The sequence below is a fragment of the Streptomyces sp. NPDC048473 genome (genome assembly GCF_043200155.1).
In the GTDB taxonomy this organism is placed as follows: domain Bacteria; phylum Actinomycetota; class Actinomycetes; order Streptomycetales; family Streptomycetaceae; genus Streptomyces.
On the sequence record NZ_JBICXE010000011.1, the window covers coordinates 150,660 to 206,785 of the forward strand.

At 69.5% G+C, this 56,126-nt stretch carries 55 protein-coding genes, 2 pseudogenes and 1 riboswitch (2 of these 58 cut by a window edge); of the genes and pseudogenes, 42 read left to right on the forward strand and 15 right to left on the reverse strand.

The features are described from left to right. The 18 genes from proS to ACGFU7_RS20440 all read left to right on the forward strand — a co-directional run. Nucleotides 1-510, forward strand: the end of a protein-coding gene (gene proS / locus ACGFU7_RS20355; protein ID WP_393697394.1) for a proline--tRNA ligase. The gene continues 906 nt to the left of window position 1, outside the view; 510 of the gene's 1,416 nt are visible here — the last part of the coding sequence; its start codon lies off the left edge, out of view; its stop codon occupies nucleotides 508-510. A 215-nt stretch (nucleotides 511-725) separates the two neighbouring features. Continuing rightward, a complete protein-coding gene (locus ACGFU7_RS20360) occupies nucleotides 726-1,319 on the forward strand; it encodes a hypothetical protein (protein WP_030928573.1) in 594 nt (197 codons plus the stop codon). 157 nt (nucleotides 1,320-1,476) lie between these two features. After that, nucleotides 1,477-1,920, forward strand: a complete 444-nt coding sequence (gene rpsP / locus ACGFU7_RS20365) for a 30S ribosomal protein S16 (RefSeq protein WP_393697395.1) — start codon at nucleotides 1,477-1,479, stop codon at nucleotides 1,918-1,920. Nucleotides 1,921-1,922: 2 nt separating this feature from the next. Continuing rightward, nucleotides 1,923-2,162 carry an RNA-binding protein gene (locus ACGFU7_RS20370; RefSeq protein ID WP_005311361.1) on the forward strand — a complete coding sequence of 80 codons (240 nt, stop codon included), beginning with the start codon at nucleotides 1,923-1,925 and terminating at the stop codon, nucleotides 2,160-2,162. Between the two features lie 79 nt (nucleotides 2,163-2,241). After that, entirely contained in the window at nucleotides 2,242-2,826 is a 585-nt protein-coding gene (rimM, locus tag ACGFU7_RS20375; protein WP_393697396.1) for a ribosome maturation factor RimM, read from the forward strand. After that, nucleotides 2,826-3,647, forward strand: coding sequence for a tRNA (guanosine(37)-N1)-methyltransferase TrmD (gene trmD, locus ACGFU7_RS20380; protein ID WP_393697397.1), 822 nt, complete (start codon nucleotides 2,826-2,828; stop codon nucleotides 3,645-3,647). The genes rimM and trmD overlap by 1 nt, the downstream gene beginning before the upstream one ends. Nucleotides 3,648-3,776: 129 nt before the next feature. Then, nucleotides 3,777-4,127 carry a 50S ribosomal protein L19 gene (gene rplS / locus ACGFU7_RS20385; RefSeq protein ID WP_096626352.1) on the forward strand — a complete coding sequence of 117 codons (351 nt, stop codon included), beginning with the start codon at nucleotides 3,777-3,779 and terminating at the stop codon, nucleotides 4,125-4,127. A gap of 45 nt (nucleotides 4,128-4,172) precedes the next feature. After that, entirely contained in the window at nucleotides 4,173-4,943 is a 771-nt protein-coding gene (gene lepB / locus ACGFU7_RS20390; protein ID WP_393697398.1) for a signal peptidase I, read from the forward strand. Further along, nucleotides 4,936-6,012, forward strand: coding sequence for a signal peptidase I (gene lepB / locus ACGFU7_RS20395; protein ID WP_393697399.1), 1,077 nt, complete (start codon nucleotides 4,936-4,938; stop codon nucleotides 6,010-6,012). Before lepB (ACGFU7_RS20390) ends, lepB (ACGFU7_RS20395) begins: the two co-directional genes overlap by 8 nt. Further along, nucleotides 5,912-6,808: a signal peptidase I gene (gene lepB / locus ACGFU7_RS20400; protein WP_393697455.1), complete on the forward strand. Its 897-nt coding sequence runs from the start codon at nucleotides 5,912-5,914 to the stop codon at nucleotides 6,806-6,808. Before lepB (ACGFU7_RS20395) ends, lepB (ACGFU7_RS20400) begins: the two co-directional genes overlap by 101 nt. Nucleotides 6,809-6,859: 51 nt before the next feature. After that, nucleotides 6,860-7,606 (forward strand): signal peptidase I, encoded by a 747-nt coding sequence (gene lepB, locus ACGFU7_RS20405; RefSeq protein ID WP_393697400.1) that lies wholly within the window; start codon nucleotides 6,860-6,862, stop codon nucleotides 7,604-7,606. After that, entirely contained in the window at nucleotides 7,596-8,084 is a 489-nt protein-coding gene (locus tag ACGFU7_RS20410; RefSeq protein ID WP_393697401.1) for an NUDIX hydrolase, read from the forward strand. Before lepB (ACGFU7_RS20405) ends, ACGFU7_RS20410 begins: the two co-directional genes overlap by 11 nt. A 64-nt stretch (nucleotides 8,085-8,148) precedes the next feature. After that, on the forward strand, nucleotides 8,149-8,457 hold the full coding sequence (locus ACGFU7_RS20415) for a DUF2469 domain-containing protein (protein ID WP_003965949.1): 309 nt from the start codon (nucleotides 8,149-8,151) through the stop codon (nucleotides 8,455-8,457). Nucleotides 8,458-8,593: 136 nt separating this feature from the next. Beyond that, nucleotides 8,594-8,953 (forward strand): YraN family protein, encoded by a 360-nt coding sequence (locus ACGFU7_RS20420; protein WP_393697402.1) that lies wholly within the window; start codon nucleotides 8,594-8,596, stop codon nucleotides 8,951-8,953. Further along, nucleotides 8,953-10,578: a YifB family Mg chelatase-like AAA ATPase gene (locus ACGFU7_RS20425; protein WP_393697403.1), complete on the forward strand. Its 1,626-nt coding sequence runs from the start codon at nucleotides 8,953-8,955 to the stop codon at nucleotides 10,576-10,578. Before ACGFU7_RS20420 ends, ACGFU7_RS20425 begins: the two co-directional genes overlap by 1 nt. Next, nucleotides 10,575-11,819: a DNA-processing protein DprA gene (gene dprA / locus ACGFU7_RS20430; RefSeq protein WP_393697404.1), complete on the forward strand. Its 1,245-nt coding sequence runs from the start codon at nucleotides 10,575-10,577 to the stop codon at nucleotides 11,817-11,819. Before ACGFU7_RS20425 ends, dprA begins: the two co-directional genes overlap by 4 nt. A 242-nt stretch (nucleotides 11,820-12,061) precedes the next feature. Then, nucleotides 12,062-12,898, forward strand: a complete 837-nt coding sequence (gene whiG / locus ACGFU7_RS20435; RefSeq protein ID WP_093899085.1) for an RNA polymerase sigma factor WhiG — start codon at nucleotides 12,062-12,064, stop codon at nucleotides 12,896-12,898. A 116-nt stretch (nucleotides 12,899-13,014) separates the two neighbouring features. Beyond that, nucleotides 13,015-13,581 carry a TetR/AcrR family transcriptional regulator gene (locus ACGFU7_RS20440; protein WP_393697456.1) on the forward strand — a complete coding sequence of 189 codons (567 nt, stop codon included), beginning with the start codon at nucleotides 13,015-13,017 and terminating at the stop codon, nucleotides 13,579-13,581. 77 nt (nucleotides 13,582-13,658) lie between these two features. On the opposite strand, the pseudogene ACGFU7_RS20445 reads toward ACGFU7_RS20440, so the two are convergent. Next, a pseudogene (locus ACGFU7_RS20445) lies at nucleotides 13,659-14,291 on the reverse strand (murein hydrolase activator EnvC family protein); the annotation flags it as partial. Between the two features lie 277 nt (nucleotides 14,292-14,568). Between ACGFU7_RS20445 and rpsB the strand changes: the two are divergent. The 10 genes from rpsB to ACGFU7_RS20495 all read left to right on the forward strand — a co-directional run bounded on the left by rpsB (nucleotide 14,569) and on the right by ACGFU7_RS20495 (nucleotide 25,223). Further along, entirely contained in the window at nucleotides 14,569-15,522 is a 954-nt protein-coding gene (gene rpsB, locus ACGFU7_RS20450; RefSeq protein WP_393697405.1) for a 30S ribosomal protein S2, read from the forward strand. 102 nt (nucleotides 15,523-15,624) lie between these two features. After that, on the forward strand, nucleotides 15,625-16,461 hold the full coding sequence (gene tsf, locus ACGFU7_RS20455; protein ID WP_393697406.1) for a translation elongation factor Ts: 837 nt from the start codon (nucleotides 15,625-15,627) through the stop codon (nucleotides 16,459-16,461). A 159-nt stretch (nucleotides 16,462-16,620) separates the two neighbouring features. After that, nucleotides 16,621-17,397: a UMP kinase gene (gene pyrH / locus ACGFU7_RS20460; RefSeq protein ID WP_393697407.1), complete on the forward strand. Its 777-nt coding sequence runs from the start codon at nucleotides 16,621-16,623 to the stop codon at nucleotides 17,395-17,397. Between the two features lie 180 nt (nucleotides 17,398-17,577). Beyond that, on the forward strand, nucleotides 17,578-18,135 hold the full coding sequence (frr, locus tag ACGFU7_RS20465) for a ribosome recycling factor (RefSeq protein WP_037690170.1): 558 nt from the start codon (nucleotides 17,578-17,580) through the stop codon (nucleotides 18,133-18,135). Continuing rightward, nucleotides 18,135-19,220 carry a phosphatidate cytidylyltransferase gene (locus ACGFU7_RS20470; protein ID WP_393697408.1) on the forward strand — a complete coding sequence of 362 codons (1,086 nt, stop codon included), beginning with the start codon at nucleotides 18,135-18,137 and terminating at the stop codon, nucleotides 19,218-19,220. Before frr ends, ACGFU7_RS20470 begins: the two co-directional genes overlap by 1 nt. A 104-nt stretch (nucleotides 19,221-19,324) precedes the next feature. Then, nucleotides 19,325-20,431: a 23S rRNA (adenine(2503)-C(2))-methyltransferase RlmN gene (gene rlmN, locus ACGFU7_RS20475; RefSeq protein ID WP_393697409.1), complete on the forward strand. Its 1,107-nt coding sequence runs from the start codon at nucleotides 19,325-19,327 to the stop codon at nucleotides 20,429-20,431. A gap of 41 nt (nucleotides 20,432-20,472) precedes the next feature. Further along, a riboswitch (TPP riboswitch) is annotated at nucleotides 20,473-20,590 on the forward strand. Nucleotides 20,591-20,664: 74 nt separating this feature from the next. Further along, nucleotides 20,665-21,774, forward strand: coding sequence for a thiamine ABC transporter substrate binding subunit (locus ACGFU7_RS20480; RefSeq protein ID WP_393697410.1), 1,110 nt, complete (start codon nucleotides 20,665-20,667; stop codon nucleotides 21,772-21,774). 146 nt (nucleotides 21,775-21,920) lie between these two features. Further along, entirely contained in the window at nucleotides 21,921-23,534 is a 1,614-nt protein-coding gene (locus ACGFU7_RS20485; protein WP_393697457.1) for an ABC transporter permease, read from the forward strand. 2 nt (nucleotides 23,535-23,536) lie between these two features. Next, complete coding sequence (locus ACGFU7_RS20490; protein WP_393697411.1) at nucleotides 23,537-24,562, forward strand: ABC transporter ATP-binding protein; 1,026 nt, start codon at nucleotides 23,537-23,539, stop codon at nucleotides 24,560-24,562. Nucleotides 24,563-24,770: 208 nt separating this feature from the next. Then, on the forward strand, nucleotides 24,771-25,223 hold the full coding sequence (locus ACGFU7_RS20495) for an SRPBCC domain-containing protein (protein ID WP_393697412.1): 453 nt from the start codon (nucleotides 24,771-24,773) through the stop codon (nucleotides 25,221-25,223). Between the two features lie 13 nt (nucleotides 25,224-25,236). Here the strand turns inward: ACGFU7_RS20495 and ACGFU7_RS20500 are convergent, their stop codons facing one another. The 5 genes from ACGFU7_RS20500 to ACGFU7_RS20520 form a co-directional block, all read right to left on the reverse strand. Beyond that, complete coding sequence (locus tag ACGFU7_RS20500) at nucleotides 25,237-26,355, reverse strand: LOG family protein (protein WP_393697413.1); 1,119 nt, start codon at nucleotides 26,353-26,355, stop codon at nucleotides 25,237-25,239. Between the two features lie 55 nt (nucleotides 26,356-26,410). Then, nucleotides 26,411-27,595 (reverse strand): hypothetical protein, encoded by a 1,185-nt coding sequence (locus ACGFU7_RS20505; protein WP_393697414.1) that lies wholly within the window; start codon nucleotides 27,593-27,595, stop codon nucleotides 26,411-26,413. Then, nucleotides 27,577-28,314, reverse strand: a complete 738-nt coding sequence (locus ACGFU7_RS20510; protein WP_393697415.1) for an ABC transporter ATP-binding protein — start codon at nucleotides 28,312-28,314, stop codon at nucleotides 27,577-27,579. The genes ACGFU7_RS20505 and ACGFU7_RS20510 overlap by 19 nt, the downstream gene beginning before the upstream one ends. A gap of 323 nt (nucleotides 28,315-28,637) precedes the next feature. Then, nucleotides 28,638-30,017 (reverse strand): aspartate aminotransferase family protein, encoded by a 1,380-nt coding sequence (locus ACGFU7_RS20515; protein WP_393697416.1) that lies wholly within the window; start codon nucleotides 30,015-30,017, stop codon nucleotides 28,638-28,640. Then, a complete protein-coding gene (locus ACGFU7_RS20520) occupies nucleotides 30,002-30,508 on the reverse strand; it encodes an Lrp/AsnC family transcriptional regulator (RefSeq protein WP_393697417.1) in 507 nt (168 codons plus the stop codon). Before ACGFU7_RS20520 ends, ACGFU7_RS20515 begins: the two co-directional genes overlap by 16 nt. Before the next feature lie 163 nt (nucleotides 30,509-30,671). Between ACGFU7_RS20520 and ACGFU7_RS20525 the strand changes: the two genes are divergently transcribed. From ACGFU7_RS20525 to ACGFU7_RS20535, 3 genes are all read left to right on the forward strand, one after another. Next, entirely contained in the window at nucleotides 30,672-32,111 is a 1,440-nt protein-coding gene (locus ACGFU7_RS20525; RefSeq protein ID WP_393697418.1) for a gamma-aminobutyraldehyde dehydrogenase, read from the forward strand. A 181-nt stretch (nucleotides 32,112-32,292) separates the two neighbouring features. Then, nucleotides 32,293-33,456 carry a PotD/PotF family extracellular solute-binding protein gene (locus ACGFU7_RS20530; RefSeq protein WP_393697458.1) on the forward strand — a complete coding sequence of 388 codons (1,164 nt, stop codon included), beginning with the start codon at nucleotides 32,293-32,295 and terminating at the stop codon, nucleotides 33,454-33,456. A 53-nt stretch (nucleotides 33,457-33,509) separates the two neighbouring features. Further along, on the forward strand, nucleotides 33,510-34,055 hold the full coding sequence (locus tag ACGFU7_RS20535; protein ID WP_393697419.1) for a hypothetical protein: 546 nt from the start codon (nucleotides 33,510-33,512) through the stop codon (nucleotides 34,053-34,055). Nucleotide 34,056: 1 nt separating this feature from the next. Here the strand turns inward: ACGFU7_RS20535 and ACGFU7_RS20540 are convergent, their stop codons facing one another. The 6 genes from ACGFU7_RS20540 to ACGFU7_RS20565 form a co-directional block, all read right to left on the reverse strand. Continuing rightward, nucleotides 34,057-35,256, reverse strand: a complete 1,200-nt coding sequence (locus ACGFU7_RS20540; protein ID WP_393697420.1) for a serine hydrolase domain-containing protein — start codon at nucleotides 35,254-35,256, stop codon at nucleotides 34,057-34,059. A gap of 107 nt (nucleotides 35,257-35,363) precedes the next feature. Further along, entirely contained in the window at nucleotides 35,364-36,056 is a 693-nt protein-coding gene (locus ACGFU7_RS20545; RefSeq protein WP_266357456.1) for a response regulator transcription factor, read from the reverse strand. Further along, complete coding sequence (locus ACGFU7_RS20550) at nucleotides 36,053-37,240, reverse strand: sensor histidine kinase (protein WP_393697421.1); 1,188 nt, start codon at nucleotides 37,238-37,240, stop codon at nucleotides 36,053-36,055. The genes ACGFU7_RS20545 and ACGFU7_RS20550 overlap by 4 nt, the downstream gene beginning before the upstream one ends. Nucleotides 37,241-37,251: 11 nt before the next feature. Further along, the gene (locus ACGFU7_RS20555; RefSeq protein WP_393697422.1) at nucleotides 37,252-38,058 is read right to left on the reverse strand and encodes an SAM-dependent methyltransferase; all 807 of its coding nucleotides are present in this window, start codon (nucleotides 38,056-38,058) and stop codon (nucleotides 37,252-37,254) included. A gap of 67 nt (nucleotides 38,059-38,125) precedes the next feature. Next, nucleotides 38,126-38,830, reverse strand: a complete 705-nt coding sequence (locus tag ACGFU7_RS20560) for a glycerophosphodiester phosphodiesterase (protein WP_393697423.1) — start codon at nucleotides 38,828-38,830, stop codon at nucleotides 38,126-38,128. 22 nt (nucleotides 38,831-38,852) lie between these two features. Beyond that, nucleotides 38,853-39,887, reverse strand: a complete 1,035-nt coding sequence (locus ACGFU7_RS20565) for an adenosine deaminase (RefSeq protein WP_393697424.1) — start codon at nucleotides 39,885-39,887, stop codon at nucleotides 38,853-38,855. A 134-nt stretch (nucleotides 39,888-40,021) separates the two neighbouring features. Between ACGFU7_RS20565 and ACGFU7_RS20570 the strand changes: the two genes are divergently transcribed. After that, nucleotides 40,022-40,747, forward strand: coding sequence for a DUF4190 domain-containing protein (locus ACGFU7_RS20570; RefSeq protein WP_393697425.1), 726 nt, complete (start codon nucleotides 40,022-40,024; stop codon nucleotides 40,745-40,747). 112 nt (nucleotides 40,748-40,859) lie between these two features. On the opposite strand, the gene ACGFU7_RS20575 is transcribed toward ACGFU7_RS20570, so the two are convergent. Continuing rightward, entirely contained in the window at nucleotides 40,860-41,399 is a 540-nt protein-coding gene (locus ACGFU7_RS20575) for an NADAR family protein (RefSeq protein WP_393697459.1), read from the reverse strand. Nucleotides 41,400-41,614: 215 nt separating this feature from the next. On the opposite strand from ACGFU7_RS20575, the gene ACGFU7_RS20580 reads away from it, so the two are divergent. From ACGFU7_RS20580 to ACGFU7_RS20615, 8 genes and pseudogenes are all read left to right on the forward strand, one after another. Beyond that, entirely contained in the window at nucleotides 41,615-43,129 is a 1,515-nt protein-coding gene (locus ACGFU7_RS20580; protein WP_393697426.1) for a gamma-aminobutyraldehyde dehydrogenase, read from the forward strand. A 43-nt stretch (nucleotides 43,130-43,172) separates the two neighbouring features. Next, a complete protein-coding gene (locus tag ACGFU7_RS20585; protein ID WP_393697427.1) occupies nucleotides 43,173-44,423 on the forward strand; it encodes a spermidine/putrescine ABC transporter substrate-binding protein in 1,251 nt (416 codons plus the stop codon). A 53-nt stretch (nucleotides 44,424-44,476) separates the two neighbouring features. Beyond that, on the forward strand, nucleotides 44,477-45,643 hold the full coding sequence (locus ACGFU7_RS20590; protein WP_393697428.1) for an ABC transporter ATP-binding protein: 1,167 nt from the start codon (nucleotides 44,477-44,479) through the stop codon (nucleotides 45,641-45,643). Beyond that, complete coding sequence (locus ACGFU7_RS20595; RefSeq protein ID WP_393697429.1) at nucleotides 45,640-46,569, forward strand: ABC transporter permease; 930 nt, start codon at nucleotides 45,640-45,642, stop codon at nucleotides 46,567-46,569. The genes ACGFU7_RS20590 and ACGFU7_RS20595 overlap by 4 nt, the downstream gene beginning before the upstream one ends. After that, the gene (locus tag ACGFU7_RS20600) at nucleotides 46,569-47,372 is read left to right on the forward strand and encodes an ABC transporter permease (RefSeq protein WP_393697430.1); all 804 of its coding nucleotides are present in this window, start codon (nucleotides 46,569-46,571) and stop codon (nucleotides 47,370-47,372) included. The genes ACGFU7_RS20595 and ACGFU7_RS20600 overlap by 1 nt, the downstream gene beginning before the upstream one ends. Nucleotides 47,373-47,394: 22 nt before the next feature. Further along, nucleotides 47,395-48,810, forward strand: a complete 1,416-nt coding sequence (locus tag ACGFU7_RS20605; RefSeq protein ID WP_393697431.1) for an NAD(P)/FAD-dependent oxidoreductase — start codon at nucleotides 47,395-47,397, stop codon at nucleotides 48,808-48,810. A gap of 150 nt (nucleotides 48,811-48,960) precedes the next feature. Further along, nucleotides 48,961-49,492, forward strand: a pseudogene (locus tag ACGFU7_RS20610) (hypothetical protein). Between the two features lie 57 nt (nucleotides 49,493-49,549). Beyond that, nucleotides 49,550-51,376, forward strand: a complete 1,827-nt coding sequence (locus tag ACGFU7_RS20615; RefSeq protein WP_393697432.1) for a chitinase — start codon at nucleotides 49,550-49,552, stop codon at nucleotides 51,374-51,376. On the opposite strand, the gene ACGFU7_RS20620 is transcribed toward ACGFU7_RS20615, so the two are convergent. Then, the gene (locus ACGFU7_RS20620; RefSeq protein ID WP_393697433.1) at nucleotides 51,327-52,142 is read right to left on the reverse strand and encodes a phosphatase PAP2 family protein; all 816 of its coding nucleotides are present in this window, start codon (nucleotides 52,140-52,142) and stop codon (nucleotides 51,327-51,329) included. The genes ACGFU7_RS20615 and ACGFU7_RS20620 overlap by 50 nt on opposite strands. 524 nt (nucleotides 52,143-52,666) lie before the next feature. On the opposite strand from ACGFU7_RS20620, the gene ACGFU7_RS20625 reads away from it, so the two are divergent. Next, nucleotides 52,667-53,062 (forward strand): zinc ribbon domain-containing protein, encoded by a 396-nt coding sequence (locus tag ACGFU7_RS20625; protein WP_393697434.1) that lies wholly within the window; start codon nucleotides 52,667-52,669, stop codon nucleotides 53,060-53,062. A 185-nt stretch (nucleotides 53,063-53,247) separates the two neighbouring features. Here ACGFU7_RS20625 and gabT read toward each other — a convergent pair whose 3' ends face one another. Further along, nucleotides 53,248-54,588, reverse strand: a complete 1,341-nt coding sequence (gene gabT, locus ACGFU7_RS20630; protein WP_393697435.1) for a 4-aminobutyrate--2-oxoglutarate transaminase — start codon at nucleotides 54,586-54,588, stop codon at nucleotides 53,248-53,250. Between the two features lie 300 nt (nucleotides 54,589-54,888). On the opposite strand from gabT, the gene ACGFU7_RS20635 reads away from it, so the two are divergent. Beyond that, nucleotides 54,889-56,126: the 5' portion of an ATP/GTP-binding protein gene (locus ACGFU7_RS20635; RefSeq protein WP_393697436.1), read on the forward strand. It continues 1,156 nt past the right edge of the window; the window shows 1,238 of its 2,394 coding nt (coding positions 1-1,238); its start codon is at nucleotides 54,889-54,891; its stop codon lies beyond the right edge, outside the window.

Sequence of the window (56,126 nt, forward strand, 5' to 3'; positions counted from 1 at the left end):
CTGACCGCGGTCCGGTCCATCGGGGAGCGGCTGCGCGCCGCGGGGGTCAGGGCCGAGGTCGACGACCGCACCGACACCCCGTTCGGGCGCCGCGCGGTCGACTGGGAGCTCAAGGGCGTGCCGGTACGGATCGAGGTCGGCCCGCGCGATCTGGAGCACGGCACCGCGATGCTGGCCCGGCGCATCCCCGGCGGGAAGGAGCCGGTCGCGATCGAGGCCCTGCCCGCGCTGCTTCCGGCGGTCCTTGAGGAGGACCAGGCGACGCTGCTGAGGGAGTCCCGGAGCCGGCGCGAGTCCTCCACCAGTGAGGCCGCGTCCGTCGCGGACGCCGTGGAGGCGGCGGCCGCGGGCGGCTGGGCGCGCATCGCCTGGTCGGCCCTCGGCCCGGCGGGGGAAGCCCGGCTCGCGGAGCACGGGGTGTCCGTACGGTGCCTGGTCGCCGAGGACGGGTCGGTACCGGACGCGGACGACACCCCCGGTACTGTCGCCCTGGTGGCCCGCGCCTACTGACGCGTGGCCGCTCGGCACCGCGGCCTACGGTTGCCGCCTACGCGTCCGGGCGTACGGGGCGCTACGTACCACCTTGGTGTGAGCTGTGAGACTTCTCCGCAGATCTGCGCACCCGCCCTCGTCAGGACGCATCAACGGCAACTGACTGGTACGTGCAAATTATTTGGGATGGCCCGGAATCGGAACACCGGGGCACTCGCGCTCGTTGTCACGACGTGAGCACGACACCACCTGTACTTGCCGCAGAGCTGGCACAGGCGTGGGCCGACATTCAGCGGTACCACCCCGAGCTGCCGGATCTAGCCGCGCCCGAGTCCCTGATCGGAGAGTCCTCGTCCGCCTGTGGCGCCGAGCTCTCCTTCGAACGACTGCTGCACGAGGCAGTCCATGGCATCGCCGCCGCGAGAGGTGTCCGCGACACCTCTCGGGCCGGCCGTTACCACAACCGTCGATTCCTCGCGATCGCCGAGGAGCTGGGCCTCGACCATGCCGAGGAGCCCCACCCCAGCAGTGGCTTCTCGCTGGTCACGCTCAATCCCGAGGCCAAGCGCAGGTACCGCCCGACGATCGAGCGGCTGCAGCGCGCCCTCAAGGCGCATACGGTCGCCACCGCCGCCGACACCAAGCGTTCCTTCCGCGGCCCGGCTGCCCGGCACGGCTCCTCCGGCGGAGGCGTCCGCGTCAAGGCCGTCTGCGACTGCGGACGCAATGTGCGCGTCGTCCCGTCGGTCCTGGCGCAGGCGCCGATCGTCTGCGGTGGCTGCGGAAAGCCGTTCCGTATCCCGGAAGCCGCGGTCGCGGTGGGGTGACCCGATGTGGTGTGGCACAATGGCTAGCTGTACTCGACAGTCGCATAGGACCCCTCTCTCCTCCGGCTGACGCGTCCATCGGGCACCCGAGTACCGCAACCCCACGTGGCATCTTCGTTGTGCCCAACCACGTCATAGACCAGGAGACACCACTTCCGTGGCAGTCAAGATCAAGCTGAAGCGTCTGGGCAAGATCCGTTCGCCTCACTACCGCATCGTCGTCGCCGACTCCCGTACCCGCCGTGACGGCCGGGCCATCGAGGAGATCGGCCTGTACCACCCGGTGCAGAACCCCTCGCGCATCGAGGTCAACTCGGAGCGTGCGCAGTACTGGCTGTCCGTCGGCGCCCAGCCGACCGAGCCGGTTCTCGCGATCCTGAAGCTCACCGGTGACTGGCAGGCCCACAAGGGTCTCCCGGCCCCCGCGCCGCTGCTGCAGCCGGAGCCCAAGGCTGACAAGCGCGCCCTGTTCGAGGCCCTGCTCAAGGACACCGGCGAGGAGTCCAAGGGCGAGGCCATCACGCAGAAGGCGAAGAAGTCCGACAAGAAGGCGGACGAGGCTGCTGACGCGGCTGCGTCCGCCGAGTCGACCGAGGCCTGAGCATGCTCGAGGAGGCTCTCGAGCACCTCGTGAAGGGCATCGTCGACAACCCCGACGATGTGCAGGTCGCCTCGCGCAACCTGCGCCGTGGTCGCGTGCTCGAGGTCCGGGTTCACCCCGATGACCTCGGTAAGGTGATCGGCCGCAACGGCCGCACCGCACGCGCACTGCGTACCGTCGTGGGCGCCATCGGCGGCCGTGGTATCCGCGTCGACCTCGTCGATGTGGATCAGGTTCGCTGACAGAGTTGAACACCGGCACGGGCCGGGGAGGGCCATGCGCCCGCCCCGGCCCGTCGTCGTATGACAGGAGAGACACAAGGTGCAGTTGGTAGTCGCGCGGATCGGCCGTGCCCATGGCATCAAGGGCGAGGTCACCGTCGAGGTGCGTACGGACGAGCCGGAGCTGCGGCTCGCGCCCGGGGCCGTACTCGCCACCGAACCGGCCACCGCCGGACCGCTGACGATCGAGACCGGCCGGGTGCACAGCGGACGGTTGCTGCTGCGCTTCGAGGGCGTACGCGACCGTACGGCTGCCGAGGCCCTGCGCAACACGCTCCTGATCTCCGAGGTCGACCCGGCGGAACTCCCCGAGGACCCCGAGGAGTTCTATGACCATCAGCTCATGGACCTCGACGTGGTCCTTGCCGACGGCACCGAGATCGGCCGGATCACCGAGATCACGCATCTGCCGTCCCAGGACCTCTTCATCGTCGAGCGGCCGGACGGCAGCGAAGTGATGATCCCGTTCGTCGAGGAGATCGTCACCGAGATCGATCTGGATGAGCAGCGCGCGGTGATCACCCCGCCGCCCGGTCTGATCGACGAGAGCCAGGCCGTGATCGCCTCCTCGCACGACGAAGAGGGCGACGGGGACGAGGCGCCCGAGTCCGGGAAGGACGTCTGATGCGCCTCGACGTCGTCACGATCTTCCCGGAGTACCTGGAACCGCTGAACGTCTCGCTCGTCGGCAAGGCCCGTACCCGCGGCCGCCTCGATGTGCATGTACACGACCTGCGGGACTGGACGTACGACCGGCACAACACGGTCGACGACACCCCGTACGGTGGCGGCCCCGGCATGGTCATGAAGACCGAGCCGTGGGGCGAGGCGCTGGACGACGCCCTGGCGGGCGGGTACGAGGCCGGGGCGCACTCCCCGGTGCTCGTGGTGCCCACACCCAGCGGCCGTCCGTTCACCCAGGAGCTCGCCGTCGAGCTCTCCGAGCGGCCTTGGCTGATCTTCACCCCGGCCCGCTACGAGGGCATCGACCGGCGGGTGATGGACGAGTACGCGACCCGCATGCCGGTCGTGGAGGTGTCCATCGGGGACTATGTGCTGGCCGGCGGGGAAGCCGCGGTGCTGGTGATCACGGAGGCGGTGGCCCGGCTGCTGCCCGGCGTGCTCGGCAACGCCGAATCGCACCGGGACGACTCCTTCGCCCCCGGCGAGATGGCCAATCTGCTGGAGGGGCCCGTCTACACCAAGCCGCCCGAGTGGCGCGGCAGGGGCATCCCGGACGTCCTGCTCAGCGGTCACCACGGGAAGATCGCACGCTGGCGGCGGGACGAGGCGTTCTGTCGTACCGCGCTCAACCGGCCCGATCTCATCGAGCGTTGCGAGGCAAGCGGCTTCGACAAGAAGGACCGTGAGATCCTCTCCATCCTCGGCTGGTCGCCGGAGCCCGGTGGCCGATTTTGGCGCAGGCCCGAGGCCGTGGAAGAATAGGCCGCTGCTGTACGTCCGGCGTGCGCCCCTGCCACAGGGGGAACGACGCCCGCCCGACGCGATCAGCACCCTCATCTCCTTACTATCTCCCGCCGATGACCTGTGGCATCGGCGAAGAAAGCAGACAACATGGCTTCCCTGCTCGATGGCGTCAACGCCGCATCGCTGCGTACCGACGTCCCGGCGTTCCGCCCCGGTGACACCGTCAACGTCCACGTCCGAGTGATCGAGGGCAACCGCTCGCGTATCCAGCAGTTCAAGGGCGTAGTCATCCGTCGCCAGGGTTCGGGCGTCAGCGAGACCTTCACGGTCCGCAAGGTCTCCTTCAGCGTCGGCGTCGAGCGCACCTTCCCGGTGCACAGCCCGATCTTCGAGAAGATCGAGCTCGTCACCCGCGGTGACGTCCGTCGCGCCAAGCTGTACTTCCTCCGTGAGCTGCGCGGCAAGGCCGCGAAGATCAAGGAGAAGCGCGACAACTGAGCTAACTCCCAGGTCCACAGGACGGCCGGATAAGCTCTGGCCCCGATGGACACGGAAGCCAAGCCCTCGGAGCGCGACCGCTCCTCCGCACCCGCAGCAGGGTCGGAGGAGAGGCCGCGCTCCTCGCGTATCCCGGACCGGTTGACCGCCTCGATCTCGTGGCGGCGGACCGCCGCGCTCGGAGCTGTCTGCTCGGTCTTCGTGCTGCTCCTCAGCGCCTTCGTGGTGCAGCCCTTCCTGATTCCCAGCGGCTCGATGGAGCCCACGTTGCGGGTGGGGGACCGGGTGCTGGTCAATAAATTGGCGTACCGTTTCGGCTCCGTACCGCAGCGCGGCGATGTGGTGGTCTTCGACGGCACCGGATCGTTCGTGCAGGAAGCTCCCCAGGAGAATCCCGTCACAGGCCTGCTGCACGGTGTGGCGGCGTCCCTGGGGCTGGCAGAGCCTGCTGAGACCGACTACGTGAAGCGGGTGGTGGGCGTGGGAGGCGACCGGGTGGTCTGCTGCGACAAGCGCGGAAAGGTCGAGGTGAACGGCCGGCCGGTCGACGAGGCCTACCTGTATCCGGGAGACGCGCCGTCCGCAGTGCGCTTCGACATCATCGTCCCCGACGGCACGCTGTGGATGATGGGCGACCACCGCAGCAATTCCCGCGATTCGCGTGACCACCTGGGAGAACCGGGCGGTGGCATGGTCCCGGTCGACATGGTGATCGGCAGGGTGGACTGGATCGGCTGGCCGCCGGCCCGGCTGGGCTCGCTGCCGGACAGTGCCGCCTTCGCCGGCGTACGGGCGACGGGCGGGGCCCATGGGTAACCGCGGGCGGCGGCAGAGCGGGTCCGACCCCGAGATACCGCTGCCGACCGGCAGCCGGCCGACGGCGGCGCGCTCCCTGCCGACCCGGGCGGAGCGGCGCAAGCTGGCCCGTAAGGTCAAACGGCGGCGGCGCAGGTCGGCAGTGAAGGAGATCCCCCTCCTCATCACCGTGGCGCTGTTGATCGCGCTCGTCCTCAAGACCTTCCTGGTGCAGGCCTTCGTGATCCCGTCCGGATCGATGGAGCAGACCATCAGGATCGGCGACCGGGTGCTCGTGGACAAGCTGACGCCCTGGTTCGGATCCAGGCCCCAGCGTGGCGATGTCGTCGTCTTCAAGGACCCGGGTGACTGGCTGAAGCAGGAGAACGTCGGCAAGAAGGACCCGCCCGTCGTCGTCAAGCAGGTGAAGGAGGCACTGACCTTCATCGGGCTGCTGCCGTCCGACGACGAACAGGATCTGATCAAGCGGGTGGTCGCGGTCGGCGGTGACACGGTGAAGTGCTGTGACAAGGACGGCCGGATCACCGTCAACGGCGTTCCGCTCGATGAGCCCTACCTGCATCCCGATAATCCGCCCTCCCTCATCAAATTCGAGGTAAAGGTTCCGGCCGGCCGCATCTTTGTGATGGGTGACCATCGGTCCAATTCGGCCGATTCGCGCTATCACCTCGACGAGCCGGAACACGGCACGGTTTCCGAGGATGAGGTCGTGGGACGGGCTGTGGTGATCGTCTGGCCCTTCGCCCACTGGCGAAAACTGGAGGAACCGGCGACTTTCGGATCGCTTCCGGACGCGCGCGCCGGGTCGCCTGCTGCATCGGGCCCGTCGAATAGTGTGTCGTACCAGGATCCCAACGGAATGATCCCTCTCCCGACCCCTGCGGAACTCCCGCTCGTTATGGGAGTGGTGGGCCTGCACCGGCTAGGGCGCAGGCGGTGGCACGGAGTAAGGAGTGGATGTGGGGGATTTGGCGGTCGGCGCACGATCCGGACACGACGAACCCGAGGACCGGCCGGACAACCCGGAGAACATCGAGTCCGCCGGGGCGGCGGACAGCACGGAGGGTGACGGCGACTCTCCCAGCGGCGGTGGTACGTCCCAGAAGAAGCCACGCTCCTTCTGGAAGGAGCTGCCCCTGCTCATCGGCATCGCGCTGGTTCTGGCGCTGCTGATCAAGACGTTTCTGGTGCAGGCGTTCTCGATCCCCTCGGACTCGATGCAGAACACGCTCCAGCGGGGCGACCGGGTGCTGGTCGACAAGCTGACCCCTTGGTTCGGCGCTGAGCCCGAGCGCGGCGAGGTCGTGGTCTTCCACGACCCGGGCGGCTGGCTGGAGGACACCCAGACGCCCAACCCGAATGTGGTGCAGAAGTTCCTCAGCTTCATCGGACTGATGCCGTCCGTCGAGGAGAAGGACCTGATCAAGCGCGTCATCGGGGTCGGCGGCGACACGGTGGAGTGCAAGAAGAACGGCCCGGTCATGGTCAATGGCAAGGCTCTGGACGACCAGTCGTTCATTTTCCCGGGGAACACTCCCTGCAATGACGAGCCGTTCGGCCCGATCAAGGTGCCCGAGGGCCGGATCTGGGTGATGGGCGACCACCGCCAGAACTCCCTCGACTCCCGCTACCACCAGGAACTTCCGGGCGGCGGCACGGTCTCCAACGACGAGGTCGTCGGCCGGGCCATCGTCGTGGCGTGGCCGATCAACCGCTGGGCGACCCTGCCGGTCCCGAAGACCTTCGACCAGCCGGGGATCAACGCGGCGATGGGCCTGGCCCCGGGAGCACTCGGTGTAGCCGGTGCGCTGCCCCTCGTGTTGTGGCGGCGCAAGAGGCTGACCAGCGGGCGTACCGCCGGGTAGGGTGCCGACTCGGATCAGCGATTGTCGATCTCCGAGGTGGGGGACGCTGGGATGAGTGGAACAGGACGTACGGGTGACGGCCACGGTCGGCTCGGCAGCATGCTGTCGGGGCTGGCCGTGGCCGTCGGCTGTGTGCTCTTCCTCGGTGGCTTCGCCTGGGGGGCCGTGGTGTACAAGCCGTACACCGTGCCGACCGAGTCGATGACACCGACGGTGCACGCCGGTGACCGGGTGCTCGCACAGCGGATCGACGGCAGCGAGGTGCACCGGGGAGACGTGGTGGTCTTCACCGATCCGGTGTGGGGCGCCATGCCGATGGTGAAGCGGGTCGTCGGGATCGGCGGGGACAAGATCGCCTGCTGTGACAAGGGCCGGCTCACGGTCAACGGCAAACCCGTTGAGGAACCGTATCTGCAGACCAAGGGCCTCGCCTCGGTGAACGACTTCACCGCGGATGTTCCCAAGGGGCAGCTCTTTCTGCTCGGCGACGAGCGCAGCGCCTCGCTGGACTCCCGGGTCCACCTGGACGACCCGGGGCAGGGCTCCGTGCCGCGCAGCGCGGTGCAGGCCCGGGTGGACGCCATCGCCTGGCCGCTGGGCAGCATGGTCGGGCGGCCACAGGCCTTCGCCTCCTTCCCCGGTGGGGTGTCGTCGCCCGGACCGCTGCGACTGCAGCTCGGGGCGGTGGTGGCGGGTGTGGTGCTCATCCTCGTCGGTGCCGCATCCGGCCCGATCGCGGCACGGTCCGCGCGGTCGGCGCGGAACAGGCGCGAAAGGGTGCCTGCCGGTGCGCACTGAGCAGCGGAAGGTCGCCCGGGTGGTGCTCCTGGACCCTGACGACCGCATTCTCCTGATGCATGGGTTCGAACCGGAGGACCCCGGGAGCACCTGGTGGTTCACCCCCGGAGGCGGTCTGGAGGGCGATGAGACCCGGGAACGGGCCGCGCTGCGCGAGCTCGCCGAGGAGACCGGGATCACCGATGTCGAGCTGGGCCCGCTGCTCTGGCAGCGGATGTGCTCGTTCCCGTTCGACGGGCGCCGCTGGAACCAGGACGAGTGGTACTTCCTGGCACGTACGACGCAGACCGCCACCGATACCAGTGGGCTGACCGGGCTGGAGCAGCGCAGCGTCGCGGGTCTGAGGTGGTGGACCTCCGCCGAACTGTCGGTGGCGCGTGAGACGGTGTACCCGACCAGACTCGCCGAGCTGCTGCGCACGCTGCTCGACGAGGGTCCTCCGCGTACGCCACTGGTTCTGGCCCCCGAAATCGCCTAAGCGCCCAGGGGTGCCGGGGCCTGGCGCACAATGGGGGCACGCACGGCTGAAGGGGAACATGCCAATGAGCGCCGAGGACCTCGAAAAGTACGAGACCGAGATGGAGCTGAAGCTCTACCGGGAGTACCGAGATGTCGTCGGTCTGTTCAAATACGTGATCGAGACCGAACGGCGCTTCTACCTCACCAACGACTACGAGATGCAGGTGCACTCGGTTCAGGGCGAGGTGTTTTTCGAAGTTTCGATGGCGGACGCCTGGGTCTGGGACATGTACCGGCCCGCACGGTTCGTCAAGCAGGTACGGGTGCTGACGTTCAAGGACGTCAACATCGAGGAGCTCAACAAGAGCGATCTCGAACTTCCGGGTGGCTGAGCCTGCTCCACGTGCTCGTCAGGGGGATGGATTCCCACTTCCGGGTGGCTGAGTTATCCACAATCCCGGAGTTGTCCACCAAGATCCACCAGCTGGGACCGAACGCGTCAGAGTCGGTCCCGGAGGTGGTGCCGATATGAACGCACGGGGGGCACTCGGGCGGTACGGCGAGGATCTGGCGGCGCGGCTGCTGACCGACGCCGGCATGTCCGTACTGGAACGGAACTGGCGCTGTCGTGCCGGTGAGATCGACATCGTCGCGATGGACGGCGACGCACTCGTGGTCTGCGAGGTGAAGACCCGCAGGGTGGGTGCCTTCGAGCATCCGATGGCAGCCGTCACACCCGTCAAGGCGGAGCGGCTGCGAAGGCTGGCCGGGATCTGGCTCCACCGGCACGGCGACCCGCCACCCGGTGGGGTCCGGATCGACTTGATCGGCGTGGTGCTGCCCAGGCGCGGAGCGCCCGTCGCCGAGCACGCGCGGGGGGTGGCCTGATGGGGTTCGCCCGGGCGTGTTCGGTGGCGCTCGTCGGCGTCGAGGGCGTGGTGGTGGAGGTCCAGGCGGACCTGGAGGCGGGGGTGGCCGCGTTCACCCTGGTGGGGCTGCCGGACAAGAGCCTGGTGGAGAGCCGGGACCGGGTCAGGGCCGCGGTCGTGAACTCCGGGGCCGAGTGGCCGCAGAAGAAACTCACGGTGGGCCTGTCGCCGGCCTCCGTACCCAAAGGCGGCTCCGGGTTCGATCTGGCTGTTGCCTGTGCGGTGCTGGGCGCGGCCGAGCGGATCGACCCGGCGTCCATCGCCGATGTGGTGATGATCGGTGAGCTCGGACTGGACGGCCGGGTGCGGCCGGTACGCGGCGTGCTGCCCGCCGTCCTCGCCGCGGCGGAGTCCGGGTACCGCCAGGTCGTCGTGCCCGAGCAGACTGCGGGGGAGGCGGCGCTGGTGCCCGGGGTCTCGGTCCTCGGGGTACGGAGCCTGCGGCAGCTGATCGCGGTGCTCTGCGACGAGCCGGTGCCGGACGAGCGGGAGGCTCACGACGAAGGGCGCCCCGACACCATGCTGGCCGGGCTGATGGTGCCCGGCGCGGGTATCGGCACCGGGCTCGCCCGGGTGCCCGGGCAGGGTGATGGCAGCCCGCCGGATCTGGTGGACGTGGCAGGGCAGGACAAGCCCCGCAAGGCGCTGGAGGTTGCCGCGGCGGGCGGTCACCATCTGCTGCTCTCGGGCCCGCCGGGCGCCGGCAAGACCATGCTGGCCGAGCGGTTGCCGGCGATTCTGCCGGCGCTGACCAGGAAGGAGTCCCTGGAAGTCACCGCGGTGCACTCGGTGGCGGGCATTCTGCCGCCGGGGGAACCGCTGGTCACCCGCGCGCCGTACTGCGCACCGCACCACTCGGCGACGATGCAGTCGCTGGTCGGCGGGGGCAACGGGCTGCCGCGGCCCGGTGCGGTCTCCCTGGCCCACCGGGGGATTCTCTTTCTGGACGAGGCGCCGGAGTTTTCCATGCGGGCACTGGACGCGCTGCGCCAGCCGCTGGAGTCGGGGCATGTGGTGGTGGCACGCAGCGCCGGGGTGGTGCGGCTGCCCGCCAGATTTCTGATGGTGCTGGCCGCCAATCCCTGTCCGTGCGGCCGGTACGGCCTCAGTGGGGCCGGTTGCGAGTGCCCGCCGTCGACGGTCAGGCGCTACCAGGCGAGGCTCTCCGGGCCCCTGCTCGACCGGGTGGATCTGCGGGTGCTCGTCGACCCGGTCAGGCGCCAGGACCTGATGGGGCAGGGCGGCAGAGGCGAGTCGACGGCCACTGTTGCGGCCCGGGTCCGGGAGGCCAGGGCGCGGGCGGCGGACCGGTTGGCCGGCACCGCCTGGACCACCAACAGCGAGGTGCCCGGCCATGAGCTGCGGACCCGGCTGGTCGCGGCACCGGGCGCGCTCATGGAGGCCGAACGGGACATGGAACGGGGCATGCTCACCGCACGGGGCCTGGACCGGGTGCTCAGGGTGGCGTGGACGCTCGCCGATCTGCGCGGTGCGGACCGCCCGGACGCCTCCGACATCGCGGTGGCGCTGGAACTGCGGACCGGGATCCCACGGGGCGCCCTGACGAAGGCCGGAGCGTCATGACTCCGCGGGCGGACGCCGGGCAGGGGCAGCAACCGGGGTGCCTGCCGGGGCGGGACTCGGAACGCGCCGCGGGACCGGGGGTGGCGGTGGGCGATCGGGAACGGCTGGCGCGGGCCGCGCTGACCCGCATCCTGGAGCCGGGGGACGAGCGCGGCGGCCGCTGGCTGCGCGAGTGCGGTGCCGTCGAACTGATACGGCGGATCACCACCAGGGACGGGGCCGCGGAGCGGCTGAGCGGAATGACTCCGAAACGTCTGGACGGATACCGGTTACGGGCCGAGAGCGCCGATCCCGAGCGGGACCTCTCGGCGGTAGCCGCGCTCGGCGGGCGGTTCATCTGCCCCGGCGACCGGGAATGGCCCAGCCAGCTCGACGACCTGGCAGACGCCAGGCCGACCGGCCTCTGGGTGCGGGGGCCGCGCGATCTGCGGCTCTGGGCGCTGCGCTCGGTCGCCGTGGTCGGCGCCCGTGCCTGCACACCGTACGGATCCCATATGGCGGCGAGCCTCGGCGCGGGGCTCGCCGAGCTGGGGTGGGTGGTCGTGTCGGGAGCGGCGTTCGGGGTGGACGGGGCAGCGCATCGTGGCGCGCTCGCCGTCGACGGGGCGACGATGGCGGTCCTGGCCTGCGGAGTGGACGTCGCCTATCCCCGGGGACATGCCGAGCTGATCGGACGCATGGCGGAACAGGGGCTCGTCATCGGCGAATTACCACCGTCCGATCATCCGACCCGCAGCAGATTCATTCTCCGCAACCGGGTCATCGCCGCGTTGACGCGCGGGACGGTCGTGGTCGAGGCCGAATACCGCAGCGGTTCGCTGGTCACCGCACGCAGCGCGCAGCGGCTCGGCCGCTTCACCATGGGCGTGCCGGGCCCCGCCACCAGCGGGTTGTCAGCAGGAGTCCATGAACTCCTCCGCGGGGAGGGCATCCTGGTGACGGATGCCGCCGAAGTCGCCGAACTGGTGGGGGACATCGGCGAACTCGCTCCGGCCAGACGCGGCCCCGTACACCCCAGGGACCTGCTGGACGCGGTCTCCGCCAGGGTCCTCGACGCGCTGCCGTCCCGCGGCGCCGTCAGCGGACGAGATGTGGCCCGCGCCGCTGGAACCAGCACCGACGAGGCGCTCGGCAGACTGTACGAACTGCACTCACTGGAGTTCGTCGAACGTGATGGCGATGGATGGCGGTTGACGCCGAGACCGACATGCAATGGCGACGCGCGGCGAGGCGGTACTTGACCTGGAGCATTCGGGTGAAAAGGTGATGCCGATGACCTCGGCGGATCCTTCAGCGACGCCTCCGGGGCCGGCGCACGCGGCGACGGCCCCGGACCTCAGTCATGTTCGACCGGCCGGAATCGCACAGCGCCGATCCACTGTCCTGCGCGGACCGCGACGCCTCAGTCACGCTACGCTCACAAGGATTCCGACTCAGACACAAGTCCCCCAGCACTTCACAGCAGAACGGCTCAAGGCACCACATGCCCCAGCACACCTCCGGGTCTGACCGCGCGGCAGTACCACCGGCTGCGCGTGGCACTGTGCGCCCCCCTGCCCCCTCCTCGCTCGACGAGTTGTGGCGTTCATACAAGTCCACGGGCGACGAGCGGCTGCGGGAGCAGCTGATCCTGCACTACTCGCCGTTGGTGAAGTACGTCGCGGGCCGGGTGAGTGTGGGCCTGCCTTCCAATGTCGAACAGGCGGACTTCGTCTCCTCAGGGGTGTTCGGGCTGATCGACGCGATCGAGAAGTTCGACATCGAGCGCGCGATCAAGTTCGAGACGTACGCGATCACCCGTATCCGTGGCGCGATGATCGACGAACTCCGCGCGCTGGACTGGATTCCCCGCTCGGTGCGCCAGAAGGCACGGGCCGTGGAACGCGCCTATGCCACGCTGGAGGCGCAGCTGCGGCGTACCCCCTCCGAGCCGGAGGTCGCCGCGGAGATGGGCATCGCACTGGAGGAACTGCACGCGGTTTTCAGCCAGTTGTCGCTGGCGAACGTGGTCGCGTTGGAGGAGCTGCTGCATGTCGGCGGCGAGGGCGGTGACCGGCTGAGCCTGATGGACACGCTGGAGGACACCGCCGCCGACAATCCGGTGGAGGTCGCCGAGGACCGTGAGCTCAGACGGCTGCTCGCCCGGGCGATCAATACGCTTCCGGAGCGCGAGAAGACAGTCGTCACGCTCTACTACTACGAGGGCCTCACCCTTGCCGAGATCGGCAATGTGCTCGGGGTGACCGAGAGCCGTGTGAGCCAGATCCACACCAAATCGGTGCTGCAACTGCGCGCGAAACTGGCCGACGCCGGACGCTGATACCACCGGTGGCCGGTGCCGTCATGGCTGCTTCGGTCACCGATCGGGGCCGCAAGCGCCCTCTCGAACACCGGTCGCCGTAGAGTGGATGCGTGCCCAGGATTCGAGCGGCCTCGGTGGCCGAGCACCGGACCATGCAGCGCGGCGCCCTCCTGGACGCCGCCCGCTCCCTGCTGTCCGAGGGCGGTACGGAGGCGTTGACCTTCCCCGCCCTCGCCGAACGCACGGGCCTCGCCCGGTCCTCCGTCTATGAGTACTTCCGCTCCCGTGCGGCCGTCGTCGAAGAGCTCTGCACCGTCGACTTCCCCGTCTGGGCGGCCGAGGTCGAGAACGCGATGGAGCAGGCCACCACGCCCGAGGGGAAGATCGAGGCCTACGTACGCCGACAGCTCGACCTCGTCGGGGACCGCCGCCACCGTGCCGTCGTCGCGATCTCGGCGAGCGAGCTGGACGCGGGCGCACGCGAGAAGATCCGGGCCGCGCACGGCGGGCTGATCACCATGATCGTCGAGGCTCTCGGCGACCTCGGCCACGAGCAGCCGAGGCTGGCGGCGATGCTGCTGCAGGGCTCGGTGGACGCCGCGGTGCGGCGTATCGAACTCGGCGTGGCGGAGGAGCCGGGCGTGATCGCGGACACCGCCGTCGCCATGGTCCTGCGAGGCGTACAGGGCGTACAGGACTGACGTCGGGGCCGCACCGCGGCAACGGCGAGCAGAACGCCGGGGGCGGCGAGTCCGTCCCCGGCCCCCTCGGCCGAGGGCCGGGGCTCCGGCACGCCGAACACCGGCAGCAGCCGGGACGGACCCCGTCGCAGCAGCTCCGGCGGCAGCAGCGACAGCGGATCCAGATATGTGTCACCGCGCCGCAGTCCCCAGTGCAGACAGCCCGATGCGCAGTGGAAAGGCCCCGCCTCCACGACCGCCACGATCTGTCCCGCCGTCACCTTCTCGTCCTTCGCGACCAGCGCGCGCACCGGCTCGTACGTGGTCCGCAGCGGCGGATCGCCGGTCCCGGCCACCTCGATCGCCACCACCCCGCGCCCCGCCACACGCCCTGCGAACGAGACCCGGCCCGAGGCCGCGGCGAGCACTGCCGTGCCCGGCTCCGCCGCGAGATCCACCCCGCGGTGGCCCCGCCCGTAGGTGCTGGCCGGCGGCTCCCATCCCCGTACGACCGCAGGGCGCCCGGCAAGCGGCCACAGCCGCTTGCCGTCGGGCCGGGGCGCCGGTGAGGGAACGGGCGCGGTTTCCGGAACAGGCACGGGCTCTTCGGCTGCCGCGACCGGCGCGCCGTACAGCGCCGCGAGAAAGGCCACCACCGCCACCAGCGCGGCCTCGCGGAAGCAGAATCTGTGCCTGAAGAAGGAAACGGTCGGATCAGGTGTGCATCGCATGGCAGAACCGTCCCGCACCGCTCGGAATCGCGGGGATCATGAACCGGGTCTGTGGACAACCGACCGGTTGTGGACAGCGCCGTCACCCGGCACCCGACCAGTCCCGTACACTTCCTATGGCGATCCGGGTCACCGGGTCGACTTCGCACGCCCCGCCACCTCCCTCTCTGCGGACGGTGGCCGCGCTCCTCGGTCCCTTGTGGCACGGCGCGTCGGGGCGTCAGGCGCGACAGCAATCCTGCGGTCGCGACAACCGAGCACCTCAAGGAGTACGGCCATGGCCGTCGTCACGATGCGGGAGCTGCTGGAAAGCGGCGTCCACTTCGGTCACCAGACCCGTCGCTGGAACCCGAAGATGAAGCGCTTCATCTTCACCGAGCGCAACGGCATCTACATCATCGACCTGCTCCAGTCGCTGTCGTACATCGACCGCGCCTACGAGTTCGTCAAGGAGACCGTCGCCCACGGCGGCTCCATCATGTTCGTCGGTACCAAGAAGCAGGCCCAGGAGGCCATCGCCGAGCAGGCGACGCGCGTCGGCATGCCGTACGTCAACCAGCGTTGGCTCGGTGGCATGCTCACCAACTTCTCCACCGTCTACAAGCGCCTTCAGCGTCTGAAGGAGCTTGAGCTCATCGACTTCGAGGACGTGGCCGCCTCCGGCCTCACCAAGAAGGAGCTCCTGGTTCTCTCCCGCGAGAAGGCCAAGCTGGAGAAGACCCTCGGTGGTATCCGCGAGATGCAGAAGGTGCCGAGCGCCGTCTGGATCGTCGACACCAAGAAGGAGCACATCGCCGTCGGTGAGGCGCGCAAGCTCCACATCCCGGTCGTCGCGATCCTCGACACCAACTGCGACCCCGACGAGGTCGACTACAAGATTCCGGGCAACGACGACGCGATCCGCTCCGTCACCCTGCTCACCCGCGTGATCGCCGACGCCGTCGCCGAGGGCCTCATCGCCCGTTCCGGTGCCGCCACCGGTGACTCGAAGCCGGGCGAGAAGGCCGCCGGCGAGCCGCTCGCCGAGTGGGAGCGAGACCTGCTCGAGGGCGACAAGAAGGCCGACGCCGAGGTGCAGACCTCTGCCGAGACCGAGAAGGTCGCGGACGCCGCCGAGACGCCGGCCGAGGCCGAGGCCGATGCCGCTGCCGAGGCCCCCGCTGCCGAGGCCCCCGCTGTCGAGACCGAGGCCGCTGTCGAGGCCCCGGCCGCGGACGCCGAGCAGGCCTGACTCCTCCGTCACGGCTGAATGACGGCGGGGGCCGGTGCCACAAGCACCGCCCCCGCCGTTCACCCGTAGATCTTTCAGACTTCGAGAGAGAAACACAGACTCATGGCGAACTACACCGCCGCTGACGTCAAGAAGCTCCGCGAGCTGACCGGCGCCGGCATGATGGACTGCAAGAAGGCGCTCGACGAGGCCGACGGCAACGTCGACAAGGCCGTCGAGGCGCTCCGTATCAAGGGTCAGAAGGGCGTCGCCAAGCGCGAGGGCCGCTCTGCCGAGAACGGTGCCGTCGTCTCCCTCATCTCCGAGGACAAGACCTCCGGCGTTCTGCTTGAGCTGAAGTGCGAGACGGACTTCGTCGCCAAGGGCGAGAAGTTCCAGACCGTTGCCAACACGCTCGCCGCCCACGTCGCCGCGACCTCCCCGGCCGACCTGGCCGCGCTGCTCGCCTCCGAGATCGAGGCCGGCAAGACCGTCCAGGCGTACGTCGACGAGGCCAACGCCAACCTCGGCGAGAAGATCGTCCTGGACCGCTTCGCGCAGTTCACCGGCGGTTACGTGGCTGCGTACATGCACCGCACGATGCCCGACCTCCCGCCGCAGGTCGGCGTGCTCGTCGAGCTCGACAAGGAGAACGCCGAGGTCGCCAAGGACGTCGCGCAGCACATCGCCGCCTTCGCCCCGAAGTACCTCAACCGCGACGAGGTCCCGGCCGAGACGGTCGAGAACGAGCGTCGTGTCGCCGAGGCCACCTCTCGCGAGGAGGGCAAGCCCGAGGCCGCCCTTCCGAAGATCGTCGAGGGTCGCGTCAACGGCTTCTTCAAGGACATCGTCGTCCTGGAGCAGGCGTTCGCCAAGGACAACAAGAAGTCCGTCCAGAAGGTTCTGGACGAGGCCGGTGTCACCCTGAAGCGCTTCTCGCGCATCAAGGTCGGCATCTGAGTCCGTCCGCGAAAAACGGTGGACCCCGATAGGGTCTAGTGCAGTCGTCGGCCGCACACATGCCGTACGACCGCAGATCTGACGAGGAGGCCATTGCCGCTGAGGGACACCAGACCCACCGGCAATGGCCTTCTTCGTATGTGCACGAGGAGAATCTCCATGAACAAGGGCGCGGACGCCGCAAAAGGTGACCACAAGCGCGACGAGGGCAAGGTACCCGGACGCTTCATGCTGAAGCTGTCCGGAGAGGCGTTCGCCGGCGGCGGGGGTCTCGGTGTCGACCCCGACGTCGTACACGCCATCGCCCGGGAAATCGCGGCTGTCGTCCGCGACGGCGCACAAATCGCGATCGTCATCGGCGGCGGCAACTTCTTCCGCGGTGCCGAGCTCCAGCAGCGCGGCATGGACCGGGCCCGCTCCGACTACATGGGCATGCTCGGCACGGTCATGAACTGCCTGGCGCTCCAGGACTTCCTGGAGAAGGAGGGCATCGACTCCCGCGTCCAGACCGCCATCACCATGGGGCAGGTCGCGGAGCCGTACATCCCGCTGCGCGCTGTGCGCCACCTGGAGAAGGGCCGCGTCGTCATCTTCGGCGCCGGCATGGGGATGCCGTACTTCTCCACCGACACCACTGCCGCCCAGCGCGCCCTGGAGATCGACGCCCAGGGTCTGCTGATGGGCAAGAACGGGGTGGACGGGGTCTACGACTCCGACCCGAAGAAAAACCCCGACGCGGTGAGGTTCGACGCCCTTGAGTACAGCGAGGTGCTCGCCCGCGATCTCAAGGTCGCCGACGCCACCGCCATCACGCTCTGCCGTGACAACCAGCTGCCGATCCTCGTATTCGAGCTGACCGCCACGGGCAATATCGCCCGCGCGGTCAAGGGTGAGAAGATCGGCACGCTCGTGAGTGACCAGGGCACCCGGGCCTGAGAACCGGGGGACCTTCCCGGGAAGTCGTGGGAAGGTCCGGGGGCTGCGGGGAACACCCCGGTACAGGTCCCGAAGGATGGACAACGGCCTGCCGGTCGGACACCGTGCAGGTGAGGACGCGACGCAGGACCCGCCGGGCCCGAGCACGCCGGGCCCACTCAAGACACGCAGGAGCACGTGGTGATCGAAGAAACCCTCCTTGAGGCCGAGGAGAAGATGGAGAAGGCCGTCGTCGTCGCGAAAGAGGACTTCGCCGCGATCCGTACCGGCCGTGCGCACCCGGCGATGTTCAACAAGATCGTCGCCGACTACTACGGCGCGCTGACCCCGATCAACCAGCTCGCCTCGTTCTCGGTGCCCGAGCCGCGCATGGCCGTCGTGACGCCGTTCGACAAGACCGCGCTGCGCAACATCGAGCAGGCCATCCGCGACTCGGACCTCGGCGTCAACCCGAGCAATGACGGCAATATCATCCGGGTGACCTTCCCGGACCTCACCGAGGAGCGTCGCCGCGACTACATCAAGGTCGCGAAGACGAAGGCCGAAGACTCCAAGATCTCCATCCGGGCCGTGCGCCGCAAGGCCAAGGAGACGCTCGACAAGCTGGTCAAGGACAAGGAGTCCGGCGAGGACGAGGTGCGTCGCGCCGAGAAGGAGCTCGACGACACCACCGCGAAGTATGTCGCACAGGTTGACGAGCTGCTCAAGCACAAGGAAGCTGAGCTGCTCGAAGTCTGATGAACGACTCTTCCTGGGGCGCCCCGCAGGGGACCGGCCACTGGGGTGCGCCCGAGATGCAGGCCGCTCCGGCGGGTCCTGCATACGATGTGCATGGCGCCCAGCAGACTCGGCCCATGCCCATCGTGCCGGACGTTCCCGACGCAGGTAGAGACGCTGACGACCGTGATGACCGGGACCAGGGGGCCGCACGCCTGAGCGGCGGCCCCCTGTTCCGTGACGAGAAGCCGCAGGAGCCCATGTCCACCGCGCCACCGCCCCCGCAGAAGAAACGTGCGGGCCGCGATCTGCGATCCGCAATAGGGGTCGGTGTGGGGCTCGGCGCCGTCATCGTCGCCTCGCTGTTCATCGTGAAGGCCGTCTTCGTCGGTGTGATCGCCGTCGCCGTCGTCGTGGGCCTGTGGGAGCTCACCTCCCGGCTGGAAGAGCGCAAGGGCATCAAGGCGCCGCTCATCCCGCTGGCGGTCGGTGGCGCGGCGATGGTCGTGGCCGGATACGCCCGGGGCGCCGAGGGCGCCTGGGTGGCGATGGCGCTGACCGCACTCGCGGTGCTCGTCTGGCGGATGACCGAGCCTCCTGAGGGCTACCTCAAGGACGTCACGGCCGGCGTGTTCGCCGCGTTCTACGTACCGTTCCTGGCCACCTTCGTCGCCATGCTCCTGACCGCGGACGACGGACCGCAGCGGGTGCTCACCTTCCTGCTGCTGACCGTGGTCAGCGACACCGGTGCGTACGCCGTCGGCTGGCGCTTCGGCAAGCACAAGCTCGCGCCGCGCATCAGTCCCGGAAAGACCCGCGAGGGCCTGTTCGGGGCCGTCGCCTTCGCGATGGTCGCCGGTGCGCTGTGCATGCAGTTCCTGATCGACGGCGGTTCCTGGTGGCAGGGACTGCTGCTGGGGCTCGCGGTGGCGGTCAGTGCCACTCTCGGTGACCTGGGCGAGTCGATGATCAAGCGGGACCTCGGGATCAAGGACATGGGCACGCTGCTGCCGGGGCACGGCGGCATCATGGACCGGCTGGACTCGCTGCTGCCGACCGCTCCGGTGGTCTGGCTGCTGCTGGTGCTGTTCGTGGGTTCCGGCTGAGTCTTGGGACGGCATACCGTCCTGACCTGGGCTTTTACGAGTGAGGGTCCGTTGTCCACAGGGCGGCGGGCCCTCACCGTTCTGTCTGCGACACTGGAAGAACCATGCCTAAGCCCGGAGAACTCACTTTCGTCGCGCCCCGCGGAGCCAAGAAGCCGCCGCGGCACCTCGCCGACCTCACGCCCGCCGAGCGCAAGGAAGCCGTCGCCGCGATCGGCGAGAAGCCGTTCCGCGCCCAGCAGCTCTCGCAGCACTACTTCGCGCGGTATGCGCACGACCCGGCCGAGTGGACCAACATCCCGGCCGGTTCGCGGGACAAGCTCGCCGAGGCGATGTTCCCCGACCTGATGTCGGTGGTCCGTCACATCAGCTGTGACGACGACACCACCCGTAAGACGCTGTGGAAGCTGCACGACGGGACGCTCGTCGAGTCCGTCCTGATGCGCTACCCGGAGCGGGTGACGATGTGCATCTCGTCGCAGGCGGGATGCGGGATGAACTGCCCGTTCTGCGCCACGGGACAGGCCGGTCTCGACCGCAATCTGTCGACCGCGGAGATCGTCCACCAGATCGTGGACGGGATGCGCGCGCTGCGCGACGGGGAGGTCCCCGGTGGTCCGGCGCGGCTCTCCAACATCGTCTTCATGGGCATGGGCGAGCCGCTCGCCAACTACAACCGGGTGGTCGGCGCGATCCGCCGGCTGACCGACCCGGAGCCGGACGGGCTGGGGCTCTCGCAGCGCGGGATCACCGTCTCCACCGTGGGCCTGGTGCCCGCGATGCTCCGCTTCGCCGACGAGGGCTTCAAGTGCCGCCTCGCCGTCTCCCTGCACGCACCGGACGACGAGCTGCGCGACACCCTCGTCCCCGTGAACACGCGCTGGAAGGTGGGCGAGGTGCTGGACGCCGCGTGGGAGTACGCGGAGAAGTCCGGCCGCCGCATCTCCATCGAGTACGCGCTGATCCGGGACATCAACGACCAGGCGTGGCGTGGTGACCGGCTCGGCCGGCTCCTCAAGGGCAAGCGGGTACACGTCAACCTGATCCCCCTGAACCCGACGCCCGGCTCCAAGTGGACCGCCTCGCGGCCCGAGGACGAGAAGGCGTTCGTCGAGGCGATCGCGGCACACGGAGTGCCGGTGACCGTGCGGGACACCCGCGGCCAGGAGATCGACGGGGCCTGCGGGCAGCTGGCGGCATCCGAGCGCTGAGGCCGGAACGGCCCGTGTAGCCTGGGCCTGAAATCAACTTCATATTCCGACAGGGGAGCGCCACAGCGCTGAGAGTGCGGCACCGGGAAACAGGTCGGCCGCAGACCCTCTGAACCTCGCCCGGGTCATTCCGGGTAGGAAGTTCGGTCATCAACTCATGCTGTTGCGCCCTGCCCGCTTCTCCAGGGGCGGGGCCGCGTCTCTTCCTGGCCAAAACCCAGGAGGAATCCACAATGAGCACCACGCGCAGAACCAAGCAGCTTGCGGCGACGGCTGTCGCCGCCGCGCTCGGCGTCACGGTACTTGCCGGATGCGGGAGTTCCGACAAGTCGGACTCCGGTTCCGGCGGCACGAAGGGCTCCGGCTCGAAGACCGTGACTCTCGTCAGCCATGACTCCTTCAACGCCTCCAAGGATGTGCTCAAGGAGTTCACCGAGGAGACCGGCTACACCGTCAAGGTGCTGAAGAGCGGCGACGCGGGTGTCGCGCTCAACCAGGAGATCCTGACCAAGGGCTCCCCGCGCGGCGATGTGTTCTTCGGTGTCGACAACACTCTGCTCTCCCGCGCCCTCGACAGCGGTCTCTTCACGCCGTACGAGGCGAAGGGCATCGACCAGGTGGCGGCCGACACCCAACTCGACGCCGAGCACCGGGTCACCCCGATCGACACCGGCGACATCTGCATCAACTACGACAAGAAGTACTTCGCCGACAAGAAGCTCGCGCCGCCGCAGTCCTTCGACGACCTGGCGAAGCCCGCGTACAAGAACCTTCTCGTCACCGAGAACGCCGAGACCTCCTCGCCCGGCCTCGGCTTCCTCCTCGGCACCGTCGCCACCTACGGCGAGAAGGGCTACCAGGACTACTGGAAGAAGCTGAAGAGCAACGGCGTCAAGGTCGTCGACGGCTGGGAGCAGGCGTACAACGAGGAGTTCTCCGGTTCCGCGGGCGGCAAGAAGGCCAAGGCCGACCGGCCGCTCGTCGTCTCGTACGCCTCCAGCCCGCCCGTCGAGGTGCTGTACGCGAAGCCGCAGCCGGCCGAGGCCCCGACCGGGGTCGCCACCGGGACCTGCTTCCGTCAGATCGAGTTCGCGGGTCTGCTGAACGGTGCGAAGAACGAGGCGGGCGGCAAGGCCCTGCTGGACTTCCTGATCAGCAAGAAGTTCCAGGAGGACATGCCGCTCAACATGTTCGTGAACCCGGTCGTCAAGAGCGCGGCACTGCCGGAACTCTTCACGAAGTTCGGCGCGACGGTGGACAAGCCGACGACCGTCGCCCCGGACAAGATCTCCAAGAACCGTGAGCAGTGGGTCCAGTCGTGGTCCTCGCTCGTAGTGAAGTAGCGAAGACCCCCGTACGCGGAACGGACGCGGGCGGGAGGGGCGAGCGTGGGGAGGGCGTGCACGGGAAGGGCCCGCGAGCCCGCTCCGGGCACGCGAACTCCGCGCGCGCGAAGGCCCGGCGCCAGAGCGCGGTGCGGCTCGGCCTCATGGCCGTGCCTGTCGCGTTCTTCGCGCTGTTCTTCGCCTACCCCGTCGCCGCGATCGTCGGCCGCGGGCTGAAGGTGGACGGCGTCTGGCAGTTCGGCCGGATCGGCGAGGTGCTGACCCGGCCGGACATGCGTGACGTCCTCTGGTTCACCACCTGGCAGGCGCTCGCCTCGACCGCGCTGACCCTGCTGATCGCACTGCCCGGCGCCTACGTCTTCGCCCGCTTCGACTTCCCCGGCAAGCAACTGCTGCGGGCGGTCGTCACCGTGCCGTTCGTCCTGCCGACCGTCGTCGTCGGGACGGCCTTCCTGGCGCTGCTGGGACGCGGCGGGTTCCTCGACGAACTCTGGGGCGTACGGCTCGACACCACCGTCTGGGCAATTCTGCTCGCCCATGTCTTCTTCAATTACGCGGTGGTCGTACGGACCGTGGGCGGGCTGTGGTCACAGCTCGACCCACGGCAGGAGGAGGCCGCCCGGGTGCTGGGCGCCGGACGGTTCGCCGCCTGGCGGCGGGTCACCCTGCCGGCCCTCGCGCCGGCCGTGGCCGCCGCCGCGCTGATGGTCTTCCTCTTCACCTTCACCTCTTTCGGGGTCGTACAGATCCTCGGTGGTCCGGGATATTCCACGCTGGAGGTGGAGATCTACCGGCAGACCGCCCAGCTGCTCGCCCTGCCGACGGCCGCCGTGCTGACGCTGGTGCAGTTCGCCGCGGTCGGCGTGATCCTCGCCGTGCACGCGTGGACCGTACGGCGCAGGGAGACCGCGCTGAAGCTGGTCGACCCGGCACAGACCGCCCGCAGGCCGCGCGGCGCCGGGCAGTGGGCGCTGCTCTGCGGGGTGCTGCTGACCGTGCTCGTGCTGATACTGCTGCCGCTCGGGGTGCTGGTCGAGCGCTCGCTGGACACTCCGGGCGGCCATGGCTTCGACTTCTACCGCGCCCTGCGGTCCGCGGACGCCGGTGGCGGTACGTTCCTGGTCGCACCGCTCGAAGCGATCTGGAACTCACTGCAGTACGCCCTGGTCGCGACCGTCATCGCGCTGGTCATCGGCGGGCTCGCCGCCGCGGCGCTGACCCGGCGCGCGGGGCGGCTCGTCCGCGGCTTCGACGCCCTGCTGATGCTCCCTCTGGGAGTCTCTGCGGTCACCGTCGGCTTCGGCTTTCTGATCACCCTGGACAAGCCGCCGCTGGATCTGCGGACTTCATGGATTCTGGTGCCGCTCGCCCAGGCGCTGGTCGGTGTGCCCTTCGTCGTACGGACCATGCTGCCGGTCCTGCGGGCGGTGGACGGCCGGCTGAGGGAGGCGGCCGCGGTGCTCGGGGCGTCACCGCTTCGGGCCTGGCGGGAGGTCGATCTGCCGCTGGTGCGAAGGGCGTTGCTGGTCGCCGCCGGCTTCGCGTTCGCCGTGTCGCTCGGCGAGTTCGGCGCGACGGTGTTCATCGCACGGCCCGACCGCCCGACGCTGCCGGTGGCCGTGGCCCGGCTGCTGGGGCGGGCCGGGGAGCTCAACTACGGCCAGGCGATGGCCCTCAGCACCCTTCTGATGGTGGTCTGTGCCCTCTCGCTGCTGCTGCTCGAACGTATCCGCACGGACCGATCCGGGGAGTTCTAGAGATGCTGACACTGGAATCGGCCACGGTTCGCTTCGGTGAGCGGGCGGCGCTCGACAGGGTGGATCTGGAGGTCGCCGAGCACGAGATCGTGTGCGTGCTGGGGCCGAGCGGCAGCGGCAAGTCGACCCTGCTGCGGGTGGTCGCCGGACTGCACCCGCCGGACGGTGGCCGGGTGCTGCTGGACGGCGCGGACCAGGCCGGGGTGCCGGTTCACCGGCGCGGACTCGGCCTGATGTTCCAGGACCACCAGCTCTTCCCGCACCGGGATGTCGGCGCCAATGTCGCCTTCGGGCTGCGGATGCACGGGGTGTCGCGGCGCGATCAGGAACGCAGGGTCGGCGAACTCCTCGACCTGGTGGGCCTGCCCGGCGCCGAACGGCGGGCCGTCGCCGCGCTGTCCGGCGGTGAGCAGCAGCGGGTCGCCCTCGCGCGGGCGCTCGCCCCGAGCCCGAAGCTGCTGATGCTGGACGAGCCCCTCGGCCAGCTCGACCGCGGCCTGCGTGAGCGGCTCGTTGTCGAACTGCGCACGCTCTTCGGACGGTTGGGCACCACGGTGCTCGCCGTCACCCACGACCAGGGCGAGGCGTTCGCCCTCGCCGACCGGGTGGTGGTGATGCGCGACGGGCGGATCGCCCAGGTGGGCACCCCGCTGGAGGTCTGGCAGCAGCCCGCCTCCGCCTTCGTCGCCCGGTTCCTCGGCTTCGACAACGTGGTGGAGGCGACGGTGGCCGGCACTGCCGCCGACACGGTGTGGGGCAGGGTGCCGGTGCCCAAGGGCTCGCCGCAGGGGGCGTGCGATCTGCTGGTGCGCCCGGCCGGGGTCCGGATCGGCTCCCCGGACGAGGGGCTGCGCTGCACGGTCGGGACGCGTACGTTCCGGGGCAACCATGTCGCCGTACAGCTGACGCCGGTGGGCGGACCGGTCCTGGAGGCGGAGTGCGCGCTGCGGGACGCCCCGCAGGAGGGTGCGACGGTCGGGGTCGGCTTCGACGCGGCGGAGACCGTTGTCCTGCCTGCCGTCTTCTGACCGGCTCTCGCGCGGCGGGCGAAGGGCGCGGCCGCGTTCACTGAACCGGCCGAGCTGTTCGGGACGATCCTGCCCGCTGTTTCCCGGCATCCGAAACTGCCGGAGCGGGCCGGACCGATCACCCGCGGCAGGTCGGCGCCGTGGTGTCCGTGCAAGCTGGGGGAGGACATGCGGCAGATCCGAAACGACTCCGAGAAGGACGGGAACAATGACTGAGTCAGCACGCGAGGGCATCGACATCACCCGCATCCTCGACGCCCCGCGGAAACAGGTCTTCGAGGCCTGGACGACGCCCGAGCACTTCGCCGCCTGGTACGGCGGGGACGCCGAGGTGCCGCTCGACCGGGTGTCGATGGATGTCAGGCCGGGCGGCGCCTGGAGCCTGGTCATCGTGGTGCCGGGCACCGAGATGCCGTTCCACGGGGTCTACCGCGAGGTCGTCGCCCCCGAGCGGCTGGTGTTCACGCTGAAGGACGCCACCGCGCCCGCCGACATCGAGGGCGAGACCGTCACCGTCACCTTGACCGACCGCGGCGACAAGACCACCGAAATGGTCTTCAGGCAGCGCGGCGGCAACCTCACGGCCGAGCAGTACGCGGCGGCCGAGGACGGCTGGGAGGCATTCTTCGACGCGCTGGTCAACCGGCTCGCGGCGATCTGAACCGCACCGTCGCTCAGACGGACAGCCGGGCGAGTGCCTCGGGCGCCTCGTCCACCGTGTCGACGAGCGCGATACGGGACTCCATCGGCCGGCTGCCGGCCAGCGCGCGCAGCAGTGGCCACGCGGGCAGCTCCCGTGTCCAGTGGGCGCGGCCGACCAGCACCATCGGGGTCGGCCTGCCGCGGGAGCCGTAGTAGTTCGGCGTCGCGTTGTCGAAGATTTCCTGTACGGTGCCGGCCGCGCCCGGCAGGAAGATCACGCCCGCCGTGGAGCGGGCGAGCAGTCCGTCCTCGCGCAGCGCGTTGGCGAAATACTTGGCGATGTGGTCCGCGAACGGGTTCGGCGGCTCATGTCCGTAGAACCAGGTGGGGATCGAGACCGACCCGCCGCCGCCCGGCCAGCGCTCCCGTACGGCGAAGGCGGCCAGCGCCCAGTCGGTGACCGACGGGGTGAACAAGGGGGTGGCGGCCAGGAGGGCGCAGGCCTTGTCCAGCATCGGACCGGGGTGCGGCGCCGCGTACGCCCCGAGATTCGCGGCCTCCATCGCGCCCGGCCCGCCGCCGGTGGCCACCGTGAGGCCGCTTCGGGCCAGGGTCCGGCCCAGCCGGGCCGCGGCGGCGTACTCCGTGCTGCCGCGGGCCGTGGCGTGGCCGCCCATCACCCCGACGACGCGGGCGCCGGCGAGGTGTTCGTCCAGCGCGTCGGAGACCGCGTCGTCGTGGAGCGCGCGCAGCATCGACGCGAACGTGTCGCCGCTCGCCCGGGTCTCCTGGAACCAGCGGTACGCGCGGGCATCGGGCGTCGCCGCGTAGCCGCCGTGCGTCAGCCCTTCGTAGAGCGCGTCGGGGGAGTAGAGCAGGCCGCGGTACGGATCGAAGGGCAGCCCGGGCACCGGCGGGAAGACGAACGCACCGTCGGCCCGCACCTTCGCCGCCGCTTGGGGCTCCATCCGGCAGCCGAGAAAGACGGCACCGGCCGTATCGGCGGTCAGCAGGGCGGCGCCCCGGTCCGACAGGTCGACGGACTGGATCCGGTGTCCGGCCAGCCTCCCGGAGGCGACCGCCGCGTCGAATTCGGCGAGCGATTCGATCTCGGGGCCGGGTACGGGACTGCTGTCGTCCGGGTTGTCCACGTTGTCATGCTACGTAGCGGCCGAGGTACACGGACGTGCCCGGGACGCGGTGTCCTCAGGCCGTCAGCGGCAGCGCCGCCAGCTCGGCGATCAGCCAGGTCAGCGGGGTGAAGACGACCAGCAGCGCGGCGGCGCGCAGGGCCGTCGCGGCCCACAGCGCCGAGGCCGGGGCACCCAGCCGCATCAGCGCCTGCGCCGTCCGGGTGCGGTCCTGCTTCGCCTCCAGCGCCGAGGTCAGCAGCGTCGCCGACGTACAGCCGAGGACGAGCACCGCGCCCAGTGCCGTGAGCGGGCCGAGGGGGCGAGGCCCCGTCCCGTACAGCGCATAGGCGGCGGTCATCGCGGAGACCACCGCGCAGACCACACCGAGCGGCCCGCCGATCCGGCGTGCCTCGTCCATCAGCACCCGGCCGGCCAACAGCCGTACGGCGCCGGGGCGCACCGCCTGCAGCATCCGCCCGCAGAGATACGCCAGGCCGGGGCCGGCCATGGCCAGGCCGATCGCCGTCAGGGTCCACCCCGCGAGCACTCCGGCCGGGGTGGCGTCGAGCCTGCCGGGGAGCGGGAGCAGGCTGCGCCCGTCGCCGCGGCTCATGTATGCCTCGACGGCGAGGCCGGCCGCGGTCAGCGCCACGCCCCACGGCAGCCCGGTGGGGGGCGCCGCCGGAGCGGGCGGCACGTCCTCCGGCAGGTCATCCGAAGAGTCGTCGTCCGGGACCGCCGTCGAGACCGGCCGGGTACGCAGCACCAGCCCGCTCGCCGTCGCCGCGGCCACCGGGACCAGGGCCAGCAGCACGAGCACGGCCGCGAGCGGCAGCGGGGCGCCCGCGTCGAGCAGCCCGGCCGCCGCGCCGTCGAACGGCAGCCCGGACAGATCGCCGCGCAGATGCAGGAAGAACAGCAGCGCCACCATCGACCCGAGGGTGCAGGAGACGGCTGTGGAGACCGCGGCGAGCACGGTGAGCCCGACCGGTCCGAGGCCCACGGCGGACAGTCCGGAGCGCGGCCGGGTGCTCGGGTCCGTACGGGCCACCGCGACCGCGAACTGCACGGTGGCGGCCAGCGGTACGAAGCACCACAGCAGCCGCAGCACGGCGGCGGTCGAGTATGCCGGATGCGTTGACGCGTACCCCAGGGTGCACAGCAGCAGGAAGCCGACCCCGGCGGAGGCGGCCGCGACCAGCAGCCGCCGCATCAGGACCAGCGGATGGGAACCCCGGGCTAGACGGAGAGCGAGCACGCCGCGTGGCCTTCCGTATCGGATACGGCGGGCAGGGCGACGGTGGCGACGCGGCGGCCGTCCAGCAGCGGGACCGTACGGTCGGCGAGGGCTGCGACCTCCGCGTCATGGGTGGCGAGCACGATCGTGATGCCGTGCGAGCGGGCCGCGCTGGTGAGGGTGCGCAGCACATGCGTCCGGTCGGTGCGGTGCAGGGTCGCGGTCGGCTCGTCGGCGAAGATCACCGAGGGTGAGGCGGCCAGCGCGCGGGCCACGGCGATCCGCTGGCGCTGCCCCTGGAGCAGCATGTGCGGTCGTTTCTTGGCGCACACGCCGATGTCGAGCCGCTCCAGCCACTCCAGGCCGGCCTTCTTCGCCTCCCGGTGCGAGGCGCCGCGCAGCAGCAGCGGAAGAGCCACGTTCTCCCAGGTGTTCAGCTCCGGTACGAGCTGGGGCTCGGGGGCGATCCAGCCGAACTTGTCGCGGCGCAGCCGTTCACGCAGCCGGGGTCCCATGGTGTGGACGGGGACGCTGTTGAACCACACCTCGCCCTGCTGGGGCACCAGTTGACCGGAGAGGCAGTGCAGCAGGGTCGTCTTGCCGCTGCCCCTGGGGCCGGTCACGGCGAGGATCTCGCCGTCGTGGACACCCATCGAGACTCCGCCGAGCGCGGGTGAGCCGTTGTGGGAGTGGTGCAGGGAATGCGCCCAGATCACGTCGTTGTCGGGCGGGGCCACCATGGCGTACACCTCGGTTCAGATCGTATGTCCCGTCCCCCTTACGGGGGAACGAAGGGGGGGCCGATCGGTCACTCGGCACCGTAAGGATTCGAACCGCGGTGTGGACACAGCACACGGCCCGGGTGCGCTCCATCCCACTCGAATGGGCGCATCCGGGCCGTGTGGACCGTATGAGATGACCGCTGGAAGCCGGTCGAGCGGCGGTCGAGCCGCAGGGCCGTCCGGCGGATCACGGCCGGACGGATCCCGGCCCGTCGGGCCGGCGGGCGGACAGGGGCGACCGGCTGCCCGATCCGTGGTCGGTCAGCCGGTCGGACCGCCGGTCAGAGCTTGGTCCACGCCTCCGTGAGGACGGTGCGCAGGATGCCCTCGATCTCGTCGAACGTCGACTGGTCGGAGATCAGCGGCGGCGCGAGCTGGACGACCGGGTCGCCGCGGTCGTCGGCCCGGCAGTACAGACCGTTGTCGTACAGCGCCTTGGAGAGGAAGCCGTACAGGACGCGCTCGGTCTCCTCGTCGGTGAAGGTCTCCTTGGTGGCCTTGTCCTTCACCAGCTCGATGCCGTAGAAGAAGCCGTTGCCGCGGACGTCGCCGACGATCGGCAGGTCGTGCAGCTTCTGCAGCGTCTTGAAGAACGCGCCCTCGTTGTCCAGGACGTGCTGGTTGAGGCCCTCGCGCTCGAAGATGTCGAGGTTGGCGAGGCCGACCGCCGCGGATACCGGGTGACCACCGAAGGTGTAGCCGTGCAGGAAGGTGTTGTCACCCTCGTAGAACGGCGCGGCGACACGGTCCGAGACGATGCAGGCACCGATCGGGGAGTAGCCCGAGGTCATGCCCTTGGCGCAGGTGATCATGTCCGGCACGTAGCCGAACTTGTCGCAGGCGAACATCGTGCCGAGACGGCCGAAGGCGCAGATGACCTCGTCGGAGACGAGCAGCACGTCGTACTTGTCGCAGATCTCGCGCACGCGCTGGAAGTATCCGGGCGGCGGCGGGAAGCAGCCACCGGCGTTCTGCACCGGCTCCAGGAAGACCGCGGCGACGGTGTCCGCGCCCTCGAAGAGGATCTCCTGCTCGATCTGGTCGGCGGCCCAGCGGCCGAAGGCCTCCGGGTCGTCGCCGTGGATCGGGGCGCGGTAGATGTTGGTGTTCGGCACCTTGTGCGCGCCGGGGACCAGCGGCTCGAAGGGTGCCTTCAGCGCCGGCAGGCCGGTGATCGACAGGGCGCCCTGAGGGGTGCCGTGGTAGGCGACCGCACGCGAGATGACCTTGTACTTGGTCGGCTTGCCCTGGAGCTTGAAGTACTGCTTGGCCAGCTTCCAGGCGGTCTCCACGGCCTCGCCGCCACCGGTGGTGAAGAAGACCTTGTTGAGGTCGCCCGGCGCGTAGTCGGCGAGCCGCTCGGCCAGCTCGACGGCCTTCGGGTGGGCGTAGGACCAGACCGGGAAGAAGCCCAGCTCCTGGCCCTGCTTGTACGCCGCCTCGGCGAGCTCGTGACGGCCGTGACCGGCGTTGACCACGAACAGGCCGGACAGGCCGTCGAGGTAGCGCTTGCCCTGGTCGTCGTAGATGTAGGTGCCCTCGCCACGCACGATGGTGGGAACGGGCGCGTTCTCGTAGTCCGACATGCGGGTGAAATGCATCCACAGGTGGTCGTACGCGGTTCGGCTGAGGTCCTTGCTCACGGCTATCGGGTTCCCCACATATAGGTCTGCTTCTTGAGCTTCAGGTACACAAAGCTCTCGGTGGAGCGCACACCGGGGATGGCCCGGATGCGTTTGTTGATGGTTTCCAGCAGGTGGTCGTCGTCCTCGCAGACGATTTCCACCATCAGGTCGAAGGAGCCCGCGGTCATCACCACGTACTCGCACTCGGCCATGGCCGACAGCGCCTCGGCGACGGGATCGAGGTCGCCGTCGACATTGATGCCGACCATCGCCTGCCGCCGGAATCCCACGGTGAGCGGGTCCGTGACGGCGACGATCTGCATCACGCCCTGGTCGAGCAGTTTCTGGACGCGCTGTCGCACGGCCGCCTCGGAGAGGCCGACGGCCTTGCCGATCGCGGCGTACGGACGACGCCCGTCCTCCTGGAGCTGCTCGATGATTGCGAGGGACACGGCATCGACCGTTGGGGACGATCCGTTCCCGGTCCTGGAGTCTGCGCTGCGACTGGCCACGGATCCACTGTGCACCGGGACTCGTCGGTCTGGCAACCCCAAAGCGATGAAATTCGTTGTTTGAGGGTCTGGATCTCACTGAATCCGAAGTTCGCGGCGGTTGGGCATGTCGAAAGCGATACCTGAGCGACTAGGCTGGCCATCTCATCCATTGGACGTGTCGACAGGAGGGGTGGTTGTGACCACCGAGGTGCGCCGTCTGCGCAACTACATCAACGGAGAGTTCCGGGACGCCGCTGACGGGCGGACCATCGACGTGGTCAACCCGGCGACGGAAGAGGTCTACGCGACCTCGCCGCTCTCCGGCCAGGCCGATGTCGATGCCGCGATGGACGCCGCCGCGGCCGCTTTCCCCGCCTGGCGCGACGCCACGCCCGCCGAGCGCCAGAAGGCCCTGCTGAAGATCGCGGACGCCTTCGAGGAGCGCGCGGAGGACCTCATCGCAGCCGAGTCGGAGAACACCGGCAAGCCGATCGGGCTCACCCGTACCGAAGAGATCCCGCCGATGGTGGACCAGATCCGCTTCTTCGCGGGTGCGGCGCGGATGCTCGAAGGCCGCTCGGCCGGCGAGTACATGGAGGGCCTGACCTCCATCGTCCGCCGCGAGCCGGTCGGCGTCTGCGCGCAGGTCGCGCCGTGGAACTACCCGATGATGATGGCCGTCTGGAAGTTCGCCCCGGCGCTCGCCGCGGGCAACACCGTCGTCATCAAGCCGTCCGACACCACCCCGGCGTCGACCGTGCTGATCGCTGAGATCATCGGCCAGATCCTTCCCAAGGGCGTTTTCAACGTCATCTGCGGCGACCGCGACACCGGCCGCGCGATGGTCGAGCACCCGACCCCGGCGATGGCCTCCATCACCGGTTCGGTACGGGCCGGCATGCAGGTCGCCGAGTCCGCCGCCAAGGATGTCAAGCGGGTCCACCTGGAGCTCGGCGGCAAGGCCCCGGTCGTCGTGTTCGAGGACACCGACATCGCCAACGCGGTCGAGGGCATCTCCGTCGCGGGCTTCTTCAACGCGGGCCAGGACTGTACGGCCGCGACCCGCGTCCTGGTCCACGAGTCCATCCACGACGAGTTCGTCACCGCCCTGGCCAAGGCCGCCGCCGACACGAAGACGGGGCAGCCGGACGACGAGGACGTGCTGTACGGCCCGCTCAACAACGCCAACCAGCTCAAGCAGGTCAGCGGCTTCATCGAGAGGCTCCCCGCCCACGCAAAGGTCGAGGCGGGCGGCCACCGGGTCGGCGAGAAGGGCTACTTCTACGCCCCGACCGTCGTCTCCGGCCTCCAGCAGGACGACGAGATCATCCAGAACGAGGTCTTCGGCCCGGTCATCACCGTCCAGAAGTTCACGGACGAGGCCCAGGCACTGGAGTACGCCAACGGTGTCGAGTACGCCCTGGCTTCCTCGGTGTGGACCAAGGACCACTCCCGCGCCATGCGGATGTCCAAGAACCTCGACTTCGGCTGTGTGTGGATCAACACCCACATTCCGCTGGTCGCCGAGATGCCGCACGGCGGATTCAAGAAGTCCGGCTACGGCAAGGACCTCTCCGCGTACGGCTTCGAGGACTACACCCGCATCAAGCACGTCATGACCTCGCTCGACGGCTGACCCTTCGTCAGCTCGCGTGCGCGGCCCCGGGCATCAGCCCGGGGCCGTTTGCGTACCAAGGGAACGGAACGGCATCGACAGGGTGTGCGGACGGGGCGTGTGCCGCTGGACGGTTGGTCCATTGCCCGCGCCGTCGCCCGACCGGCATCCTGCGCAGGTGCGAGCAACCCCGAAGAACCCCATGTCCCGCCGGTCCCTGCTGCGCGCCTTCGGGGCCACAGCGGCCGGTGTCACGCTGGCCGGCTGCGGAGTGCCCGCCGCCTATGTGGAGCCCGGCGACCGCGCCGGACGCGACACCTCCGCGCGCGACCACTCCCTGCACTTCGCGAACTGGCCCCTCTACATCGACACCGACGACGAGGACACGTCGAAGCGGCCCACCCTCGACGAGTTCAGCAGGCGCACCGGGATCTCGGTCACATACACCGAGGAGATCAACGACAACGACGAGTTCTTCGGGAAGATCAGCCCGGCCCTGATGAACCACCAGGAGACCGGCCGGGACCTGATCGTCATCAGCGACTGGATGGCCGCCCGGTTCGTACGGCTCGGCTGGGTGCAGGAGATGGACCGGGCCGAGCAGCCCAACGTCGCCAAGTACCTGGATCCGCAGCTGAGTTCTCCCGCATTCGACAAGGGCCGGATGCACAGCGTCCCCTGGCAGTCCGGGATCACCGGCATCGCGTACAACCGCAAGAAGCTCGGCCGCGAGATCAAGCACCTGAGCGATCTGTGGGCGGACGACCTGCGCGGCAAGGTGACGCTGCTGTCCGGGCTCGACGAGTCCTTCGCCCTTCTGATGCAGGGCAACGGCGTCGACGTCACCCGCTGGAAGCGGGACGACTTCTACGAGGTGTGCGACCAGGTGGAGAAGCTGGTGAAGACGAGGCATATCCGCCGCTTCACCGGCAACGACTACATCAAGGACCTGTCGACCGGCGATGTGCTCGCCTGCCAGGCCTACTCCGGCGACGTCATCCAGCTCCAGGCCGACAACCCGGAGATCGAGTTCGTGGTGCCCGAGGAGGGCGCCGAGCTCTGGGCGGAATCGCTCATGATCCCCAACCTCGCCCGCCACAAGCGCAACGCCGAGAAGCTCATCGACTACTACTACGAGCCGGAGGTGGCCGCGGAGCTGGCGACCTGGGTCAACTACGTCTGCCCCGTCCCGGCCGCCCGCGAGGTGCTGGCCTCCTCCAAGGACGAGGAGACCGCTGCGCTCGCCGAGGATCCGCTGATCTTCCCCGACGACGCGATGCGCCGACGGCTGGCGATCGCCCGCGACATCACGTCCGAGGAGCGCACCGAGTTCGCCAAGAAGTGGAACGCCGTCGTCGGCCTGTGAGCCGTACCCGGGGTGGTGTAAAGAGCCGGTAAATACGGGCGTACGCTGCGGCCATGAGCGAGCGAAGAGCCCTGCTGAGGCGCATACGCGTGTGGTTGGTCGTCTTTATCGTCTGTCTGGCGCTGAGCGGGCTGACCGCCTTCCCGCTCGTCCACGAACTCCACTGGGCCGAGGACCTGCTGAAGTCCTCGGCCTCTCCGGTACCCGAACACTTCCCGGCCCTGATGGAGTGGATCACCCGGGTCCGCACCGGTCTCGACGAGGCGGACGCGAAGTACCCCTTCGTGCTGTACGGCACCGACTGGCTGGCCTTCGCGCACCTCGTCATCGCGGTCGCCTTCTACGGCCCCTACCGCGACCCGGTCCGCAACATCTGGGTCATCGAGTTCGGCATGATCGCCTGCGCCGGGATCATTCCGCTCGCCCTGATCTGCGGACCGATCCGGGGCATCCCCTTCTGGTGGTCGGTCATCGACATGTCGTTCGGGGTCTTCGGGGTGATCCCGCTGCTCGTCGTACGCCGCATGATCAAGCGGCTGGAGGCCATGGAGCGGACACCGCAGCAGGTGCCCGCCCCGACGGCCGCACCGGCGGTCTGAGTCACCCGGACGACGGGGCGCCGAAGGCGGCCACCACGATGTTCATCGCCGTGGGATTCATGCCCTCACCCTTCGCGTCCGTCGCGTTGACGCTGTAGACGAGGGTCCGGGAGAGATCACGGGTGGCCGCAATGGCCGTGTTGTAGCCCCAGCGGCCACCCGTCTTTCCCCAGACCTCGCGCCCGCCCAGCTTCATCACCGACAGACCCACGCTGTACGCGGCAGGGCCGCCCGTGCCGTACTCGCGCACCGACGCGCCGGGCAGTGTGAACATCTCCTCCAGCAGCGGACCGCGCACCACCTGCCCGCGGAACAGCGCCCCGGTGAAGTGCTCCAGGTCGGCGGTGGTGGAGATCAGGTCACCCGCCGCCCAGGCGTCCGTCGCCCCCCACACCGACACATCGCGCAGCTCGCCGGTCCCGGTGAAGATCTGGTAGCCGTGGTTGTACGGGCCGCGGATCGTCGGGTCGGTGCCGGGGAAGTACGTGTCCTTCAGGTGCAGAGGCTTCAGGATGCGGCGGGAGACCTCCCCCGCGTAGGTGTGGCCGGTGACCTTCTCGATCAGCAGGCCCGCCACGGTGTAGCCGATGTTGGCGTAGTGCTGCTGCGTACCGGGCGCGAAGTCCGGCTCGTGGGACGTGGCTTCGCGTACCGTGTCCGCCGCGTCGTGCAGGTCGAAGCGGTGCGCGTACGACTCGTCCAGGGTGTCGCCGCCGGAGCCTACGGACGGGATGCCGCTGGTGTGGTTCAGCAGCTGGCGCACCGTGACCTTCTGGTACGTCGCAGGGATCAGCTCCGGCAGATAGTGCCGGGCCGGGCGGTTCAGGTCGAGCTTCCCCTCGCCTGCCAACTGGAGCGCGACGGCGGCAGTGAAGACCTTGGTGACCGAGCCGGCCCGGAAGCGGGCGTCCCGGTCCGCCGGACGGTTGGACTCCAGGTCGTGGACGCCGGAACTGCCCCGCCAGGTCCCCTCGGTGCCCGCGACCCGCACCAGCGCGGCCGTGGCGTCGTCCCTCGGGAGCCCGGAGATCGCGGCGCGCAACACCTCGGCGTCCGGTGCCTCCTGGGCGGTCGCGGTCGCGGTCACGGCGGAGGCGGTCGCCGGGGTACGGGCTGCCGCGAGCGCCGGTCCGGCCGGGACGGCGGCCATGCCGAGGACCAGGGCGGTGGCGATGACGGTACGGGTAGCGCGGGCGTTCATGTCCGGTGCCTCCTGGGTGTGGGATCCGTCTGCTGCTGGACTCCATCCTGTTGATCCGCAGGCCCCGGCGGATCACCCGGCCGAGCGGTCCTCGGCATGAGCTCCTCTCACCTGTGCGGGGGAGACGGGGGCGCTTGTCCCTCCGGAGAGGGAGTCACGACACCGCATTCGTACGCACAGATCACCGCCTGGATCCGGTCGCGCAGCCCCAGCTTGGACAGCACATTGCCGACATGGGTCTTCACCGTGTGCTCGCTGACGACCAGCGCGGCCGCGATCTCCGCGTTCGACAGCCCGCGGGCCAGATGCAGCAGCGTCTCGTGCTCCCGGGCGGTCAGTACGTCCAGGCGCGCCGACGGTCCCACGGCCGAGGCGGCCGGGCGCGAGGTGTACTCCTCGATCAGCCGCCGCGCCACCGACGGCGCCAGCAGCGAGTCCCCGGCCGCCACCACCCGAACCGCGTGCACCAGGTCGTCGCGGCGCACGTCCTTGAGCAGGAAACCGCTCGCGCCCGCGTGCAGCGCCTCGTAGACGTACTCGTCGGAGTCGAACGTGGTCAGCATGACCGTTCGGCAGCCGGTCTCGGCGTTGATGGTGCGGCAGGCCTCGATGCCGTCCGTGCCGGGCATCCGGATGTCGAGCAGTGCCACCTCGGGCCCAAGCCGCCGCACCGCGTCGACCGCCGCGGCCCCGTCGCCCGCCTCGGCCACCACCTCGATGTCCGGCTGCGCGTCCAGGATCATCGCGAAGCCGCTGCGCACCAGCTCCTGGTCGTCGGCCACCACCACGCGGATCGTCAACTTCCCACTCCTGTCTGTGTCTGGGTCTGCGTCTGCGGAATCGTCACTCGGACCCGGAACCCCCGGCCGCCCGGGCCCGGGCCGGTGTCGGCCGTGCCGCCGTGTGCGGCGGCGCGTTCCCCGATGCCGATCAGACCCATGCCGGCGCCGCCCGCGGAACCGCTCCCGTCATCGGTGACCGTGATGATCAACGCCCTCGTCCTGTAATCCAGTTGAACGGAGACCATGTCGGCGGCGGCATGTTTGACCACGTTCGTCAGGGCCTCCTGCACGATCCGGTAGACGGTGGCCTCGACAGCCAGGCCGATCGGGCGGGCCGGGCCCGTGACCTCGTACGAGATCTCCAGACCGCTGCCACGTACCCGCTCGACCAGTCCGGGTAATTCGTCCAGTACGGGCTGAGGTTCGCGCGGCGCACCCGGCACGCTCTCGTTCTCGCGCAGCACGCCGAGCATGCGGCGCAGCTGCACCATGGCGTCCCGGCCCGTCTCCGAGATCGCGTCGAAGGCCGCCTCGGCGCGCTGCGGCGCCGTGCGGACCGCCACCGGGCCGGCCTCCGCCTGCACGATCATCAGGCTCACCGCATGGGACAGGATGTCGTGCATCTCCCGGGCGATCCGGGCCCGTTCGCGCGCCGCGGCCTGCTCGGCCTCGATGCGGTGCGTCAGCTCCAGCTGACGGGCCCGGTCCTCCACCGCACGCAGATAGGCCTTGCGCGTCACGGCAAGCCGGCCGAAGGCGTAGGCCGCGGCGAACACGAAGAGGGAGAAGAGCAGTTCCCTGATGTCGTTGCTGTCGAGCCCGACCGAGCACAGCACCGCCAGTGCCGTGAGCGCGGCGATCCCGGTCCGCTTCGGCGACGAGGAGAGTTCGGCCACCGTGTAGAACGCCACGAGGCCGGTGTACGGAAGCGGCTGGCCCGGCCCGTCGACCGTGAACTTGTACAGACCGCCGGCCGCGAGCACGGCGATGAGGACCGTGACCGGCGCCCGGCGGCGGGCGACCAGCGGCAGCACCATCAGGGTCGTCAGCCCGTACGCCGTCCACGTGGCGTCGGGCAGCTCCGGGGCGCGCGGCACGACGAACGGCATGGTCATGGCCGCCTGTACCAGCAGAGCGATGAGGAGGTCGACGGCGCGGGGACCGGCCCCGAGCACCCTCGCCCCGATGTCCCGTATCCGCATCGGGCGCGCTGTCAGCGCTTCCGCGCCACTGCGCCGAACTGGGCGACCTCGGCCGCGCCGGAGCCCGGGGCGGCGCGCCAGCGTGCGCAGGACACGATGCCCGGCTCCACGAGTTCGAGCCCCGTCAGGAACGCGGCGAACTCGGCGCGGCTGCGCGCGGTGATCGGCGGGGTGGCGTTCTCGTTCCAGAACCGCATCGCCGCCTCGTTGCCCTCGCCGCCCAGCTCCAGCGTGGGGTGGGTGAGCACCAGATGGCTGCCGGACGGCATCGCGGCCATCAGCGTCCGGACGATGCGCTGCGCCTCGTCCGTGTCGAGGACGAAGTTGAGGATGCCGAGCAGCATGACCGCGACCGGCTTCTTCAGGTCCAGCGTCGGTTCCACGGCCCGCAGGATCTGCTCCGGGTGGTGGGCGTCCGCGTCGATGTACTCGGCCCTGCCCTCCGGTGAGCTGGTGAGCAGCGTGCGGGCGTGCGCCAGCACGATCGGGTCGTTGTCGACGTACACGATGCGGGAGTCGGGGGCGGTGTGCTGGGCGACCTCGTGCGTGTTGTCGGCGGTCGGCAGGCCGGTGCCTATGTCGAGGAACTGCCCGATCCCCGCGTCACCGGCCAGGTACCGGACGGCCCGCCCCAGGAACGCCCGGTCGGCGCGCGCCACTTCGCCGATGCTCGGATACAGGCCGCTGACCTGGTCGCCGACCGCGCGGTCCACGGGGTGGTTGTCCTTGCCGCCGAGCCAGTAGTTCCAGACCCGCGCGTTGTGGGCGACGTCGGAACGGATGCGGTCGTTGAGAGGGGTGGTGCGGGCTTCGGTCACGTCTCTGCTCCTCTGGCTCCGGGCCTGGCATCACGGCGGATGCGGCGCGTCCATGATGCCGGACCGATCAAGAGGAGCCGGTGGCACAGGAGTTGGTGACGACACTGCGCAGAGCGTCCACCCGGTTGGTGGTGATCGAGTCGACTCCCTGCCGGACGAGGCGGCGCATGGTGCGCTTGGTGTCGGCCGTCCAGGCGGACACCAGCAGTCCGTCCTGGTGAAGACGGTCCGTCAGCTCCCGGTCCACCAGACCGAACCGGTAGTTCAGCCACCGCGGCCTCACCGCGTCGAGCAGTGCGGCGCGCGGCGGCGCGAGGGTCGTCCAGGTCAGGGCGATCTCGGCGTTCGGATCGGCGGCGCGCACCCGCAGCATGGCATCGGGGCCCGCGCAGTAGTACGCCCGCTCACCGGCCCCGCACTCGCGCACCACACCGACGATCTTGCGTACCGAGTCGTCGGTGGAGCCGGGCAGATCGACCATGACGCGGTGCGCCCCGGCGGCGATCAGCGCTTCGCGCAGTGCGGGCACACCGCCCGCGGTCAGCTCGGTGAGCTCCTTGTGGGTCAGCAGGTCGAGACGCACGTCATGGCCCCACAGCCGCTCCAGCGTGGAGTCGTGCAGCAGGACCGGTACGCCGTCGCGGGTGACCCGCACATCGATCTCGACCGCGTCCGCCCCCCGTTCGAGGGCGGAGCGGATCGAGGGCAGCGTGTTCTCGCGGACACGGTAGGGATCGCCGCGGTGAGCCACGGCCGTGACAGTGGTGACCATGGGGCCATTGTGACCACCGGGGTCAGCGGCCGGTGCGCTCCAGCCAGTTCGTCGTGTACGTGTCGATCTCGGCGGCCAGCGTCCGCTTGCCGGCCACGTCGAGGTACGACGCCTCGACCGCGTTCTTCGCCAGCGCCGCGAGACCCCGCTCGTCCAGACCGAGGAGACGGGCGGCCACCCCGTACTCGTTGTTGAGGTCCGTGCCGAACATCGGCGGGTCGTCGCTGTTGATCGTGACCAGGACGCCCGCCTGCACCATTTCCTTGACCGGGTGCTGCTCGATGTCGGTCACCGCGCGGGTCGCGATGTTCGAGGTCGGGCAGACCTCCAGCGGGATGCGGTGCTCGGCGAGGTGGGCCAGCAGCTTCGGGTCCTGGACGGAGTTGGTGCCGTGACCGATGCGCTCGGCGCGCAGATGGGTCAGCGCGTCCCAGACGGTCTGCGGCCCGGTGGTCTCCCCGGCGTGCGGCACGGAGTGCAGACCCTCGGCGATCGCCCGGTCGAAGTAGGGCTTGAACTGCGGCCGCTCCACGCCGATCTCCGGGCCGCCGAGCCCGAACGAGACGAGCCCCTCGGGCCGCAGGTCCACGGCGAGCCGGGTGGTCTCCTCGGCTGCTTCGAGCCCGGCCTCGCCGGGAATGTCGAAGCACCAGCGCAGGACGACCCCGAGCTCGGCCTCGGCGGCCTTGCGGGCGTCCTCTATCGCCTCCATGAACCCCTGCTCCGGGATGCCGCGCCGGGTCGAGCTGAACGGGGTGACGGTCAGCTCCGCGTAACGGATGTTCTGCCGGGCCATGTCACGGGCGACCTCGAAGGTCAGCAGCCGGACGTCCTCCGGGGTGCGGATCAGGTCCACGACGGAGAGATACACGTCGATGAAGTGCCTGAAGTCCGTGAAGGTGAAGTAGTCGGACAGCGCCTCGGGGTCGGTGGGGACCTTGGAGTCGGGGTGGTGCGCGGCCAGCTCGGCGACGATACGGGGCGAGGCGGACCCGACATGGTGGACATGCAGTTCCGCCTTGGGCAGCCCCGCGATGAAGGGGTGCAGATCGGTCATCGGATACTCCGGAGGCATGGGACGGTTCGGGTGCCGGGCGCGGTCGGCCGGGCAGGGGACGGGGATCATCGTAGGCCGGGTCCTGCCGTGCGGTGGTGGGCCGTAGCATGACGGGATCACGATGGGGGAGGCCCATGTCAGACAACACAGAGCAGCCCGCGGGCGGGGCCGCGCCGCGCGATCCGTGGGCTCCGCCGGACAGCAGAGTGCCGCTGGAGAAACCGGCCGGCGATCCCCGGCCGCCTGCTGTGCACGACCAGCCGACCGTCACCTCGATGCCGGGTGTGGGGGACGGCCCCGCGCCGGCCGCGGGACCCGGGTTCGGCGCGGGAGCGCAGACCGGGCCGGTGCAGGACTCCGGGGCCGGGTTCGGCCCCGGAGAGGTACCGCCGCCGCCGATCGCACCGAACGGACCGAGCCAGCAGGTCCCGCCGGCCGCGGGGCAGTACGGCTACCCGGCCGCGCCGGCCCCGCAGTACGGCAGCTACCCGGGGTACGCCGGCTACAACCAGGCACCCTGGGGCGGGCCCGCGCCTTCCAACGGCATGGGTACGGCAGCCATGGTGCTCGGCATCCTGGCCGTCTGTCTGTTCTGCATCTACGGGATACCCAGCCTGATCCTGGGCGCACTCGCCCTGATCTTCGGCATCCTGGGCCGCAAGCGGGTACAGCGCGGCGAGGCGACCAACAGCGGTCAGGCGCTCGCCGGGATCATCATGGGATCCATCGGCATCGTTTTCGGTGTGGCGATCATCAGCTTCTTCATCTGGCTGTTCGCCACCCACGCCGATGAATTCGACGACAGCACCTACAACGACGACCCGTACTCCACGTCTCTGGTCGTCGACGTCACGCGATAGCGGACGCCGAGCGCCGGTGCCCCCGACCTCTGCGGGTACCGGCGCCGTATCCCTCCCGATGGCCGGGCGGGCCGGACTCCGGCCCGCCCGGCCATCGGGCATCCCGGCCGCCTCATGGCGCGCGCAGCTCCGCCCGCGCGTCCATCAGCGCGAACCCCAGCAGATTCAGCCCCCGCCAGGTCGCCGGATTCTCCGCACGCGGGTCGTCCGCCGCCAGCCCGATGCCCCAGATCCGGTCCATGGGGCTCGCCTCGACCAGCACCCTGTCCCCGGTGCTCAGCAGGAATTCCCGCAGCTCCGGGTGGTGGCCGAACTTGTGGACGCTGCCGGCCACCACCAGGGCGTACCGCTCGCGCTCCCACACCGCCCCGTCGAAACCGCGGACCAGCCGGCCCACCTTCTTCGCCTGGGCCGGGCTCTTCGCCGACACGGCCTCGGTCTCCGACTCCGCGTCGCCGAAGAGCCGTGCCTTGGCGGCCATCATCCAGTGCTCGGCCGACGCGTACGTCACCCCGTCGACCGTGAAGGGCGCCGGCCACCACTGACTGAGACAGCTCGCACCGATGCTGCCGTCGGGCCGCGGGCGGTGCCCCCAGAAGTGCAGATACTTCACCTTCTTGCCGCGCTCGGTGCGCGCCAGGAGATCGTCCATGTGTTCCATGACACGCGAGTCTGGCATCCGCCACTGACACTCCGTACGTGGAATTCCGCAGCGGCGCGACACATGGTCGACAGATTCCGTCGCGTAACCAAAAGGCAACAACGGAATCACTTGTTGAGGCCGATCCCCTCTGTCAGGATCGGCACTCAAATCGAGCAGAAGCTACGCCGCCCCGTACTCCGGGGACTGCGGCGGAGGAGAGCGTCATGGGCAACGGCATCCAGGTGCGGGACCGCTTCGCGGACGGCGCACAGTACATCGGCGGAAAGCTGCGGTCCGGTACATCGGGGCGTCATCACGAGGTGGTGAACCCGGCAACGGGCGAGACCGTCTACACCTACGAACTGGCGGGCACCGCCGATGTCGACGCGGCCGTCGCCGCCGCACGCGAGGCGTTCCCCGGCTGGTCGGGTGCGACTCCGGCCGAGCGGGCCGAGGCGATGCACCGCTTCGCCGCCGTCCTCGCCGAGCAGGCCGACGACTTCGCGTACGTCGAGTCCCTCCAGTGCGGCAAGCCGATCAAGCTCTCCACCGAGTTCGACGTGCCCGGCACCGTCGACAACACCTCCTTCTTCGCGGGCGCCGCCCGCCACCTGGAAGGCAAGTCGGCCGCCGAGTACGACGGCGACCACACCTCGTACGTACGCCGTGAGGCGATCGGCGTCGTCGGCTCCATCGCGCCCTGGAACTACCCGCTCCAGATGGCCGCCTGGAAGGTCCTCCCGGCCATCGCCGCGGGCAACACGATCGTGCTGAAGCCCGCCGAGATCACCCCGCTGACCTCGCTGATGTTCGCCCAGGCGGCCACCGGGGCAGGCATCCCGGACGGCGTGATCAACATCGTCACCGGTGCGGGCAAGGACGCCGGCGAGCACCTCGTCGGCCACCCGGACGTCGTCATGACCTCCTTCACCGGCTCCACCGCCGTCGGCAAGCGGGTCGCGGAGATCGCCACCTCCACCGTCAAGCGCCTCCACCTCGAACTCGGCGGCAAGGCCCCCTTCGTGGTCTTCGACGACGCCGACCTCGAAGCCGCGGTCCACGGCGCGGTCGCCGGAGCGCTCATCAACACCGGCCAGGACTGCACCGCCGCCACCCGCGCCTACGTCCAGCGCCCGCTCCACGACGCCTTCGTGCAGGGTGTCGCCGAGCTGATGGAAACCGTCCGGCTCGGCGACCCCTTCGACCCGTCGACCGACCTCGGCCCGCTGATCAGCCACGCCCAGCGGGACCGGGTCGCCGGATTCGTCGAGCGAGCCCGCGCGTACGCCACCGTCGTCACCGGCGGCGAGGCCCCCGGCGGCGAGCTGGCGGCCGGTGCCTACTACCGGCCGACCCTGGTCGCCGGTGCCGCCCAGGACAGCGAGATCGTCCAGTCGGAGATCTTCGGCCCGGTCCTGGTCGTGCTGCCCTTCGACACCGACGACGAGGGCATCCGCCTCGCCAACGACACCCCGTACGGACTCGCCGCCTCCGCCTGGAGCCGCGACCTGTACCGGGCGAACCGCGCCACCCGGGAGATCAAGGCGGGTTGCGTCTGGATCAACGACCACATTCCGATCATCAGCGAGATGCCGCATGGCGGATACAAGGCCAGCGGCTTCGGCAAGGACATGTCGTCGTACTCCTTCGAGGAGTACACGCAGGTCAAGCACGTCATGTACGACAACACCGCGGTAGCCCGGAAGGACTGGCACCGCACGATCTTCGGGGACCGATAAGCCGGCCGACCCCCGGCCACACACACCCGAAAGGGCAAAGCGCATGGAGCAGTACGAGCCCGAGCGTCTCTCCGCGGCCCAACTTGCCGCGATGCGACGCAGTCTGACCAGTGGCCGGGGCGCCCTGACCCGCCGCTCGCTACTCCGTGCCTCCGGCATGGGGGCGCTCGCGATCGGCGGTCTCGGCACGCTGAGCGCCTGCGGCATCCCGCCGGCGAAGCGGGAGGGGGACGCCGCGGCGGCCTCCGACGACCACTCGGCCAAGGAGAAGCAGATCAACTTCTCCAACTGGACCGAGTACATGGACGTCAGCGACGACGAGAAGCACCGGCCCACCCTGGAGGCGTTCACGAAGCGCACCGGGATCAAGGTCAAGTACACCGAGGACATCAACGACAACGTCGAGTTCTTCGGCAAGATAAAGCCGCAGCTCGCCGCGGGCCAGGACACCGGCCGCGACATCGTCATCGTCACCGACTGGCTGGCCTCACGCATCATCCGGCTCGGCTGGGCCCAGAAGCTCGACCCGGTGAACCTTCCGCACGCCTTCGCCAACCTCTCGGCCCAGTTCCGCACCCCCGACTGGGACCCGGGCCGCGCCTACTCCTACCCCTGGACCGGCATCCCCACCGTCATCGCCTACAACTCCAAGGCGACCGGCGGCCGCAAGGTCGACTCCATCACGCAGCTGCTCGACGACCCCGCGCTCAAGGGAAGGGTCGGGTTCCTCTCCGAAATGCGTGACTCCGTCGGCATGACCCTGCTCGACATGGGCAAGGACCCGGGCTCGTTCACGGACGCCGACTACGACGCCGCGATCGGCCGGATCCAGAAGGGCGTCGACAAGAAGCAGATCCGCCGCTTCACCGGCAACGACTACACCGCGGACCTCGACAAGGGCGACATCGCCGCCTGCGTCGCCTGGGCCGGCGACATCATCCAGCTCCAGGCCGGAAACCCGGACATCAAGTACGCCATCCCGGCCGCCGGCTACATCACGTCGAGCGACAACATGCTGATCCCGGCCAAGGCACGGCACAAGACCAACGCCGAGAAGCTCATGGACTACTACTACGAGCCGCCGGTCGCCGCCCAGCTCGCCGCGTACATCAACTATGTCTGCCCGGTCGACGGTGTCCGAGAGGAACTCGCCAAGATCGACAAGGTGATGGCCTCCAACACACTCATCCTCCCCGACAAGGAGATGGCGGCCCGCTCGCACGCCTTCCGCTCGCTGACAAGCAAGGAAGAGACGGCGTACGAAGAGAAGTTCGCCAAGCTCATCGGCGCCTGACCGCCTCGCCCCTCCTCCCCGATCTCCCCCTGACACCACTGGGACTGCGACCCATGACACAGCAGCAGACAGGCGGCGACGTCCGCCTCACCGGGATCAGCAAGACGTACGGCTCCTTCGCCGCCGTCAAGCCGCTCGATCTGACCGTCCCGCAGGGCTCCTTCTTCGCGCTGCTCGGCGCGTCCGGCTGCGGCAAGACCACCACCCTGCGGATGATCGCGGGCCTGGAGGACGCGACCACCGGCACCGTCTCGCTCGGCGGCCGGGACATCACCGACCTGCCCCCGTACAAGCGGCCCGTCAACACGGTCTTCCAGAGCTACGCGCTCTTCCCACACCTCGACATCACCGAGAACGTCGCCTTCGGTCTGCGGCGGCGCGGCATCAAGTCGGTGAAGAAGCAGGTCGACGAGATGCTGGAACTCGTCCAGCTCGGCGACTTCGCCAAGCGCAAGCCGCACCAGCTCTCCGGCGGCCAGCAGCAGCGCGTCGCCGTCGCCCGCGCCCTGATCAACCACCCGCAGGTGCTCCTCCTCGACGAGCCGCTCGGCGCCCTCGACCTCAAGCTGCGCCGCCAGATGCAGCTGGAGCTCAAGCGCATCCAGACCGAGGTCGGCATCACCTTCGTCCATGTCACCCACGACCAGGAGGAGGCCATGACCATGGCCGACACCGTCGCGGTGATGAACGCGGGCCGGGTCGAGCAGCTCGGCGCCCCCGCCGATCTGTACGAGAACCCGAAGACGACCTTCGTCGCCAACTTCCTCGGCACCTCGAACCTCATCGAGGGCGAGATCGTCTCCGCGGGCACGGACATCGTGGTGGCGGCGGGCGGCGGGAAGCTGCGGCTGCCCACCGGCCGATGTACGGCCCCGACCACGGACGGCGGCAAGCTGCTGCTCGGCGTACGCCCGGAGAAGATCTCGCTCGCGCACGCCGACGACGCGGACGCGATAGCCGACGGCCGCAACCGGGTCACCGGCCGGATCGTCGACTCCAGCTTCATCGGAGTGTCCACGCAGTACGTGGTGGAGAGCCCGGCGGGCAAGGCGCTCCAGGTCTACGAGCAGAACATCGAGCGTGACGCCCGGCTCGCCCCAGGTGCCGAGGTCGTCCTGCACTGGAACCCGGCACACACCTTCGGCCTGGACGCCGCTCAGTCCATGCTTGCAGGGACGATGGGCGACGCCGGTGTGGAGACGGTGGAGGACGCGGCGTGACCGTCACCAAGGAGGCGCCACCCGCCGCGCCCATCACAGAGGCGAAAGTACGCAAAGCCTCCACCCGCAAGCGCCTCGTCCCCTACTGGCTGCTGCTCCCCGGCATCCTGTGGCTGGTCGTCTTCTTCGCGCTTCCGATGGTCTACCAGGCGTCGACCTCCGTACAGACGGGATCCCTGGAGAAGGGATTCGAGGTCACCTGGCACTTCCAGACCTACTGGGACGCGCTGCAGGACTACTACCCGCAGTTCATCCGGTCCCTGCTCTACGCGGGCACCGCCACGATCCTGTGCCTGCTGCTCGGCTACCCGCTCGCGTATCTCATCGCCTTCAAGGCCGGCCGTTGGCGCAATGTCGTCCTGGTGCTGGTCATCGCGCCGTTCTTCACCAGCTTCCTGATCCGTACGCTCGCCTGGAAGACGATCCTCGCGGACAGCGGCGCGGTCGTCGACGTACTGAACACACTGCACATCCTGGACGTCACCAGCTGGCTCGGCTGGACCGAGTCGAACCGGGTGCTGGCCACGCCGATGGCGGTGGTCTGCGGTCTCACGTACAACTTCCTGCCGTTCATGATCCTGCCGCTCTACACCTCGCTGGAGCGGATCGACGGCAGGCTGCACGAGGCGGCCGGCGATCTGTACGCCACCCCCGCCGCCACCTTCCGCAAGGTGACGTTCCCGCTCTCCATGCCGGGTGTCGTCTCCGGAACGCTGCTGACCTTCATCCCGGCCAGCGGTGACTACGTCAACGCGGAACTGCTGGGCTCCACCGACACCAAGATGGTCGGCAGCGTCATCCAGACCCAGTTCCTGCGCGTCCTCGACTATCCGACGGCGGCCGCGCTCTCCTTCATCCTCATGGCGGTCGTCCTGATCATGGTCACCGTCTACATCCGCCGCTCCGGGACGGAGGACCTGGTCTGATGCCCGTACTGCGCTGGATTCGCCGGAATCTGATCGTCATCGCGGGTCTGCTGACCCTCGCGTACATGATCCTTCCGAACGTCGTCGTGATGGTGTTCTCGTTCAACAAGCCGAACGGGCGCTTCAACTACGCCTGGCAGCACTTCTCCCTGGACGCCTGGAAGGACCCCTGCGGCGTCGCCGACATGTGCGGCTCGCTCTCCCTGTCCCTGCAGATCGCCACCTGGGCCACCGTCGGCGCGACCGTCCTGGGCACGATGATCTCCTTCGCGCTGGTCCGCTACCGCTTCCGGGCGCGCGGCGCGATCAACTCGCTGATCTTCCTGCCGATGGCGATGCCCGAGGTCGTCATGGCCGCCTCGCTGCTCACGCTCTTCCTCAACATGGGCGCACAGCTGGGCTTCTGGACGATCCTCATCGCACACATCATGTTCTGCCTGAGCTTCGTCGTGACGGCCGTCAAGGCGCGTGTGATGTCGATGGACCCGAGGCTCGAGGAGGCGGCCCGCGATCTGTACGCGGGCCCCGTACAGACCTTCCTGCGGGTGACGCTGCCGATCGCCGCCCCCGGAATCGCCGCGGGAGCGCTGCTCGCGTTCGCGCTCTCCTTCGACGATTTCATCATCACCAATTTCAACGCGGGCTCCACCGTGACCTTCCCCATGTTCGTCTGGGGATCGGCACAGCGCGGCACGCCCGTGCAGATCAACGTCATCGGTACGGCGATGTTCATCATTGCCGTGACGGTGGTTGTCGCCGGCCAGCTGATCGCGAACCGGCGGAAGAACAGCGCACGACCGTGAGTTCCTGAAGGAGTTGGAAACCATGGCCCCAGTTGCCATGCGTACTGCTGCACAATCACTCTCCGACGCCAAGCCGGTCTCGTTCTGGCTGGACGACCCCGGCAGGCCCGAGGCACTGCCCGCCCTCACCGGCGACGAGCACTGCGACCTCCTCGTCATCGGCGGCGGCTACAGCGGACTGTGGACCGCGCTGATCGCCAAGGAACGCGACCCGGAGCGGGACGTCGTACTGATCGAGGGGCACGAGGTGGGCTGGGCCGCCTCGGGCCGCAACGGCGGATTCTGCGCCGCCTCCCTCACCCATGGTCTGCCCAACGGCCTGGAGCGCTGGCCGGACGAGATCAGGAAGCTGGAGGAGCTGGGCGAGCGGAACCTCGATGCCATCGAGGCCGCCGTCGCCCGCTACTCCATCGACTGCGAATTCGAGCGCACCGGCGAAATCGATGTCGCCACCGAACCCCACCAGCTCGAAGAGCTTCAGGAATGGCACCAGGAGGCCGAGAGGCGCGGCTTCACGGGGACGGAATTCCTGGACCGGGACGCGCTGCGCGCCGAGGTCGACTCGCCCACTTTCCTGGGCGGGATCTGGGACCGGAACGGGGTCGCCATGCTGCATCCCGCCAAGCTGGCCTGGGGCCTGAAGCGGGCCTGTCTCGACCTCGGGGTACGGATGTACGAGCACACCCGGGGCCTCGAACTGGCCAGGTCCACCACCGGAATGGCGGTCCGCACGCCGTACGGAAGGGTCTTCGCGCGCCGCGTCGCCCTCGGTACGAACATCTTCCCTTCGCTGGTCAAGCGGGTACGCCCGTACACCGTGCCGGTCTACGACTACGCACTGATGACCGAACCCCTCAACGACGGGCAGCTCGCCTCGATCGGCTGGAAGAACCGGCAGGGACTGGGCGACAGCGCCAATCAGTTCCACTATTTCCGGATGTCGGCCGACAACCGGATTCTGTGGGGCGGCTATGACGCGATCTATCCGTACGGGGGCCGGCTGAGCGCCGATCTCGATCAGCGTCCGGAGACCTTCCTCAAGCTCGCGGGCCAGTTCTTCGACTGTTTCCCGCAGCTGTCCGGGGTCCGTTTCAGTCACGCCTGGGGCGGGGCGATCGACACCTGTTCCCGCTTTTCCGCATTCTTCGGTACGGCCCATCAGGGCAGGGTCGCCTACGCCGCCGGATATACCGGACTCGGCGTCGGAGCCACCCGGTTCGGAGCCGATGTGATGCTCGATCTGCTGGCGGGCGAACACAATGAGCGAACCGCTCTGGAAATGGTCCGCAGCAAGCCGATGCCGTTCCCGCCGGAGCCCTTCGCCTGGGCCGGGATCGAGCTCACCAAACGGTCCCTGGCCAGGGCGGACAGCAATGGCGGGCACCGCAATCTGTGGCTGCGGACGATGGACCGGATGGGGCTCGGCTTCGACAGCTGAGCGCGGCGGGCCGCCCACCCCCCGGGGGCGCGTGATCCAGTTCACTGCCAACCGGTGGCCCGAACCCGCGTAATGGATCGGCGCCACCCCTCTCTTCCGTGCGAATGCACCGGCAATGCATGGCCGGTGCACGCGGAATGGAGGCCGGTCATGGCCGGCGCGGGGGTCGAAGCCGCAGTCGAGTGGCTCGTATCGGTGGCGCCGGATCCGGACGCCTGCTGGTGGGAGTGGGAGCGCAATCCCCAGGGGATCGCGCTCCTTCCCGCCGGCAGGCGCTGGGACGTACTGATTCTTCCGGGGGAGCTGGGCTGTCCCACGCTCGATGTGCTCACCCGGCTCATCGACCGGCCCGGGCCGGTCCTCTCCGATTTCGGCGACGCCCGCATGGGCTTCTTCGTGCCTCCGGGCACCGTCACCCGCTGGGTCGGCACCGGCGTACGGGGAGCGGGGCAGGGCACCTGGATCCGTCGTGCCGTACCCGGGGCGGGAGGCCGCAGGCGGGGTGCGCCGGCTGATCCCGCCGGACGGCTCGGGAACGCTCACCGACGCGACACTTCTGGAGCCCGCGATGCATGAGGCGGCGGGGAGGGCCGAGAGCGGCGGGGACCGACGGGGAAACGGCGGACGCCGTCGGCAGCACCCCGGCGGGACCGGGGTGCTGTCAGAGGTCTTGACAACCTGATTGGTCTGGACCATGTTGTGGCCGCCGCACTCAATTCCCCCATGCATGGAGGCCGTTGTGGAACGCACGGGACCCCCCGCCCGATTTACCGGACTTCTGGCCGCTTTCTCGGCCGCCCTGCTGGCCGCCGGCGGCCTGGCCGCCACCGCGCCGTCCGCCGCCGCCGCCGACTCCGATCTGGCGCGCAACGGCGGCTTCGAGGCCGGCCTGGACGGCTGGAGCTGTACCGGCGGAAGCGGAGCGACCGTCAGTACACCGGCCCACAGTGGTACTTCCGCGCTGAAGGCGACCCCGGCCGGCAGCGACAACGCCAAGTGCTCCCAGTCCGTGACCGTCAAGCCGGACTCCACGTACACGCTGAGCGCCTGGGTGCAGGGGAGTTACGTCTACCTCGGCGCGGACGGCACCGGCACGACCGACGTGTCCACCTGGACGCAGTCGGCGGCCGACTGGCAGCAGCTCACGACCACGTTCAAGACCGGCCCGTCCACCACCTCGGTGACCGTCTACACCCACGGCTGGTACGGCACGCCCGCCTACTACGCCGACGACCTCACCCTGGTCGGCCCCGGCGGCGACCCGGTCGCGCTCCCGGCCACCCCCACCGGACTGAGGGCCGGCACGGCCACCGCCTCCTCGGTCGGCCTCTCCTGGACGGGTTCCTCGGGGGCCACCGGCTACAACGTCTACCAGGGCGGCACAAAGGTCCTCTCGGCCACCGGCACCTCCGCCACCGTGACGGGCCTGGCCGCGTCGACCGCGTACAGCTTCCAGGTCGCCGCGACCAACTCCGCCGGTGAGTCCGCCAAGTCCGCCGCCGTCTCCGCCACCACCATGGCGGGCGGCCCGGGCGGCGGGGGCGGGGCGCTGCCCGCCCACGCCCTCGTCGGCTATCTGCACTCCAGCTTCGCCAACGGCTCCGGCTACACGCGGATGGCGGACGTACCCGACTCCTGGGACGTCATCGACCTGGCCTTCGGCGAACCGACCTCGGTCACCTCGGGCGACATCCGCTTCTCGCTCTGCCCGGTCACCGAGTGCCCGAACGTCGAGTCCGTGGCCGAGTTCAAGGCGGCGATCAAGGCCAAGCAGGCCGCGGGCAAGAAGGTGCTGATCTCCATCGGCGGTCAGAACGGCCAGGTGCAGCTCTCCACCACCGCCGCCCGTGACACCTTCGTCTCCTCGGTCAGCAAGATCATCGACGAGTACGGTCTGGACGGCCTGGACATCGACTTCGAGGGCCACTCGCTCTCGCTGAACACCGGGGACACCGACTTCCGGAGCCCCACCACCCCGGTCATCGTCAACCTGATCTCCGCGGTGAAGACTCTCAAGGCCAAGTACGGCGACAAGTTCGTCCTCACCATGGCCCCCGAGACGTTCTTCGTGCAGCTCGGCTACCAGTACTACGGCTCGGGCCCCTGGGGCGGCCAGGACCCCCGTGCCGGTGCCTACCTCCCGGTCATCCACGCGCTGCGCGACGACCTGACCCTGCTGCACGTCCAGGACTACAACTCGGGCTCCATCATGGGTCTGGACAACCAGTACCACTCGATGGGCGGCGCGGACTTCCACATCGCCATGACCGACATGCTGCTCACCGGCTTCCCGGTGGCCGGCGACACCACCAAGGTCTTCCCCGCGCTCCGCCCCGACCAGGTTTCCATCGGCCTGCCGGCCTCCACCCAGGCGGGCAACGGCTACACCACGCCCGCCGAGGTCACCAAGGCGCTGAACTGCCTGACGAAGAAGACCGACTGCGGTTCGTACGCCACCCACGGGACGTGGCCGGGGCTGCGCGGACTGATGACGTGGTCGATCAACTGGGACCGCTTCAACAACGGGGAGTTCTCGAAGAACTTCGACGCCTACTTCGGCAGCTGAGGCCCAGCGGCAGGAGCAGCAGCCCGCACAGGAACCAGCTGCCCAGCACATCCAGCGGCCAGTGATAGCCGCGCAGCACCAGACCGATGCCCGTCGCCGCTGTCAGCAAGGCAGCGGCGACGGGCATCATCCACGACCGTCGCGCGTACGGCGCGACCAGCAGCGCCGCCGCCCCGTACGCCACCGCGGCCGTCGCCGCATGACCGGACGGGTAGTAGCCGGTGGCGTCGGTCAGCGGTCCCGGGCGGGCGATCCAGTCCTTCAGCGGGACGACCAGCAGGGGCACCGCCGCCATGGTGAGCGCCGCGTACAACGGCTCACGGCGTGCGCCGAGCACCAGAGCCCAGACGATCGCGCAGCCCAGCACCGGGAGCGCGAGCTGCATATTGCCGAGATCGGCGAGGAATTCGGTCAGCCGGGCGGGGCCGTGTCCGACGACGGCCCGGCCGGTCCGCTCGTCCAGCGTGCGCAGCGGACCGTCGGCCGCGACCTGCCAGGTGGTGAGAGCGAAGAGTGCCGGAAGGGACGACACCAGAAAAATGAGAAGAGCCGGCCGCCCGGGAACAGGGGGGGTGGTTCCGGGGCGGCCGGTCGGATCGGTTTGCCGCGCGCCCCGGGGGGTTTGGGGCGAGCGGCCATCCGATCGGTGAGGAGTTCCGGAGCCAGAGGCTCCAGTGGTGTGCGCGAAGGCACGGCCAGGACGGTGCTGGGAAAGCTCCGGCCCGGCGTCGCCGGCAGTCCCCTGCGGGCGGGGTGTTTCTCTCATCTGCAGAAACCGTACGTCAGCCGATGGGGGACCGACAGACGGAAACGGATCCCGCCATCGGCCCCCCACACGTTCTTCACCTACCGTCCCGGGTGAGGCCGGGCTATTCAAACAAGTGTCCCATTTCTCGCTGGGGCCGGTGAGTGTCGAGGGAGGGGCGGTCATGTGTGTGGTGGTAGTACTACGGTCCGATGTCATGAAGCTGGTGGTACAGGTGAAGCTGCTGCCGACGCCTGAGCAGGCGTCGGCGCTCGAGGCGACTCTGTATGCCTGCAATCGGGCCGCCGCCACCTGCGATCTACCCGATCCGCCGGTGTACGAGCCGGTCGACTGGGTGGGCGTCGATCGAGGCATTGTGAACCTGGCCACCACCAGTGACGCCGCCGACTACCAAGGACGCAGGCTGTTGCGTTACCGGCGATGGCAGGCCCGCAAACGCGCCGAACTCCAGGCCAGGAACACCCGCTCCGCCACCCGCCGCCTCGCCCGCCGCGCGCAGAAGGAAGAAGCGTCATGCCACTCAGGTGAACCACGCCATCAGCAAGGAGATCGTGTCCGTCGCGCAACGCACCGGTCGCGGGATCGCCGTCGAGGACCTCGGCGGCATCCGCGAGCGGGTACGGCTGCGCCGCGACCAGCGGGGCACGCTCTCCTCCTGGCCTTTCCACCAGCTCGGCCAGAACCTTGCGTACAAGGCCCGCCGGGCCGGTGTGCCATTCCTTGAGGTGGATGCGGCCTACACCTCGCAACGCTGTCCGTGCTGCGGGCACACAGAGCGGGCCAACCGGCCCGACCGGGACAACTTTCACTGTCGTCGGTGCGGGCTCGCCGGCCCCGCCGATGTCGTCGCCGGGGTCAACGTGCGCGATCGCGCACGCTCGGCGTGGGTGTTCGTCACCGCACCCGCACCCATCCCCTGAACTTCGTCCGGGGGATGGGTGGATGCGACCCGTGACCGTTCCGTCGTAGGGGGCAGTCGGGAGTGCGACAAGGTGTGAACGACCGAGTACGTACACACTCGGCCGTTCACGGCCGAGAAGGTGACAGGCCCTCACGCGGGCCCCCCGGCGAAAACGCCTTCCGTCACCTCCGGGGTTCGCACAGGTCAGATCTGGCCGAAAGCCTGCTCGAGGACATCGAGAGCCTCGTTCAGCAGGTCCTCGCCGATCACCAGCGGCGGGAGGAAGCGCAGGACGTTGCCGTACGTGCCGCAGGTCAGGACCAGCACGCCCTCGGCGTGGCAGGCCTTGGCGAGCTTCGCGGCGGCCTCCGGGTTCGGGTCCTTCGTGCCGGACTTCACCAGCTCGATCGCGATCATCGCGCCGCGGCCGCGGATGTCACCGATGACATCGCCGTTCGGCAGCTTCGCCTGCATCTCGGCGAGGCGGCCCTTCATGACCTCCTCGATGCGCTTCGCCTTCCCGTTCAGGTCCAGCTCACGCATCGTCTCGATGGCACCGAGCGCCCCCGCGCAGGCCACCGGGTTTCCGCCGTAGGTGCCACCGAGGCCACCGGCGTGGGCGGCGTCCATGATCTCGGCGCGGCCGGTCACGGCGGAGAGCGGAAGACCGCCCGCGATGCCCTTGGCGGTGGTGATCAGGTCGGGGACGATGCCCTCGTCCTCACAGGCGAACCACTGGCCGGTACGGCAGAAGCCGGACTGGATCTCGTCGGCGACGAAGACGATGCCGTTGTCCTTGGCGAACTGGGCGATCGCCGGGAGGAAGCCCTTGGCCGGCTCGATGAAGCCACCCTCGCCGAGCACCGGCTCGATGATGATCGCGGCGACGTTGTCCGCGCCGATCTGCTTGGTGATCTGGTCGATGGCCTGGGCGGACGCCTCCGCACCGGCGTTCTCGGCGCCGGTCGGCCAGCGGTAGCCATACGCCACCGGCACCCGGTAGACCTCGGGCGCGAACGGGCCGAAGCCCTGCTTGTACGGCATGTTCTTGGCGGTCAGCGCCATCGTGAGGTTGGTGCGGCCGTGGTAGCCGTGGTCGAAGACGACGACCGCGGTGCGCTTGGTGTAGACGCGGGCGATCTTCACCGCGTTCTCGACGGCCTCGGCGCCCGAGTTGAACAGCGCGGACTTCTTGGCGTGGTCGCCCGGCGTCAGCTCGGCGAGCTGCTCACAGACCTCGACGTACCCCTCGTACGGCGTGACCATGAAACAGGTGTGGGTGAAGTCGGCGAGCTGCGCGGACGCACGGCGTACGACGGCCTCGGCGGAGGCGCCGACCGACGTCACGGCGATACCGGAACCGAGGTCGATCAGACGGTTGCCGTCCACGTCCTCGATGATCCCGCCACCGGCGCGGGCGGTGAACACCGGCAGGGTGGAGCCCACACCTGCGGCCACCGTCGCGAGACGGCGGGCCTGCAGCTCCACCGACTTCGGGCCGGGAATGGCAGTGACGACGCGGCGCTCCTGCGGAATTGCGGTCATGAGGGGCTCCTGTGGGGTGTTTCGGACGCTTCTCTTTCTGCAGGCTATGGGCGAGGCCCGGGGTCCGGCATGTTCCGTTCGGGAGTGGTGGCCGGACGCGGTTGTCCGTCACGGACATACCGACGGGGTACGGGGGCCGGGCTGCGGGGGTGCGCGGGCAGGACGAAGGGCCCCGGGCACGGGCGAAGACTTCCCGCCGGACCGCGTCTGACGGGGTGGTACGGGGCACTAGATTGATGACTTCGGGCGCCTGCGCCCGGAGTTAGCGGTCGGCGCTGGTCAGGGGACGAGGGACAGCACATGGACACCGAGGGCACGTACGACTCACGCGGCACCCGCTCCGGTCCACCGGTGCCGCGCCCGGCCGGCCCGCCACCGCCCGGACTGCCGCCCAGGCCGGGTTACGCCCCCGCCACCGGCCCCTCCCTCGGGGACTGGCTCCGCATCCCGAGGCCCGCTGCGGAACCCGGTGTCTGGCGGCTCGGCCATGCCCCCCGGCCCGCCGAGGAGAAGGAGCGCACCCCGGACCGCACGCTGGTGAGCGGCGCGGTGATCTCGCTGCTGGCCTGCGTCCTCGTCTGGTCGCTCTGGCGCAACAACTACATCCCGTACTGGCGGGTTCCGCTGAAGCTCTTCACCCCCGGCGACTGGTGGGGGCCGTTCGGCGACGAGCCGCAGACCCGGGGCGCGGTCCGTGCGCTCGACATCTACCGGCTGCTGATCATCGGGGGTCTCGTCTACGGATTCGGCCGGCTGGGCAACTGGCCGGCCGCCTTCGAGCGGTGCGTCGCCGCCAGGGGAGCCGCCGCACGGGCGGGCGGCGCGGCGATCGGTGCGCTGCTGGTCTGGGCCCTCGTCTGGAACGGGACCGTGCCGGGGATGGGGCTGGCCTTCGGCATGGTTCCCGGCTCCTGGCTCGGCCCCGACCAGCCGATGTCCCCGGTGATCAGCTACGGGCTGTACGTCCTGCTCACCCTGGTGATCGTGTGGCCGTTCGCCGGGCTGGGGCGCTGGGCCGAGGCATGGCGCCGCGGCCGGTCCCCGCAGCCGGCACCGGACCAAGGCGGCCGCGGCCCGGCGAAGCCGCACGCGCCCGGCGGTGCGGACGCCATCGTCGAAGGCGGCGAGGACGACCCGGCCGAATGGCCCGATCTGCGCGCCGCCGGACAGCACCGGGCCGCCGCCGCGCTCGCCGAGGAAACCCGGTCCGGCCGGATGAACGATGTCGACTACGCCCGTATCCGCCGCGCCTGGACGTCCGTACGCGCCGACCACTCCCGGCTCTCCGCCTTCACCGACACCGTGCTGCACAACGGCTCCGCCGCCTGCACCCACCCCTCCGGCGCCCGTGACCTCCCGGTCCGCGCCTCCCGGCACGACCTGCTGGTCCAGCAGGTCAGGCTCGGCACCGTCGAGGACGGCGAACGAAACCCGTACGCCCGCCGCGGCAGCGGAATCGCCCTCGACCCCGGGCTGCTGGGCACGTCCCTCCTCGCCGTCGGCCCGCCCGGCGCGGGCAAGAGCCGGGCACTGATCCG

What these genes read in the sequence shown, in the direction of transcription:
- ACGFU7_RS20510 (WP_393697415.1), bottom strand. Translation starts at nt 28,314, where the DNA reads ATGGTGGCCCCGCCCGACAACGACGTGATCTGGGCGCATTCCCTGCAC.
- ACGFU7_RS20425 (WP_393697403.1), top strand. Translation starts at nt 8,953, where the DNA reads ATGGGGTTCGCCCGGGCGTGTTCGGTGGCGCTCGTCGGCGTCGAGGGC.
- pyrH (WP_393697407.1), top strand. Translation starts at nt 16,621, where the DNA reads ATGAACAAGGGCGCGGACGCCGCAAAAGGTGACCACAAGCGCGACGAG.
- whiG (WP_093899085.1), top strand. Translation starts at nt 12,062, where the DNA reads ATGCCCCAGCACACCTCCGGGTCTGACCGCGCGGCAGTACCACCGGCT.
- ACGFU7_RS20565 (WP_393697424.1), bottom strand. Translation starts at nt 39,887, where the DNA reads ATGACCGATCTGCACCCCTTCATCGCGGGGCTGCCCAAGGCGGAACTG.
- trmD (WP_393697397.1), top strand. Translation starts at nt 2,826, where the DNA reads ATGCGCCTCGACGTCGTCACGATCTTCCCGGAGTACCTGGAACCGCTG.
- rplS (WP_096626352.1), top strand. Translation starts at nt 3,777, where the DNA reads ATGGCTTCCCTGCTCGATGGCGTCAACGCCGCATCGCTGCGTACCGAC.
- ACGFU7_RS20605 (WP_393697431.1), top strand. Translation starts at nt 47,395, where the DNA reads ATGGCCCCAGTTGCCATGCGTACTGCTGCACAATCACTCTCCGACGCC.
- rlmN (WP_393697409.1), top strand. Translation starts at nt 19,325, where the DNA reads ATGCCTAAGCCCGGAGAACTCACTTTCGTCGCGCCCCGCGGAGCCAAG.
- ACGFU7_RS20370 (WP_005311361.1), top strand. Translation starts at nt 1,923, where the DNA reads ATGCTCGAGGAGGCTCTCGAGCACCTCGTGAAGGGCATCGTCGACAAC.
- ACGFU7_RS20470 (WP_393697408.1), top strand. Translation starts at nt 18,135, where the DNA reads ATGAACGACTCTTCCTGGGGCGCCCCGCAGGGGACCGGCCACTGGGGT.
- ACGFU7_RS20420 (WP_393697402.1), top strand. Translation starts at nt 8,594, where the DNA reads ATGAACGCACGGGGGGCACTCGGGCGGTACGGCGAGGATCTGGCGGCG.
- ACGFU7_RS20575 (WP_393697459.1), bottom strand. Translation starts at nt 41,399, where the DNA reads ATGGACGATCTCCTGGCGCGCACCGAGCGCGGCAAGAAGGTGAAGTAT.
- ACGFU7_RS20540 (WP_393697420.1), bottom strand. Translation starts at nt 35,256, where the DNA reads ATGAACGCCCGCGCTACCCGTACCGTCATCGCCACCGCCCTGGTCCTC.
- ACGFU7_RS20550 (WP_393697421.1), bottom strand. Translation starts at nt 37,240, where the DNA reads ATGCGGATACGGGACATCGGGGCGAGGGTGCTCGGGGCCGGTCCCCGC.
- ACGFU7_RS20480 (WP_393697410.1), top strand. Translation starts at nt 20,665, where the DNA reads ATGAGCACCACGCGCAGAACCAAGCAGCTTGCGGCGACGGCTGTCGCC.
- ACGFU7_RS20560 (WP_393697423.1), bottom strand. Translation starts at nt 38,830, where the DNA reads ATGGTCACCACTGTCACGGCCGTGGCTCACCGCGGCGATCCCTACCGT.
- tsf (WP_393697406.1), top strand. Translation starts at nt 15,625, where the DNA reads ATGGCGAACTACACCGCCGCTGACGTCAAGAAGCTCCGCGAGCTGACC.
- ACGFU7_RS20415 (WP_003965949.1), top strand. Translation starts at nt 8,149, where the DNA reads ATGAGCGCCGAGGACCTCGAAAAGTACGAGACCGAGATGGAGCTGAAG.
- lepB (WP_393697398.1), top strand. Translation starts at nt 4,173, where the DNA reads ATGGACACGGAAGCCAAGCCCTCGGAGCGCGACCGCTCCTCCGCACCC.
- ACGFU7_RS20485 (WP_393697457.1), top strand. Translation starts at nt 21,921, where the DNA reads ATGGCCGTGCCTGTCGCGTTCTTCGCGCTGTTCTTCGCCTACCCCGTC.
- ACGFU7_RS20600 (WP_393697430.1), top strand. Translation starts at nt 46,569, where the DNA reads ATGCCCGTACTGCGCTGGATTCGCCGGAATCTGATCGTCATCGCGGGT.
- lepB (WP_393697400.1), top strand. Translation starts at nt 6,860, where the DNA reads ATGAGTGGAACAGGACGTACGGGTGACGGCCACGGTCGGCTCGGCAGC.
- dprA (WP_393697404.1), top strand. Translation starts at nt 10,575, where the DNA reads ATGACTCCGCGGGCGGACGCCGGGCAGGGGCAGCAACCGGGGTGCCTG.
- rpsB (WP_393697405.1), top strand. Translation starts at nt 14,569, where the DNA reads ATGGCCGTCGTCACGATGCGGGAGCTGCTGGAAAGCGGCGTCCACTTC.
- ACGFU7_RS20530 (WP_393697458.1), top strand. Translation starts at nt 32,293, where the DNA reads ATGTCCCGCCGGTCCCTGCTGCGCGCCTTCGGGGCCACAGCGGCCGGT.
- ACGFU7_RS20620 (WP_393697433.1), bottom strand. Translation starts at nt 52,142, where the DNA reads ATGAGAGAAACACCCCGCCCGCAGGGGACTGCCGGCGACGCCGGGCCG.
- ACGFU7_RS20535 (WP_393697419.1), top strand. Translation starts at nt 33,510, where the DNA reads ATGAGCGAGCGAAGAGCCCTGCTGAGGCGCATACGCGTGTGGTTGGTC.
- ACGFU7_RS20590 (WP_393697428.1), top strand. Translation starts at nt 44,477, where the DNA reads ATGACACAGCAGCAGACAGGCGGCGACGTCCGCCTCACCGGGATCAGC.
- gabT (WP_393697435.1), bottom strand. Translation starts at nt 54,588, where the DNA reads ATGACCGCAATTCCGCAGGAGCGCCGCGTCGTCACTGCCATTCCCGGC.
- ACGFU7_RS20570 (WP_393697425.1), top strand. Translation starts at nt 40,022, where the DNA reads ATGTCAGACAACACAGAGCAGCCCGCGGGCGGGGCCGCGCCGCGCGAT.
- ACGFU7_RS20490 (WP_393697411.1), top strand. Translation starts at nt 23,537, where the DNA reads ATGCTGACACTGGAATCGGCCACGGTTCGCTTCGGTGAGCGGGCGGCG.
- ACGFU7_RS20495 (WP_393697412.1), top strand. Translation starts at nt 24,771, where the DNA reads ATGACTGAGTCAGCACGCGAGGGCATCGACATCACCCGCATCCTCGAC.
- ACGFU7_RS20580 (WP_393697426.1), top strand. Translation starts at nt 41,615, where the DNA reads ATGGGCAACGGCATCCAGGTGCGGGACCGCTTCGCGGACGGCGCACAG.
- ACGFU7_RS20585 (WP_393697427.1), top strand. Translation starts at nt 43,173, where the DNA reads ATGGAGCAGTACGAGCCCGAGCGTCTCTCCGCGGCCCAACTTGCCGCG.
- lepB (WP_393697399.1), top strand. Translation starts at nt 4,936, where the DNA reads ATGGGTAACCGCGGGCGGCGGCAGAGCGGGTCCGACCCCGAGATACCG.